Annotated in this window: 36 protein-coding genes and 1 other RNA gene; 18 read left to right on the forward strand and 19 right to left on the reverse strand. The window is 67.0% G+C overall.

Going from position 1 to position 40,683, the window contains the following annotated elements:
• Window positions 1–238: hypothetical protein (locus NS355_RS19225; protein ID WP_209445117.1), on the forward strand; the 238-nt coding region annotated here is incomplete at its 5' end.
• Between the two features lie 79 nt (window positions 239–317).
• Complete coding sequence (locus NS355_RS15760; RefSeq protein WP_167345476.1) at window positions 318–1,493, forward strand: carbohydrate porin; 1,176 nt, start codon at window positions 318–320, stop codon at window positions 1,491–1,493.
• A gap of 84 nt (window positions 1,494–1,577) precedes the next feature.
• Here the strand turns inward: NS355_RS15760 and NS355_RS15765 are convergent, their stop codons facing one another.
• Window positions 1,578–4,487, reverse strand: coding sequence for a TonB-dependent receptor domain-containing protein (locus NS355_RS15765; RefSeq protein ID WP_058746554.1), 2,910 nt, complete (start codon window positions 4,485–4,487; stop codon window positions 1,578–1,580).
• Between the two features lie 435 nt (window positions 4,488–4,922).
• Between NS355_RS15765 and NS355_RS15770 the strand changes: the two genes are divergently transcribed.
• Window positions 4,923–6,470: a L,D-transpeptidase family protein gene (locus tag NS355_RS15770; protein ID WP_209445118.1), complete on the forward strand. Its 1,548-nt coding sequence runs from the start codon at window positions 4,923–4,925 to the stop codon at window positions 6,468–6,470.
• A 9-nt stretch (window positions 6,471–6,479) separates the two neighbouring features.
• Window positions 6,480–6,830: a hypothetical protein gene (locus tag NS355_RS15775; protein WP_244489712.1), complete on the forward strand. Its 351-nt coding sequence runs from the start codon at window positions 6,480–6,482 to the stop codon at window positions 6,828–6,830.
• Window positions 6,831–6,967: 137 nt separating this feature from the next.
• Here the strand turns inward: NS355_RS15775 and NS355_RS15780 are convergent, their stop codons facing one another.
• Genes NS355_RS15780 through uxuA form a run of 3 tightly spaced genes read right to left on the reverse strand, consistent with a single transcriptional unit; the run spans window position 6,968 to window position 10,940 of the window.
• Window positions 6,968–8,344 carry a mannitol dehydrogenase family protein gene (locus NS355_RS15780; RefSeq protein ID WP_058746556.1) on the reverse strand — a complete coding sequence of 459 codons (1,377 nt, stop codon included), beginning with the start codon at window positions 8,342–8,344 and terminating at the stop codon, window positions 6,968–6,970.
• On the reverse strand, window positions 8,341–9,753 hold the full coding sequence (uxaC, locus tag NS355_RS15785; protein ID WP_058746557.1) for a glucuronate isomerase: 1,413 nt from the start codon (window positions 9,751–9,753) through the stop codon (window positions 8,341–8,343). The genes NS355_RS15780 and uxaC overlap by 4 nt, the downstream gene beginning before the upstream one ends.
• Window positions 9,750–10,940: a mannonate dehydratase gene (gene uxuA, locus NS355_RS15790; RefSeq protein WP_244489713.1), complete on the reverse strand. Its 1,191-nt coding sequence runs from the start codon at window positions 10,938–10,940 to the stop codon at window positions 9,750–9,752. The genes uxaC and uxuA overlap by 4 nt, the downstream gene beginning before the upstream one ends.
• Window positions 10,941–11,091: 151 nt before the next feature.
• Here uxuA and NS355_RS15795 point away from each other — a divergent pair, with 151 nt between their 5' ends.
• Window positions 11,092–11,991, forward strand: a complete 900-nt coding sequence (locus NS355_RS15795) for a sugar kinase (protein ID WP_058746558.1) — start codon at window positions 11,092–11,094, stop codon at window positions 11,989–11,991.
• Window positions 11,992–12,452: 461 nt separating this feature from the next.
• Here NS355_RS15795 and rplA read toward each other — a convergent pair whose 3' ends face one another.
• Window positions 12,453–13,145, reverse strand: a complete 693-nt coding sequence (rplA, locus tag NS355_RS15800) for a 50S ribosomal protein L1 (protein WP_058746559.1) — start codon at window positions 13,143–13,145, stop codon at window positions 12,453–12,455.
• A 4-nt stretch (window positions 13,146–13,149) separates the two neighbouring features.
• Entirely contained in the window at window positions 13,150–13,581 is a 432-nt protein-coding gene (rplK, locus tag NS355_RS15805; protein WP_007407063.1) for a 50S ribosomal protein L11, read from the reverse strand.
• A gap of 242 nt (window positions 13,582–13,823) precedes the next feature.
• Between rplK and NS355_RS15810 the strand changes: the two genes are divergently transcribed.
• Genes NS355_RS15810 through NS355_RS15820 form a run of 3 tightly spaced genes read left to right on the forward strand, consistent with a single transcriptional unit; the run spans window position 13,824 to window position 16,342 of the window.
• Window positions 13,824–14,582 carry a hypothetical protein gene (locus tag NS355_RS15810; RefSeq protein ID WP_058746560.1) on the forward strand — a complete coding sequence of 253 codons (759 nt, stop codon included), beginning with the start codon at window positions 13,824–13,826 and terminating at the stop codon, window positions 14,580–14,582.
• 12 nt (window positions 14,583–14,594) lie between these two features.
• Window positions 14,595–15,758 carry a M48 family metallopeptidase gene (locus NS355_RS15815; RefSeq protein ID WP_058746561.1) on the forward strand — a complete coding sequence of 388 codons (1,164 nt, stop codon included), beginning with the start codon at window positions 14,595–14,597 and terminating at the stop codon, window positions 15,756–15,758.
• Entirely contained in the window at window positions 15,755–16,342 is a 588-nt protein-coding gene (locus NS355_RS15820; protein ID WP_058746562.1) for a hypothetical protein, read from the forward strand. The genes NS355_RS15815 and NS355_RS15820 overlap by 4 nt, the downstream gene beginning before the upstream one ends.
• Window positions 16,343–16,408: 66 nt before the next feature.
• Here NS355_RS15820 and nusG read toward each other — a convergent pair whose 3' ends face one another.
• From nusG to NS355_RS15840, 4 genes are all read right to left on the reverse strand, one after another.
• A complete protein-coding gene (gene nusG, locus NS355_RS15825) occupies window positions 16,409–16,945 on the reverse strand; it encodes a transcription termination/antitermination protein NusG (RefSeq protein ID WP_058715475.1) in 537 nt (178 codons plus the stop codon).
• Window positions 16,946–16,955: 10 nt separating this feature from the next.
• Window positions 16,956–17,153, reverse strand: a complete 198-nt coding sequence (gene secE / locus NS355_RS15830; RefSeq protein ID WP_056433493.1) for a preprotein translocase subunit SecE — start codon at window positions 17,151–17,153, stop codon at window positions 16,956–16,958.
• Window positions 17,154–17,579: 426 nt separating this feature from the next.
• Window positions 17,580–17,762 carry a YbdD/YjiX family protein gene (locus NS355_RS15835; RefSeq protein ID WP_058746563.1) on the reverse strand — a complete coding sequence of 61 codons (183 nt, stop codon included), beginning with the start codon at window positions 17,760–17,762 and terminating at the stop codon, window positions 17,580–17,582.
• Complete coding sequence (locus NS355_RS15840) at window positions 17,759–19,804, reverse strand: carbon starvation CstA family protein (protein ID WP_058746564.1); 2,046 nt, start codon at window positions 19,802–19,804, stop codon at window positions 17,759–17,761. The genes NS355_RS15835 and NS355_RS15840 overlap by 4 nt, the downstream gene beginning before the upstream one ends.
• Before the next feature lie 311 nt (window positions 19,805–20,115).
• On the opposite strand from NS355_RS15840, the gene NS355_RS15845 reads away from it, so the two are divergent.
• Together NS355_RS15845 and NS355_RS15850 are read left to right on the forward strand one after the other, a co-directional pair.
• The gene (locus NS355_RS15845; RefSeq protein WP_056433501.1) at window positions 20,116–20,325 is read left to right on the forward strand and encodes a cold-shock protein; all 210 of its coding nucleotides are present in this window, start codon (window positions 20,116–20,118) and stop codon (window positions 20,323–20,325) included.
• Window positions 20,326–20,383: 58 nt separating this feature from the next.
• Window positions 20,384–20,569: a hypothetical protein gene (locus NS355_RS15850; protein ID WP_056433505.1), complete on the forward strand. Its 186-nt coding sequence runs from the start codon at window positions 20,384–20,386 to the stop codon at window positions 20,567–20,569.
• Here NS355_RS15850 and NS355_RS15855 read toward each other — a convergent pair.
• Window positions 20,564–21,412, reverse strand: a complete 849-nt coding sequence (locus NS355_RS15855) for a MipA/OmpV family protein (RefSeq protein WP_058746565.1) — start codon at window positions 21,410–21,412, stop codon at window positions 20,564–20,566. The genes NS355_RS15850 and NS355_RS15855 overlap by 6 nt on opposite strands.
• Window positions 21,413–21,523: 111 nt before the next feature.
• Here NS355_RS15855 and NS355_RS15860 point away from each other — a divergent pair, with 111 nt between their 5' ends.
• Window positions 21,524–22,114, forward strand: coding sequence for an NADPH-dependent FMN reductase (locus NS355_RS15860; protein WP_058746566.1), 591 nt, complete (start codon window positions 21,524–21,526; stop codon window positions 22,112–22,114).
• Window positions 22,115–22,514: 400 nt separating this feature from the next.
• Here the strand turns inward: NS355_RS15860 and NS355_RS15865 are convergent, their stop codons facing one another.
• Both NS355_RS15865 and NS355_RS15870 read right to left on the reverse strand, forming a co-directional pair.
• Complete coding sequence (locus NS355_RS15865) at window positions 22,515–23,186, reverse strand: thymidylate kinase (protein ID WP_058746567.1); 672 nt, start codon at window positions 23,184–23,186, stop codon at window positions 22,515–22,517.
• Entirely contained in the window at window positions 23,186–23,464 is a 279-nt protein-coding gene (locus tag NS355_RS15870; RefSeq protein WP_056433511.1) for a chorismate mutase, read from the reverse strand. Before NS355_RS15870 ends, NS355_RS15865 begins: the two co-directional genes overlap by 1 nt.
• Before the next feature lie 109 nt (window positions 23,465–23,573).
• Here NS355_RS15870 and NS355_RS15875 point away from each other — a divergent pair, with 109 nt between their 5' ends.
• The 3 genes from NS355_RS15875 to NS355_RS15885 all read left to right on the forward strand — a co-directional run bounded on the left by NS355_RS15875 (window position 23,574) and on the right by NS355_RS15885 (window position 27,526).
• Window positions 23,574–24,584 carry a polyprenyl synthetase family protein gene (locus tag NS355_RS15875; protein ID WP_058746568.1) on the forward strand — a complete coding sequence of 337 codons (1,011 nt, stop codon included), beginning with the start codon at window positions 23,574–23,576 and terminating at the stop codon, window positions 24,582–24,584.
• A gap of 197 nt (window positions 24,585–24,781) precedes the next feature.
• Entirely contained in the window at window positions 24,782–27,232 is a 2,451-nt protein-coding gene (hrpB, locus tag NS355_RS15880) for an ATP-dependent helicase HrpB (protein ID WP_058746569.1), read from the forward strand.
• Between the two features lie 12 nt (window positions 27,233–27,244).
• Window positions 27,245–27,526, forward strand: a complete 282-nt coding sequence (locus tag NS355_RS15885) for an ETC complex I subunit (RefSeq protein WP_042491340.1) — start codon at window positions 27,245–27,247, stop codon at window positions 27,524–27,526.
• Window positions 27,527–27,935: 409 nt separating this feature from the next.
• On the opposite strand, the gene NS355_RS15890 is transcribed toward NS355_RS15885, so the two are convergent.
• From NS355_RS15890 to NS355_RS15905, 4 genes are read right to left on the reverse strand one after another with little or no spacing between them, the layout of a single operon-like run.
• On the reverse strand, window positions 27,936–28,469 hold the full coding sequence (locus tag NS355_RS15890; protein ID WP_084788026.1) for an NUDIX hydrolase: 534 nt from the start codon (window positions 28,467–28,469) through the stop codon (window positions 27,936–27,938).
• Complete coding sequence (locus NS355_RS15895; RefSeq protein ID WP_058746570.1) at window positions 28,466–29,131, reverse strand: TPM domain-containing protein; 666 nt, start codon at window positions 29,129–29,131, stop codon at window positions 28,466–28,468. Before NS355_RS15895 ends, NS355_RS15890 begins: the two co-directional genes overlap by 4 nt.
• Window position 29,132: 1 nt before the next feature.
• On the reverse strand, window positions 29,133–30,026 hold the full coding sequence (locus tag NS355_RS15900; RefSeq protein WP_058746571.1) for a TPM domain-containing protein: 894 nt from the start codon (window positions 30,024–30,026) through the stop codon (window positions 29,133–29,135).
• 10 nt (window positions 30,027–30,036) lie between these two features.
• The gene (locus NS355_RS15905) at window positions 30,037–30,630 is read right to left on the reverse strand and encodes a LemA family protein (protein ID WP_058746572.1); all 594 of its coding nucleotides are present in this window, start codon (window positions 30,628–30,630) and stop codon (window positions 30,037–30,039) included.
• 109 nt (window positions 30,631–30,739) lie between these two features.
• Here NS355_RS15905 and mscL point away from each other — a divergent pair, with 109 nt between their 5' ends.
• Window positions 30,740–31,192 carry a large conductance mechanosensitive channel protein MscL gene (gene mscL, locus NS355_RS15910; protein WP_058715460.1) on the forward strand — a complete coding sequence of 151 codons (453 nt, stop codon included), beginning with the start codon at window positions 30,740–30,742 and terminating at the stop codon, window positions 31,190–31,192.
• 156 nt (window positions 31,193–31,348) lie between these two features.
• Here the strand turns inward: mscL and NS355_RS15915 are convergent, their stop codons facing one another.
• Window positions 31,349–31,780: an RrF2 family transcriptional regulator gene (locus tag NS355_RS15915; protein WP_042491370.1), complete on the reverse strand. Its 432-nt coding sequence runs from the start codon at window positions 31,778–31,780 to the stop codon at window positions 31,349–31,351.
• A gap of 37 nt (window positions 31,781–31,817) precedes the next feature.
• On the opposite strand from NS355_RS15915, the gene ssrA reads away from it, so the two are divergent.
• Window positions 31,818–32,167, forward strand: a transfer-messenger RNA (tmRNA) gene (gene ssrA, locus NS355_RS18415).
• Between the two features lie 304 nt (window positions 32,168–32,471).
• Here the strand turns inward: ssrA and mutS are convergent.
• Complete coding sequence (mutS, locus tag NS355_RS15920; RefSeq protein ID WP_058746578.1) at window positions 32,472–35,042, reverse strand: DNA mismatch repair protein MutS; 2,571 nt, start codon at window positions 35,040–35,042, stop codon at window positions 32,472–32,474.
• A gap of 632 nt (window positions 35,043–35,674) precedes the next feature.
• Here mutS and NS355_RS15925 point away from each other — a divergent pair.
• The gene (locus tag NS355_RS15925) at window positions 35,675–37,933 is read left to right on the forward strand and encodes an NADP-dependent malic enzyme (protein ID WP_058746573.1); all 2,259 of its coding nucleotides are present in this window, start codon (window positions 35,675–35,677) and stop codon (window positions 37,931–37,933) included.
• A 313-nt stretch (window positions 37,934–38,246) separates the two neighbouring features.
• Window positions 38,247–40,634, forward strand: a complete 2,388-nt coding sequence (locus tag NS355_RS15930; protein ID WP_058746574.1) for a TonB-dependent receptor — start codon at window positions 38,247–38,249, stop codon at window positions 40,632–40,634.
• Window positions 40,635–40,683: the final 49 nt, after the last annotated feature.

Genomic DNA, 40,683 nt, shown 5'->3' on the forward strand with positions numbered 1-40,683 from the left:
ACCGGAGTGGATCGTCTCCCGCTCTGGCGAAACGCAGCTCGATAAAACGGCCGCCTGTACAGCCTTAGGCCTTCAGGCCCTCCGCCATGCCCATGCCGACAGGCGAACGAGGCTCGCGATCGTGCCGCGATATGGTCCATTTCGTCGCGGGAGGGGCTTTGCCGGGCTGCTCGACACGGATGCGATGTCCGTCTTAGGAGACGAAGGCTGCGGCCCTGGTCAGGCGGCCGTCGCATGAGGGCGGGAAGGGGACTGGGCATCCGCCCAATCGCCAAGGGGGATGATGAGCGATGACATTGCGTCAATCGATCATACTGATGGCTGCGCCCATCCTTGTGTCGCCGTCGCCTGTTCTGGCGCAGCAGGAGGAGCAGCGCGTCGAAACCAGTGGCGAGGTTGAGGAGGAGCGAACGCGCGCCTTCAGCCTGCGGCTACTCTATAAGGCCGATCTCGTCGGTGTGGCGGCGGGCGGGCGCGCACGGGGCGCGCGGTTTCTGGACAATGCCGACCTGATGGCCGGAGTCGACTTGGATCGCGCGGCGGGATGGGAAGGGGCGAGCGCCTATGTCGGCGTCCTGAGCAATGCCGGGGCGCGGCCCAATGACATTGCGGGCACGTTGCAGGGCGTCAACAATATCGAGGTCGGCAGCCCCGATGCTGTCCTCTATCAGGCCTGGGTGCAACAGCGTTTCGCCGGGGACCGTGGATCGATCCTGGTCGGCAAATATGATCTGAACAGCGAATTCTACGCCAATCCCTCGGCCGCCGCGCTGATCGCACCCGCTTTCGGCATCGGGTCGGAACTGGCGGCGACGGGACCCAATGGGCCGTCGATCTTCCCGCAGACCGATCTGGGCATTCGCGTCCGTCTGGAGACCAAGCGCCATTATGTGCAGGCGGCCGTGATCCGCGCCCCGCGCGGCGTGGCGGATGAGGACGGTCCGCGATCGGCCCTGTTCATCGCGGAGACGGGCCTGAGGGGGCGGACGGCGATCACCATCGGCGGCTGGACCTATAGCCATCGACAGCAGCGGATCGTGCCACCAGGCGTTACCCTTGGACCGGATACCGCCGCGTCGCATGGCCTGTACGCCTTGGTGGAGCAGGATGTGGTCGGGCAGGCGGACACGATAGGGTATTGGTGCGCCTTTCTGCGCGCGGGCCTGTCCGATGGATTCGCGACGCCCTTTGCGGACGGAATGCAGATCGGGGTGACCGGGCATGGTGTCCTGCCGTTACGTCCCGAGTCGCTCCTTTCCATCGGGTTCGCGACGGCCGGATTGAGCCGGGCCTATCGCCGATCCAATCCTCCGGGCGAGCCGCCGCTGACGCGGTCGGAAAGCACGATTGAGCTGACCTACAGCGATCGCGTGGCGCGCTTCCTGACCCTCCAGCCGGATGTGCAATATGTCCTTCGTCCGTCGGGACTGCCCGATGCACCCGGCGTGGTCGTGCTGGGGCTACGGGCGATCGTCGATTGGAAGATTCATTGAACGGAACCCCTCCCGCGATGGGGAGGGGCCTGTTGTTATGATCCATGGAAGTGGCCGGGGTCCGTCGCCCCGGCCACGCCATCCCTAGAATTTGAAGCCAAGTCGGGCATAGCCGAACTGGCCCGGCAGGTCGTAGGTCGTCGGATCGAAGCCGCCGCAGCTCAGGCAGTCGGGGGCACGCTGGCCCAGGATGTTGTTGACCCCCATGGTCAGGGTCAGCCGCTGCGACAGCCAGGGCATGGTCCAGCCGATCTGGGCATCCAGATACAGGATCGGCTTCATCTCGCGATTGTCATAGGCGGGCTCGATAACCTTGCCGATATAGCGCCCGGTGAGCGAGGCGAGGAAGGTTTCGCTCGACCAGTCGATCGTCGCGACGCTCTTGAAGCGGGGATAGGCCTGGTCGCCGCGCTCGGTGCCCTGCCGTTCCAGCTTCTCGCTGCCGGTCGCGGTGGGCAGGGTGGTCGAATATTCAAACAGGAAGTTGCTCGCCCAGTTCAGGCCGAAACTGCCCGCCCCGACGCGCGGGCTGCGATAGATGAGGGTGACGTCGATCCCCTCGCTCTTCAGCGAGGCGATATTCTGGAGCAGGCCGCGAATCTGGGTGATCTGGCCGCTACCGGTCGAAGAACGCGTGATCGCGCCGCAGCTGACCGCGTCCCGCTGGTTGACGCAGTTGGCGAGCAGCACGTCGGCACCGACCGAGGCGATCGCGTCGTCGACCCGGATGGTGTAGTAATCCGCCTCCAGGCTCAGCTGGCTGGCGATACCGGCCTCGCGCGCCCAGCTCGGGCTATAGACGCCGCCCAGCACCCAGCTTTCCGACCGTTCGGGCTTCAGCGCGCGATTGCCGCCGGTCAGGATCGGCAGCTGAAGGCCGTTCTGCACATAATTGACTGGCACGCCCAGCGCGACGCAGTTCTGCCGCACCGTGCTGTTGGCGGGCAGGCTGGCGATACCCGAGCAGGGATCGATGACATTGCCGTCGAAGCGCGACGGCGTGCCGAACAGCTCGCCGATGCTGGGGGCGCGGAACCCTTGCGCCCAGGTGCCGCGCAGGCGCAGATCCTCGAACGGTTTCCAGCTGAGCCCGCCCTTCATCACCGTGCGGTTGCCGCTGGTCGAATAGTCCGAATAGCGTGCCGCGAACGACCCTTCGAGCAGGCGGAAGAAGGGCACGTCCTTCAGCACCGGGATGCTGAGTTCGCCATATACTTCGTGGACGTCGAACGCCCCGGCGGTCGGTTGGGCCGGGATGTCCGAGCCCAGGCCCGCCGCGACGATGGGATCGGGGTTGAACGATCCCGTCTGGCGGCGGAACTCATACCCGGTGGCCAGTCCCAGCGGCCCGGCGGGAAGCTGGAGCAGCGTGCCGGTCAGGTTAAGGGTCGCGTCGGTCATCGTCTGTTCGGACCGGTCGCGCTGGGTGAAGGTGACATAGTTGATCATCGCGGGGGTGATCGAACCCGCCCCGCCGAAGATATTGAACGGCACGCACGCGCCGGTGCAGTTCGCCACCGGGCCCAGCGCCTGCGCCAGATTGGCGGCGTTGACATTGCCATGCGCGACCTGCTTGGCCTGGTTCTCGGCATAGATCAGGTTGGCGTCCCAGTACCAGGTGCCCGCGCCGATCGGAATCTGGCCGTCCAGCGTGCTGGACATGTACATGGTGTCGACCCGCTGGCTGTAATGGCGCGGGCCGTTCTCGACGAAGCGGCGGCCGATAAAGGCGTAATTGGCGGGCGTGCCGTTGTTGCCCGCGCTCAGCGTCACGCCGAACGGGTTGAACGGATTGGTCCGGTCGATCGAGATGGTGTCGAGCAGATTGCCGTTGCCCGCATCCGGCCCGACGAACAGCGGCAGCGGCGCGGCCTGATTGTCCGAGGTGCGGCGATTGTAGATCAGCCGGGTGCTGAGCCGGACATTATCCGCCAACTGGCCGGTGAAATTGACGAAGGCGCCGACGCGTTCCTGCGGGGTCAGCAGATAGTTGAACGGGCGGAAATTGAATCGGTCGGCGACGGTGAAGGCCTTGAAATCGCTGTTCGCGCCGGTCGGGTTCAGCGGATCGAAGCGCGGTTGGGTCAGCGGATTGCTCTTCAGCGTCAGGTTCATCGACTCGCCCGTGACGGGGTTGTTGATGATGAACCGGCCATTGGGCGTGCCCGAGCTGCACGTCGTGGTGCACGCGGTCGCGCCGGGATCGGGGAAGGCGTAATAGGGCCGGTCACCCGCGAAGACCGATCCCTGGTTGATATAGTTCGCCCCGACCACGACGGAGACGCGGTCGTCCGCCGTCCGGTGGCCCCAGCTGAGTTGGTAATTCTGGGTGACGCCGTCGCCCTTGTCGTAGCCGCCGAGCTGCGCGGTGGCGAGGAAGCCGTTCTGGCGCTTCTTGGTGATGATGTTGACGACGCCGGCGATCGCGTCGGAGCCGTAAATGGTCGAGGCCCCGTCCCGCAGCACGTCGACGCGCTCGATCATGCTGTCGGGAATGGCGTTCAGGTCGACCGCGCCGGGAATGCCGCTTGCCGCGCTGCCGTTGATGAAGCGCAGGCCGTCGACCAGCACCAGCGTGCGGCGGCTGCCCAGATAACGCAGGTCGATTTCGGCCGAGCCGGCGCCGACGCCGCCGCCATCGGGCGGGTTGCCGTTGTTGCCGGAGCGGTTGAAGCGGGAATTGAGTCCGCCTGCGGCACCCGGCAGGCGCTGCAGCACGTCGCCGATCGAGGACAGGCCGGTGCGCGCGATATCCGCGCTGTCGATCGCGGTGAGGGGGGCGCTCTGGTCCAGCGGGTTGCGACGGATACGCGAGCCGGTGACGACGATCGTATTGTCGCCCGTTGTCGCATCGTCGCTGGCGGCATTTTCCGCCACGCCCGTGCCGCCGCCCGTCACCTGGGTCTGCGCCTGCGCGTCGACCGCCAAGATCAGCGCGCCGACAGCCGCACTCGCCAGCGCCCATTTGCGCAACCGGCTTGGTCCGTAAGCCATGATCTTTTCCCTCTTTTGGTTTTACCGACTCCCGTTCCTGCTGCGGATGTGAGGTGCCTCTTTGCGGGCTGCCTTCGATATTCGATACGTACGACCCGGCGATCCGGGACAGATGAGGCGCTTTTTGGTGAATGACGGACCGGTCCTGTACCGGGCCGTTCGTCTTTCCCCATAGGCGGGTGTATACAAAATATGACCGGGGATCGTGTCAAGCGCTGGTCTTGGGGTGAGGGGGCGGCTTTATCGACTCTCGCTTCATTGTGCCCTAGCCAGGCTGCGTGGCGTCGGGCGGCTAACCTATGTTGGCGGACCTCCTCAAATTCAGGGCGTGTGCGACGTTTTGCCTGTCGATCGGTTCAGCTTGGCGTAGGATAGCGTGATGTAAAGCGCCGCTCCCACGACGACATGCCGACGAACAGGGGCTATCATATCCGCATGACCAAAATGCCTTTCTCCGTTTCCCGCCCGTCCGTTGCCCGGCTGCTCGGTACGTTGGCGGCCGGGTCCATGATCGCGACGCCGCTGCTGGCGCAGGTCGCGCCGCCGCCGGTGATGGTCCCCACGACGCCGCAACAGATTCAGCCCCCCGCTGCGCAGACCCAGATGGCACCGCCCGCCACCGTGCAGCCGCTGCCGCAAGCCGCCCCCGCCGTAACGATCCCCGCTTTGTCGGAGGCGCAGGCCCGGCAGCTCGCGACGCTGATCGCCGGGGGAGAGGTGGCGCAGGGGCTGCGTCAGGGGCCGCCACGCGACCTGACCACCCTGTCGCCCGCAGCGCTGACCCGCGTCGCGCTGGATTATGCCCATGCGGTGCATGTCGGGCGGCTGGATGCGGCCGACTTCACCAAGGACTGGGGTATCCGTCCGCAGCCTTACGACCCCGCGCCCGGCTTTGTGGAGGCGGTGCGGCGCGATCGGCTGTCGGCCTGGATCGCCTCGCTGCCGCCGCCCTATGCGGGCTATGACGCGCTGGTGAAGGGGCTCGCCCGCTATCGCGCCATGGCGGCGGCGGGGGGCTGGTCGTCGCTCCCGGCGACCACCATCAACTTTGGCGCAAGCGGACCGCAGGTGCTGGCGCTTCGCAAGCGGCTGGCGATGGAGGACCCGGCGGTCAGCGCCACGGGCGACAGGTTCGACGAGGACCTGCTGGCGGCGGTGCGGCGGGCGCAGCGCCGCTATGGCCTGAACCCGGTCGGCACCGTCGGCACCCAGACCATCGCCGTGCTGAACGTGCCGGTGGCGCAGCGCATCCGCCAGATCATGGCGAATATGGAACGCTGGCGCTGGTTGCCGCAGCAACTGGAGGCCAAGCGCGTCCAGGTGAACATCGCCGCCGCCGTGCTGACCGTGTTCGACGGCGACAATCCGGTCATGTCGATGAAGGCGGTAACGGGCCGTCCGGGCAACGAGACGCCGATGCTGGTATCGACGATCCGCAGCATCGTGCTGAACCCGCCCTGGAACGTGCCCAGCTCGATCGCCAACAAGGAGCTGTGGCCCAAGGAAAAGGCCAATCCCGGCTATCTGAAGCGCGCGGGGTTCCGCGTGATCGACAATGGCGACGGCAGCAAGCGGTTGCAGCAATCGTCGGAAAAGAGCGCGCTGGGTCGGTTCAAGTTCGACTTCCCCAATGATTTCGCGGTCTATCTGCACGACACGCCCGCCCAGTCGGGCTTTTCCAAGTTCGACCGGCTGGCGAGCCATGGCTGCGTCCGGCTGGAAAAGCCCGCCGACCTCGCCGCGCTGATGCTGAAGACCACGCCCGAATGGCAACCCGAGCAGGTCGATGCCGTCCTCGCCTCGGGCAAGACGGTGCGCGCCAGCATGGCCGAGCCGGTGGCGGTCTATCTGCTCTACTGGACCGCTTTCGCGAATGCCGACGGACAGGTGGGTTTCCGCGAGGATCCCTATAGCTGGGACGCGCAGCTCGCGACCAAGATCGAGGCCCGCTCGGCCGAGCGCGCCCAGGCGACCAAGGACTAAAGGGGACAGATGATGAAGATTGCCACCAAAAGCGCCATGGCGCTGTTCGCCGCCGGGCTTTTGCTGGCGGGCTGCTCGCGCTCGTCGGAGGACCCGCCCGTGCCGGTCGAGAACGATACGGCCGTGGTCGAGGAGAATATGACCGTGCCCGAGGAGACGCCGGTCATGACCAATGACGCGGACGCCGTCGCCCCGGTCAACATGGCCGCCGACACGATCCCGCCGCCGCCGCCCGAGCGGACGGTCGACCAGCAGATGCTGGACGATGCCTCGGCCACCGGCATGACCGCGCGCGTCCAGCGCACGCCGAGCAGTGATGCACCCCCGGCGGAAGGTATCGAGCCTAAGGACGGCCAGTAAACAAAAAATCCTCCCCGACACGGGGAGGGGGACCGCCGCGAAGCGGTGGTGGAGGGGGCGCTCCGTCAGGTGCGTCCTGTGTGGAAGCCCCCCTCCGTCAGTCCTGCGGACTGCCACCTCCCCTTACAGGGGAGGATTTACGCTTCAATCTCGCGAATTAGCGCAGCCCGCTGCGCCTCGGTCGGCCGCCACAGGCCTGCCATCGAACCGCCGTCCCCGAACAGCGCATCGACCACCTGCGCCGCATCGCCCTGTTCCCACAGCCGGGCCAGTTCCGCCCGTCGCGGATCGGGCGAGGCGTCGTTCCCCGTCCGGATGAAGCGCAGCCACGCCGCCAGCGCGGTAAGTGTCGCAGGCGCCTCCCCGTCATGCGCCGACAGCGAGGACAGCCAGCGCGGGCCGACCTTTTGCGATCCGTCGCTGGCGATCTGCGAGAGGCGATGTTCCAGCGTCCGGTTGGCAAAGCGGGTGAGCAGCGCATCGGCATAAGGCCCCAGCGCCTGCCCCTCGGCGGCGGTGAAGCTGGTCGCCGCCTCGTCCCGCATCAGCCGTTCGACCACGGGCCGGATGGCGGGATCGGCGACCGCCTGGTGGACGAATTCATGCCCGCGCTCCAGACCCAGATAGGCCAGCGCCGAATGCGCGCCGTTGAGCATCCGCAGCTTGGCGGTCTCATAGGGCGCGACATCGGCGACGAATTGCGCACCGCCCACTTCCCAGCGGGGACGGTCGCCCGCGAAATCATCCTCGATCACCCATTGGCGATAGGGCTCGGTGATGACGGCCGCCTCGTCGCGCATTCCTAAGCCCGCTTCGACCGCTGCGCGATCGGCGTCGGTGACGGCGGGGACGATGCGGTCGACCATGGTGTTGGGGCAGCGCCAGTCGCGCTCGAACCATTGCCGTGCTGCCGTTTCGCCCTGATGGTCCAGAAACGCCGCCACGCCGGCGCGCAGCACCCGGCCATTGTTGGGCAAATTGTCGCAGCTGACCAGCGTCAGCGGACCCAGGCCCGCCGCAGCCCGCGCGACCACCGCCTGCGCCAGATAATGATAGATGCTGTTCCCGTCCGCGACGATGCCCGCCAGATCGGTGGAGCCGTCAGGCCGCCGCCAATAGCCTTTTTCGGTGACGGTCAGTGTCACGATCCGCGTGTCGGGCGCGGCGAGGCGTTCGGCCAGCCGCTCGGGCGTTCTGGCGGCGACGATCACCTCGCGGATCGCGCCGATCAGGCGGATGGCCTCGCCCTCGCTCGACCGTTCGGTGACGGTATAGAAGCCGTCCTGCGGCGCCATCTGGTCATGCACGCCCGCCGAACGAAGCGAGGTTGCGGCAATCGCCCAGTCGCGGTCGCCCGCCGCCATCGCGTCGTCGGTATAGACCGCCTGATGCGCGCGGTGGAACGCGCCCAGGCCGATATGGACGATGCCGATCCGTTGCGCCGCCCGGTCATAGCCGGGGCGGGCCACGCTCTCGGGCAGCGTCGTGGCGGTCGCTTCGCTCAGCCGGGTCACAGCCGGTACGCCGTGCGGACCAGACCGTTGGTCAGGGCATGGGCCAGCTCGACGGCTTCGTCCTCCTCCAGCCGATGCTCGGCAACGAGGCGTGCCAGGAAGCCGCAGTCGATCCGCCGTGCGACGTCATGCCGCGCCGGGATCGACAGGAAGGCGCGGGTGTCGTCGTTGAAGCCGACCGTGTTGTAGAAGCCCGCCGTCTCGGTCGTCATCTCGCGGAAGCGGCGCATCCCCTCCGGGCTGTCGTGGAACCACCAGGCGGGGCCCAGCTTCAGGCAGGGATAATGCCCGGCCAGCGGGGCCAGTTCGCGCGCATAGACGCTTTCGTCCAGCGTGAAGAGGATGATGGTCAGGTCGCGTTCGTTGCCGACCACGTCGAGCATGGGTTTCAGCGCATGGACGTAATCGGTGCGCATCGGCATGTCGGCGCCCTTGTCGCGCCCATGGCTGGCGAACAGGCCCGCATTATGGTTGCGGAACGAGCCGGGGTGGATCTGCATCGTCATGCCGTCCGCGACGCTCATCTTGGCCATCTCGGTCAGCATCTGCGCGCGGAAGAGTTCGGCATCGGCGGGCGTCCAGCCGCCGCCGACGATCTTTGCGAACAGTGCCTCGCACTCGGCGGTCGACAGGTTCGCGGTGGCCGCCGTCGGATGGCCGTGATCGGTCGCCGTCGCGCCCAACGCGCGAAAGGCGGCGCGGCGCTTGGCATGGGCGGCGAGATAGCCGGACCAGCTATGGACATCCTCGCCGGTCAGCTCGGCGAAGCGCTGCATGGCGCCTGTGAACTGTTCATGCTCGACATCGATCACGCTGTCGGGGCGATAGGTGGTGATGACGCGACCCTGCCAGCCCGACGCCCGGATCGCCTGGTGATGCACCAGCGGATCGTCCGCGCCTTCGGTCGTCGCCAGGCATTCGATGCGGAACCGCTCGAACAGCGCGCGCGGGCGGAAGGCGGGGGTGGCGAGCGCCTCGCCGATCGCGTCGAAATAACGGTCGGCGGTCGCTTCCTCCAGCGCCTCGTCGAAACCGAAGACCTCGGCGAACACATGGTCGAGCCACATGCGCGACGGCGTGCCGCGGAACAGGTGATAGTGGGACGCGAACAGCTTCCACGCCGCGCGCGGATCGGTCGCCGGGCGTCCGCCGCGATGCGGGATACCCAGATCGTCGAGCGCGATGCCTTGGCTGTAGAGCATCCGGAAGACATAATGGTCGGGCGCGAGCAGCAGGTCGCTGGCGTCGGCCCAGGGCTCGTCGGTCGCGAACCAGCGCGGATCGGTATGGCCGTGCGGGCTGATGATCGGCAGGTCCGCGACTTCGGCATAGAGCGTCCGCGCGATGCCGCGCGTCGTCGGATCGGCGGGCAGCAGCCGGTCGGGGTGGAGTTCCAGCTTGCGGGTCATGCGGTCAGCTCCAGTTCGGCCGGAGCCGTGTTCGCGTTCAGCCCCAGCATGTGCACGATTCCCCGTTCCAGCCCACGCAGTTCCGCCAGCCCGCGCATCCGGCCCAGCAAGGAATAGCCGGGGTTGGAGCTGCGATGAAGGTCGTCCATCATCCGGTGGCCATGGTCGGGGCGCATCACGATGGCGCGGTTTTGCGTGTGCGAAATCTCGACCACCGCCTGCATCACCTGGGTCATGCGGGCATGGCCGCCCAGATGCTCGGCCTCGTGGAAATTGCGCTCACCCGCTTCCCAGCCGACCGAACGCAGGTGAAGGAAGTCGATCCGGTCGGCAAAGCGGCGGACCATCGCGGGCAGGTCATTGTCCGGCCGCGCGCCGAACGATCCGGTGCAGAAGCACAGCCCATTCGCCAGCGACGGCACGGCGGCATAGAGGTGCTCCAGATCCTCCGCCGTGCTGACCACGCGCGGCAGGCCGAAAATGGGGAAGGGGGGATCGTCGGGATGGACGACCAGTGTGATGCCGACCTCTTCGGCGATCGGGCAGACCGCGCGCAGGAAGGCGATATGGTTGGCCCGCAGCGCCTCGGCGTCGATCCCGGCATAGGTGTCGATCGCGCGCTGGAAGGCGGGCGAGTCGAAGCTTTCCTCACTGCCGGGCAGTCCCGCGATGATCGTGCGTTCGAGCTTGTGGCGTTCCTTCGGCGACATGGCGGCGAAACGCTCGGCGGCAGCGGCGCGGACGGCCTCGGAGTAATCCGCCTCGGCCCCCGGACGGCGCAGGATGTGAATGTCATAGGCCGCGACCGCTGCCCATTCGAAGCGCAGTGCGGTCGCGCCGTCGGGCAACTGCCAGTCCAGATCGGTGCGCGTCCAGTCGAGCAGCGGCATGAAATTATAGGTGACGGTCCGCACTCCCTCGGCCGCCAGGTTGCGCAGGCTGTCGCCATAAGCCTGGACGAGTTCGTCGGTCAGTTCGCCGCGCTTGATCGCGTCATGCACCGGCAGGCTTTCGACCGTCGACCAGCCCAGCCCGGCCGCCTCGATCATCGCCCGCCGCTCGGCGATCGCCGCACGCGGCCAGACCACGCCGTTGGGGATTTCGTGCAGCGCCGTAACGACCTCGGTGGCGCCCGCCTGGCGGATGTGGGACAAGGCAATGGGGTCGGCGGGTCCGAACCACCGCATGGACTGGATCATCAACACGGCCGCTATTCCCTCGTCCCAAATCGCCTTTTCTCTGCGGTTAGCGGTAGCATTGGGCATTCGGATTGACCAGTTACAAATTTTGGCCTTGCCACTATTGGGGTGAAGCCTGAGATCGATAGGAGAGAAGTGGATGCGGATCGTCGTCGTCGGGGAAGGGATGATCGAATTGTCGCGCGCGGACGGCGGGTTGTGGCGGCTGGGTCATGGCGGCGACACGCTGAACACCGCGATCCATCTGGCACGGATGGATCGCGACGTCCGCTATGTGACCGCCTTGGGCGACGATCCGTTCAGCGCGACTTTGCTTCAGGACTGGACGGCCGAGGGCATCGACACCAGTCTGATTCTGCGCGATCCGACACGGATGCCGGGCCTGTACGCGATCACCACCGACGAGGCGGGCGAGCGCAGCTTTTCCTATTGGCGGGGACAAAGCGCCGCGCGGCGTACCCTGTCCCTTTCGGGCAGCGAGGCGGTGATGGCTCAGGCGGAGCAGGCCGATCTGCTCCTCTATTCGCTCATTACCCTCGCGATCCTGGACGAGCCGAGCCGGGAGCATCTGTTCGATCTGGCGCAGCGGGTCCGCGCGCGGGGCGGTCGGGTCGCGTTCGACGGCAATTACCGTCCCCGCCTGTTCGCCAGCCAGGACGAGGCACGCGATCTGTGCCGCCGGGCGATCGGCGGCTGCGATATCGGCCTGCCGACGTTGGAGGACGAGGCGATGCTGGTCGACGCCAAGTCCGCCGAAGAGGTGCAGGGTCGCTGGCAAAGCCTGGGAGCGGCCGAGGTCGTGGTGAAGCTGGGGGCCGACGGATGCCTCGTCACCGGCGTCGGCCTCGTCCCGCCGCCCGAGCGCCTCAGCCCTCGTGATACCAGCGGGGCGGGAGATGCGTTCAACGCGGGCTATCTGGGGGCGCGGCTGGACGGATTGTTGCCGGCCGAGGCGGCGGTGCGGGGGCACAGGCTGGCTGGGTGGACGGTGATGCGTTCGGGAGCGATTCCGGCACGGGATGACGACTTGCCGCGCTGATGGATTTTGGACTGACCAAAATTGGTCGGTCGGTCATGGAGTAGGCCCATTTAGAACGGGATGACGAGTGGTCGACGCAAGTTCAACCCCTCCCCTTCAGGGGAGGGGTTGGGGTGGGGCATCACCACAGGCATGGCGTTTGCGGAAGCGCCCCACCCCTGGCCCCTCCCCTGGAGGGGAGGGGGGATTAATCTGACGTCACCCTGCTCTAGCTCCTCCCCTGAAGGGCGGGGGGCAAAATACGCTTGTTCCCACCGCCAGATCCATCCCCCGTTCGCACTAAGCGAAGTCGAGGTGCACGGGATTCGTTCGCGGCGTGGCTGAAGCGTGGCCTTCGACTTCGCTCAGGCTGAACGGAGCGGCGGGAGGTGGGGCGCGCGCCGCCCCCACACACACGAAAAAGGGGGCCGGAACCTCGGTTCCGACCCCCTGATCCTGTCAGCTTGCGCTGGCGGCGTCGGTTACGCGCCCGGGATTTCCGAGACGTTCACCTTGATGCCGCGGCCCATCGTCGACGAGACGGCGACCTTGCGGACATACTTGCCCTTGGCGCCCGACGGCTTGGCCTTGATCAGAGCGTCGACCAGCGCGTCGAAGTTCGCGCGCAGGTCTTCCGCCGGGAACGACGCCTTGCCGATGCCCGAATGGATGATGCCGGCCTTCTCGACGCGGTACTCGACCTGGCCGCCCTTGGCCGCCTTGACGGCTTCGGCGACGTTCATGGTCACGGTGCCGAGCTTCGGGTTCGGCATCAGGCCCTTGGGGCCCAGCACCTTGCCGAGGCGACCGACGACGCCCATCATGTCCGGGGTCGCGATGCAGCGATCGAAGTCGATGGTGCCGCCCTGGATGGTTTCCATCAGGTCCTCGGCGCCCACGACGTCCGCACCAGCGGCGCGTGCTTCATCAGCCTTCGCGCCCTTGGCGAACACGCCGACGCGAACGGTCTTGCCGGTGCCCTTGGGCAGGGTGACGACGCCACGGACCATCTGGTCGGCGTGGCGCGGGTCAACGCCCAGGTTGACGGCGACTTCGATCGTCTCGTCAAACTTCGAGGTCGCGTTGGTGCGCGCCAGCGTGATCGCTTCGTCGATGCCGTGCAGCTTCTCGGCGTCGATCTGGACCGACTTCTGCTTCTTGGTCAGCTTGGCCATGATCTCAGCCCTCCACCACTTCGAGGCCCATCGCGCGGGCGGAGCCTTCGATGATCTTGGTCGCAGCCTCGATATCGTTGGCGTTCAGGTCCTTCATCTTGACCTGGGCGATTTCCGCGAGCTTCGAGCGCGCGATCTTGCCCGCCGACACCTTGCCCGGCTCCTTCGAGCCCGACTTCAGGTTGGCCGCCTTCTTGATGAGGTAGGTCGCAGGCGCGGTCTTCGTCTCGAACGAGAACGAACGGTCGGCATAGACGGTGATGACGGTGGGCAGCGGCGTGCCCTTCTCGACTTCGCCGGTCTGCGCGTTGAACGCCTTGCAGAATTCCATGATGTTCACACCGCGCTGACCCAGCGCCGGGCCGATCGGCGGCGAGGGGTTGGCGGCGCCTGCAGGGACCTGCAGCTTGATATAGCCGGTAATCTTCTTTGCCATGTCACTCTCTTTTCGAGTCTAGCGGTCGTGACGGGCGCGTGGCGTACGCCAGCACACCCTCCCGCAAGGGTTCCGTCGCAAGATGCTAGGGAAGCGCGGGCCGATAGCCGAAAACGGGAGAAATGGCAAGGCCAGCATTGCGCTTGTCAGGCCCGATCCGGCCATGTCAGTCTCGGGTCATGATGGACGACTCGGTCGAGGGAGCGACCGGTTCCGCCATCGCTCGAACGGGGGTTCGACACATGCGACGGGGATGGGGTGCGCTGGCCTGTGCGGCGGCGCTGACGATGGCGGCCACGCCGCTGGCGGCACAGGAAAAGACCGGCAACAAGCCCGGTTTCACGCTGGCCCCCGGCACCGCGACCATCGTCCTGATGCGGCCAGAAATCGCGGTCGGCGCGCAATCGACCGGCGGGTCGTACGAACCCAATGCCGACTGGACCGACCAGGCGCGCGAGAATCTGGGCAAGGCGCTCGCGGACGCGCAAGGCCGGCTGGGCAACCGGGTCGTCAACCATGTCGAGCCGGTCGGGCAGGGCGCGGCCACGGCGCATGAATATCGTGCGCTGTTCACCGCACTGGCCGACTCGGTCCAGACGTATCAGTTCTTCCCGGGCAATCGCCTGCCCACCAAGAAGCGCGACGACAGTTTCCTGTGGTCGATCGGGTCCGAGGTCGCGAAACTGCCGGGCGTGCAGGGCGCCGACTATGCGCTCTTCGTGACGACCGAGGATCATTATGGTTCGACCGGGCGCAAGCTGCTCCAGCTGTTCGCTGCGGGGGTGGCTGGTGTCGGTGTGAGTTCGGGCGTGCACAAGGGCTATGCCGGGTTGATCGACCTGAAGACGGGCGATCTGGTCTGGCTGAACGCCGACCTCGCCATGGGCGGTGATGTCCGTACGCCCGAGGGCGCGGCCAAGCGCGTGTCGCAACTGCTGGAGGGTTTTCCGGGCAAGCCGGTCGAGACGCCCGCCGCCGCATCCCAGACAGCCGCGCGCTGAGGGGCCGGAATCATGGCTGGATGGATGATCGCCGCGGCACTGGCGGGTGCGGCTCTAGGCGCGGGCGCGTCGGATCGGCTTGCGCCGCTGCCGCCTTACAGTGCGGCCTATACGCCGACGACCGTCGATGAACGGGGGCTGTGGCAACAAACCGACGAGGCGGAGCGCGCCCTGCGCGACTCGCCCGCCGTGCTGCGTGACGCCGCGCTGAATGCCTATATGGCCAAGGTCCTTTGCCGCTCGGTGGGTGAGGATCGGTGCAAGGGCGTGCGAATCTATGTGGTGCGCGCGCCGGTCTTCAATGCTTCCATGACGCCGAACGGCATGATGATCGTCTATACCGGCGCGCTGCTCCGGTTGCGTGACGAGGCCGAGTTGGCGGCGCTGCTCGGCCATGAGTTCGGGCATTTCGAGATGCGCCACACCCTGGCCAGTTTTCGCCGGGGGCGGACGATCGGCGACATCATCGCCTGGACCAGCGTGCTCTCGCCCTACAGCACCTTGCCGGTCAGCCTGATCCAGCTGCATTTCTCCTATAACCGTGCTCAGGAGACCGAGGCCGACCTGATGGGCCTGCGCTATCTGACGGCGGCGGGCTATCGGCCGCTTGCCGCCTCGCGTATCTGGGAGCGGCTGATGGCCGAGCAGGATGCGACCGCTCTGGGCCGCAAGCGGCATGTCACGCATCGCTATTCGGCGGGCTTCTTCGCCGATCATCCGACCGAGCTGACTCGCGCCACCTATCTGCGCGAGGCGGCGGGGGCGGATGGGGAGCGCGGCGACGAGTCGCGCGATGCGTTCCTCATCGCGATGCGGCCATGGCGCGCGAGCTTCCTGGCCGACCAGATCAAGCTCAACGATTTCGGCGGCTCGGAATATCTGCTGGGCGAACTGGCGGGCGGGCAATGGACGCCCGACCTGTTGCTGACGCGCGGCGAACTCTATCGCGAGCGCGGTAACCCCCGCGATCTGGTCAGCGCGGCGCAATTCTATCAACAGGCGATCGATGCGGGCTGCACCGATCCGATCGCCTGGCGCGGGCTGGGCCTGTCCCTCCTGCGTGGGCAACAGGAAGCGGCGGGGCGGGCGGCGCTGAAAACCTATCTGGAGCGGGCCCCGCAGGCGAGCGACCGCGCGGCCATGGCGATGTTGATCGGGGAAGGGGGCGTGCAATGAAGGGTTTCAAGGTCGCGGTGATCGGACTGGCGCTGGTCGCGGCGCCCGTGGCGGCGGGCAACAAGCTGATCCCGGCGGGACAGCCCGTGGCGGTCGCCAAATCGGTGCTGACGGTCACGCCCTCGGTCGAATGGAACAAGCTGGGCGCACGGCCGGGGCGCAATTCGGAGACATGGACCTTCGACGGCGACGCGCTGAACGATCTGACCTTCTACGGCGGGATCGAACCCGAACAGACGCTGTTCCGCGAGGTCAGCAAGCGCACCAAGCCGTTGCCGCGTGTCAAGGCGACGATGCTGGTGACGGACATCCCGACTCTGGTCGAGAACAGCTATCGCATCGCGCTCGACACCCCGCTGTTCACCGTGGACGGGATGGAGCCGATGGCCTTTGCGGGCAAGCCGGGCATCCGCTTCACCTACAGCTTCACCCGACTGAAAGAGGACCTGCCGCGCAAGGGTGAGGGGCGCGGGGCGATGATCGGCGGCAAATTGTACCTGATCACCTTCGAGGCGCCCCGGCTGCATTATTTCGACGCCGGGGTGGCGGCGTTCCGGCAGGTGGCGGACAGCGCCAAGCTGTAGGATGCCAGATACGAAAAGGGCCGGTGGCGTCGCCGCCCCGGCCCGTTTTCGTCGGATGGTCCGAACTTACTTCGAGCGTTCGACCTGCTCGAAGTCCAGTTCCACCGGGGTCGCGCGACCGAAGATCGACACCGACACCTTGACCTTGGACTTGTCGAAATCCAGTTCCTCGACCACGCCGTTGAAGCTGGCGAAGGGGCCTTCCAGCACCTTGACCGCGTCGCCGATCTCGTAGTCGACCTTGACCTTGTGCTTCGGCGCGGCGGCGGCTTCTTCCTTGGAATTCAGCATCCGCGTGGCTTCGGTTTCGCTGATCGCTTGGGGCTTGCCCATCGCGCCAAGGAAGCCGGTCACCTTCGGGGTGTTCTTGACGAGGTGATAGACCTGATCGGTCATGTCGAGCTTGGCCAGCACATAGCCGGGCATGAACTTGCGCTCGACCGCGATCTTCTTGCCCCGGCGGGCCTCGGTCACGGTCTCGGTCGGCACCTCGATCTGGTCGACCAGATGGTCGAGGCCCAGACGGGTCGCCTCGGCCATGATCGAGTCGCGGACCTTGCCCTCGAAACCGGAATAAGCGTGGATGATGTACCAGCGCGCCATGAGAACCCTTTTACTTCGCGAACGACAGCAGGGTGCGGACCAGCGTCTCGAAGAACGAGTCGACCGCCAGGAAGAAGATGGCCAGGATCGTGGTCATCACGACCACCATCACACCGGTCATCACCGTCTCGCGCCGCGTCGGCCAGACGACCTTCTTGGTCTCGGTCTTGACCTGGTTGAGGAATTCGATGGGGGTCGTCTTCGCCACTCGTGCCGTTCCCGCACCTGCGTTGAAATTACTGTCAGCGGGGCATGGGTCCGCCGTCGCCTGCCCCAGGGGGCCTGCGACGAAAGGTCCGTCCGCGCTGTTCGGATGGGAACGCGATGTAGCCGTGGTGTGGCCAAAAGGCAAGGGTAGGGCGGGGCGGGGGTTTGCGGGTCACGCGAAGCCACGAGGGCGCGAAGGTTTTTGTTCGCGCGGAGACGCGGAGACGCGGAGATTATCAGGTTCGCGCAGAGGCGCTGAGGACGCAGAGGAGCTTTGCCTGCGCGTAGAAGCGGGAGACTATAAGACGAACGTTGGGATGGTCTGGCCTGTCGGCCGGGCCCTACACCTCCGCGTCTCCGCGCCTCCGCGCCTCCGCGCGAACCAACCTACTCCCTTCTTCGCGCCGTTGCGGCCTCGCGTGAACGATCAGCAGCAGCGCCCGCCATTCTTGCCGCCATACCGCGCCTGTTGCCGCTCACGGAAGAAGGTCACCTCGTCCATCGGCTCCCGGTCGGGATGTTTCATCGCCATGTGCGCCAGATAGGCATCATAGCTGGGCATCCCGACCATGGCGTTGCCGATCTGGCGCAAACGGGCGAGCCAGCTCATTCGGCGGCCACCAGTTCTGGCGGCACTTCGGTCACGCTCGGCCGGTCGATCCTGCGCGCGATCAGGCAGGTGCGCACCGCATAGACCAGGATCGCCAGCACGACGCCCAGGAAGATCGCGCACAGCCCGGCATCGATCCGGTCGTTAAACACGATCCGCCCCATGTCGCCCATGGTCTTGGCGGGCGGCAGCACCTTGCCCTGCGCGGCGGCGCCGGCGAACTTGTCGGCATGGGCGAGGAAGCCCACGCGCGGATCGGCCGAGAAGATCTTCAACCACCCGGCGGTCAGCGTGCACGCCAGCAGCCAGATGGTCGGGATCACGGTGATCCAGGCATAGCGGTCCTTCTTCATGCGGAAGAGGACCACGGTCGCCAGCATCAGCGCCACGGCGGCCAGCATCTGGTTGGAGATGCCGAACAACGGCCACAGCGTGTTCACCCCGCCCAGCGGATCGGTGACGCCTTGATAGAGGAAGAAGCCCCAGGCCGCGACGCACAGGGCCGTCGCGATCAGGCCCGGCGCGACCTTGCTCGATCCCCGGAAGCTGGGGACGACCAGCCCGATCAGGTCCTGCAACATGAACCGGCCTGCCCGAGTCCCCGCATCGACCGCGGTCAGGATGAACAGCGCCTCGAACAGGATGGCGAAATGATACCAGAAGGCCTTCATCGCCTGTCCGCCGAACAGGTGGCTGAAGATTTCCGCCATCGCCACTGCCAGTGTCGGCGCGCCGCCCGCGCGGCTGATGATCGTATGCTCGCCCACGTCCCGCGCGACCTGCGCCAGCGTGTCGGCCGAGATGGGGAAACCCATCGCGGTCACGGCGGCGGCGGCGCTGGCCGGATCGGTGCCCAGCACGGCGGCGGGCGCGTTCATCGCGAAATAGATGCCGGGGTCGAGGATCGAGGCGGCGACCAGCGCCATGATCGCCACCGCGCTCTCCATCAGCATCGCGCCGTACCCGATGAACGGCGCGTCCTTCTCGCTGGCGATCAGCTTGGGGGTGGTGCCGCTGGCGATCAGCGCGTGGAAGCCCGACACCGCGCCGCAGGCGATGGTGATGAACAGGAAGGGAAAGAGCGGCCCCGCCCAGACCGGCCCGCTGCCGTCGATGAATTTGGTCAGCGCGGGCATCTTCAGCGGCGGCGCCATGATGACGATGCCGATGGCCAGCGCCACGATCGCGCCGATCTTGAGGAAGGTCGACAGATAGTCGCGCGGCGCGAGAAGCAGCCACACCGGCAGGACCGAGGCGACCGCGCCGTAGCCGATCAGAAGGAAGCAGAGCTGCACCGGCGTGAAGGTGAACAGCGGCGCGAGAACCGCCGACTCCGCGATCGACTGGCCATAGACGATCGCCAGGATCAGGCCGATGAACCCGATGACCGACACCTCGCCGATCTTCCCCGGCCGCACCCAGCGGGTATAGCCGCCCATCAGCATCGCCAGCGGCACGGTGGCGGCCACGGTGAACAGGCCCCAGGGGCTCTCGGCCAGCGCACGCACGACGATCAGGGCGAGGACCGCCAGGATGATCACCATGATCATGAAGGCGCCGAACAGCGCGATGGTGCCCGCGACCGGCCCCATCTCCATGCGGATCAGCTCGCCTAGCGACCGCCCGTCGCGCCGCATCGAGAGGAACAGCACCAGGAAATCCTGCACTGCCCCCGCCAGCACGACGCCCGCCAATATCCATAGCGTGCCGGGCAGATACCCCATCTGCGCCGCCAGCACCGGTCCCACCAAAGGCCCGGCACCCGCGATCGCGGCGAAATGGTGGCCGAACAGCACGGTACGGTCGGTCGCGACATAGTCGAGACCGTCGGCGCGGCGAATGGCGGGAGTGGGGCGGCTGGGGTCGATGCCGATCACCCGCGCGATGAACAGAGCATAGTAACGATAGGCGATCAGATAGACCGAGACGGCGGCGGCCACGATCCACAGCGCGTTGATCGGCTCGCCGCGCACCGTGGCGACCACGCCCAGTGCGCCTGCTCCGACGATCGCCAGTGCGATCCAGGGAAGGTGTTTCGTCATGCCCCGCTCGGTCCTCCCGTTATGCTTTATCCTTCTTCTAACCCGCCGAACCGACGACGCCAGTCCCGAAAGCCGATGGAATGGAAGTTCGCGCCTTCGCGGGGGCTTCCGGAAGGCCATGCTGCGGTTCGATGGGGCGATGCGAAAACAGTATTTTTGCCACGGCCCTTACAATTGCGTGCGGGGACCCGATATTGATCCGTGCTAAAGTCGCAAATCGACGGTTCTCTGCTTTGCGGCTCGTTCCTTCTTTCCCTGCACCGCGGCCCCGAACCCGGCCCAGCCTGGTTCATCATGATGAAGGAGCGAATATGAGCATCACCGGAACCGTCAAATTCTTCAACGCCGACAAGGGTTACGGCTTCATCGCCCCCGAGAGCGGCGGCGCGGACGCCTTTGTCCATATCAGCGCCGTCGAGCGCGCCGGGATGATCACGCTGAACCAGAACCAGCGGGTCACTTATGAACTGGAAGAGGATCGCCGCGGAAAGATGGCGGCGGTCAACCTTCAGCCCGCCTGAATGTCGAAGCGGTAGCCGGTCCGGCTACCGCTTTTTTTGTGGCCCGAAAGGATAATCCATGTCTCGCGATGCCATCTTCTTCCGCAATCAGGCCGAGATCGAGCGCAACAACGCCGCCGATGCGACATTGCAGAATGTCCGCGACCGCTGCGAGCGTGCCGCCGCCTCCTGGGACGCGATGGCCGTCCGGGCCGAGCGGGCGGAACTGGGACGTGCGGCGGCGGCGGCGCGAGCGGCGCTATAGGCCGAAGCGGAACCCGTAACCCAGTCCCAGCGTCGCCTGCAGCCGCTGCCCCCGCTCTCGGATCAACGGCGAGTCGGCGGCCGGGCCGCCCAGCCGCTCCAGGTTGGTGAACAGCGTCAGCGCGCTGCGGCGGTTCAGCGGACAGACGATATTGCCGCCCAGGCCATAGGACAGCACGCCGCCGTCCGCGCGGTACGGGGCAAGCCCGGTGCGCGTCGATTGCGCCGGGGAAATGCCGAAATAGGTCTGCACGAAATTCGCGCTGGCCAGCGTCATGCGTGGCCCCGCGCTGACGATCGCACGGCCGATCCGGGTGCGATAGGCCGCCGACAGGTCCGCGACCACGCCGTCATGCCCGCCGAATCCTTGCCGCACCTCCGCCCGTGCGCGCCAGGCGCGGCGCGGGCCGAAGGATTTCTCGACGAAGCCGCCGATCTCGCCCGCCGCCTTGATATTGCCCATGCCCTCCAGCGCGTCGCTGCCCCCTGCGATCAGGAAGGGCGAGCCGCCGTTGCGCTCGTCCCGGCCGAAGCGGATCTTCACCAGCGGCCCGGCACGCCAGCCGTCGCGATGGACCGCATTCCACCCGATCCCATCGGGCACCGAGGCGAAGAGCGTGTCGCCGTAATTCACCCGCAGATCGGGAAACAGGGACAACGCCATATCGCGCGATCCGGCCCAAGCCGGGCTGAGGACGGGTGCAGCGCCGATGGTGATGTTCCAGCCTGTCGGGGTGCCCGGCGCACCAGTCGCCATCCCGGGCGGCGGACCGCTTGGTCGCACCTCCTGCGCCGCTGCCGGACAAGCGAGCAGCGCGACGATCCCCAAAGCCCTGACACGCATCCTTCATCTCCCTGCCATGTGGGATAGGGCGAGATTCGGACCGCCGCAACGACAGGGATTCGGCAAACTTAGCGCTTGCTCCGCTGCGCGGTCCGGGGTGAAAGGCGGAGCATGGCTCACTCCTCTTCCCCGCTCGTCGTCGGCATCGGCGGCACGATCGGCAGCGTCTCCTCGACCGAGCGTGCGCTGCGCACCGCGATGACGGCGGCGGCGGACGAGGGGTTCCGCACCCATGTCTTCGGCGGCGAGGACCTCGCGCGCCTGCCGCTCTACAACCCGCGCGCGGGTGAGCGGACCGAGGCGGAGCAGGTGTTCGTCGACACCGTGCGACAGGCGTCGGCGATCATCATCGCCAGCCCCGGCTATCATGGCAGCATCTCGGGGCTGGTGAAGAACGCGCTCGACCTGCTGGAGGAAACGGCAAAGGACGACCGGCCCTATTTCGCCGACCTGCCCGTGGGGCTGATCGCCACCGCCTATGGCTGGCAGGCGACGGGTTCGACCATCGCGGCGTTGCGCTCGATCGTCCATGCCCTGCGTGGCTGGCCGACGCCCTTCGCGGCAGCGGTGAACACGCAGCAGACGCGCTTCGACGCGGAAGGGCGGATCAGCGATCCGGCGGTCGAGGGGCAGTTGCGCCTGGTGGGCCAGCAGGTCGCCCGCTTCGCGCCGCTGGCGGGGACGATCCGCGCGTCGAACTGAGGGGCTTTACGGTGTAGATGTTTGTTTCACGCAAAGCCGCGATGATACGAAGATTTTGATTTCGCGCGGAGGCGCGGAGAACGCAGAGATGTATTGCGCGCGGCAGAGCGCAGTCTTCTTTTCTCGATCGCTGGATGGAGAAGGGCGGCAAGAGCCGCGGGTCCGACACCTCCGCGTTCTCCGCGCCTCCGCGCGAACCAACCTCTTTCTCTTCGCGGCATCGCGTGAGCAAAAAGATTGTTCCCACTGCACCTTTGCTCCCGTTCCCCGGCGAAGGCCGGGGCCCAGTTCCTGCCAAGGCTGGTGGCGCGCCGAAACGTCGCGTGGGAGGCAGATGCGACGCGCCTTCTACAGCGCCTGGAAACTCGACCCCGGCCTTCGCCGGGGAACAGTCGGTAGGTTAGCGCAGGCGCTCCATCGCCAGCGTGGTGATTTCGTCCGCAATCTCAGCTGGATTGCGCAATGCGCCGCCCGCCACGGTCGACACCGTCGCCCATTCGCCCAGCATCGCCCCGTCCGCCATTGCGGCGTAGTTCGCGCGGACCCGCGCCTGGAGCCCCAGATCGGCTTCATAGGCGTCATAGGTGTCGTCGGTATAACTGCGCTTGCGCTTGCGGGCGATCAGGTCGCGCGCGACGTCCAGCGGCGTGTCGAGATAGACCGACAGATGCGGGGCGGGCAGGCGGAACTGCACCGTCTCCAGCTGCTCGATCCATTGCAGCAGGGCAGGCGCCTGATCAGCGGGAACCTGCGCCGCCTGATAGGCCATGTTCGACGCGATATAGCGGTCGAACACGATGATATCGTGCGTTTCCGCCAGCTCGATCAGATGCGGCCGCGATTCGAATCGGTCGAGCGCATAGAGGGTCGCCGCCGTCTCCGGCGCGGCGGCATGGGGCAGGCGGCCGGCCAGATATTCGCCCAGCGCCCAGCCGCCGACCGTTTCGGCATAGCGCGGAAAGGACAAGGCCGCCGCCGACAGCCCGGCGGCGTTCAGCCGCTCGGTCACGGCCGCCGTCGCGGTCGCCTTGCCTGCGCCGTCCGCGCCCTCGATCGCCAGGAGGAATGCCATCAACCGCGCAGTCGCTCATGGTGGCGGATCACTTCGTCGATGATGAAGCGCAGGAATTTCTCGGAAAATTCGGGGTCGAGCTGCGCATCGCTCGCCAGCTGGCGCAGCCGGGCGATCTGCGATTCCTCGCGGCCGGGATCGGCGGGGGGCAGTTCGTTCTCCGCCTTGTAACGTCCGACCGCCTGGGTGATCTTGAACCGCTCGGCCAGCATGAAGACCAGCGCGGCGTCGATATTGTCGATCGACTGGCGATAGCCGGTCAGCACGGTGTCGGACATCGATACGTCTCCCTCTGGCGCAGCCGCGTCCCACGGCAATTTCGCGTGCGCCCTTTCGCGCTTAGGCTTGCGTTCGGCAAGCGTTGTCGCCAGAGGCTCTTACCTGCCCATGACCGTAACCGCCACCCGCCTCGCCAAGCCCGCGCCCTCGCTGGACCCGATGATCCGGCTGGTGGCCGACGACATGAACGCCGTGAACCAGGTCATCATCGACCGCATGGCGTCGGAGATTCCGCTGATCCCGCAACTGGCGGGGCACCTGATCGCGGGCGGCGGCAAGCGGATGCGCCCGATGCTGACGCTCGCCAGTGCGCAACTGCTGGGCTATCGGGGCACCAGCCACCATGTCCTGGCAGCAGCGGTCGAGTTCATCCACACCGCCACGCTGCTGCACGACGATGTCGTCGACGGCTCCGACCTGCGGCGCGGGCGGCGGACGGCCAACATCATCTGGGGCAATCCCGCCAGCGTGCTGGTCGGCGACTTCCTGTTCAGCCGGTCCTTCCAGCTGATGGTCGATGCGGGCAGCCTGAAGGTTCTGAACATCCTGTCGGGCGCGTCGGCGGTGATCGCCGAGGGCGAGGTGAACCAGCTGACCGCCGTTCGGCAAGTGGGTCTGGCCGAGGAGCGCTATCTCTCGATCATCGACGCCAAGACCGCCGCGCTGTTCGCCGCCGCCTGCCGCATCGCGGCGGTCGTCGCCGAGCGGCCCGAGGCGGAGGAGCTGGCGCTGGAGGCCTATGGCCGGAACCTGGGCATCGCGTTCCAGCTGATCGACGATGCGATCGACTATGTGTCGGACGCAGGCACCATGGGCAAGGACGCGGGCGACGACTTCCGCGAGGGCAAGATGACCCTGCCGGTGATCCTGGCCTATGCACGCGCGAACGACGAAGAGCGCGCCTTCTGGAAGGATGCGGTCGAGGGACGTCGGACGTCGGACGAGGACTTCGCCCATGCCATCGCGCTGGTCCGCAAGAGCCGGGCGGTCGACGACACGATGGCCCGCGCGCGCCATTATGGCGGGCTGGCGATCGAGGCGCTGCGGGGCTTTGCCGATGGCCCGGCGAAGAGCGCGATGATCGAAGCCGTCGAGTTCGCGGTCGCGCGGGCTTACTGACCCTTTTTCGACCCCTGCGAAGGCCGGGGCCCAGTTGCTGGGGGTTATCGAAGGCGTAGGGCGGTTAGCCTCCCCCGCCTCGCGTGGCGCATCACCAGCTTGGTGGAACCTGGGCCCCGGCCTTCGCCGGGGAACGGCTAAGCGGGAAAGGGGGGGAAGTCCTTCACCCCGCCCGCCAAACCCCCTATCGCTCGCTCATGACCCTGCCCGTCACCGCCGTCCTGCCCGATCTGCTCGCCGCGCTGGCAAACGCGCCCAACGCCGTCCTCGTGGCGCCCCCCGGCGCGGGAAAGACCACCGCCGTCGCGCCCGCGCTTCTCGACCAGCCCTGGTGCAGTGGCGAAGTCCTGCTCCTGTCCCCCCGCCGCCTTGCTGCCCGCGCCGCCGCCGAGCGCATGGCAGCACTCGCCGAGGAGCCGGTCGGCCGCACCTTCGGCTATGCGACGCGCATGGATACCAGGGTTAGCGCTGCGACCCGTGTCACCGTCGTCACCGAAGGCATCTTCGTCGCGCGCATCCAGGCGGACCCCGAACTGGCGGGCGTGTCGGCGGTGCTGTTCGACGAAGTCCACGAACGCAGCCTCGACGGTGATTTCGGCCTGGCGCTGGCACTGGATGCGCAAGCCGGGTTGCGGCCTGATCTGCGGCTGGTCGCCATGTCCGCGACGCTGGACGGTCGCCGCTTTTCCAGCCTGATGGGCGATGTGCCCGTGATCGAGAGCGAGGGGCGCAGCCATCCGCTGACCTTGCGCCATCTCGGACGGGCCGCCGAAGCGCGGATCGAGGATTCGGTCGCCGCCGCCATCCGCCGCGCGCTGCAGGACGAGGCGGAGGGCGATATCCTCGCCTTCCTGCCCGGCACCACCGAGATCGCGCGCACCGCCGAGCGGCTGGCGAACCTGCCCTCCGCCATCGCCATTCACGAGCTCCACGGCTCGCTCGACCCGGCGGCGCAGCGCGCAGCGATCCGGCGTGATCCGGAGGGACGGCGGCGGATCGTGCTCGCCACCTCGATCGCGGAGACCAGCCTGACGCTCGACGGCGTGCGGATCGTGGTCGACTCCGGGCTGGCCCGTCGTCCGCGCTACGACCGCGCGGCGGGGATGACCCGGCTCGTCACCGAGCGTGCCAGCCAGGCCGCTGTCGTCCAGCGTGCGGGACGCGCCGCGCGCCAGTCGCCGGGTGTCGCCTATCGCTTGTGGGAGGAAGCCGCGACGGCGGGCCTGCCGCGCTTCGACCCGCCCGAAATTCTGGAGGCGGACCTGTCATCGCTGCTGCTCGGCACCGCGCTGTGGGGCGTCAGCGATCCGCGCGCACTCCCCTGGCTCGATCCACCGCCCGAGGCGGCCGTCGCGGAAGCCCGCGCCCGCCTCACCGTGCTGGAGGCGCTCGACGACACTGGCCGTCCGACCGCGCATGGCAAGGCGATCGCCAAACTGCCGATGCCGCCGCGCCTCGCGCATATGCTGATCCGCAGTGGCGAGCGCGGGCTGGCATCGACCGCCGCCGAGGTCGCGGTGCTGCTGGGCGAGCGTGGCATCGGCGGGCAGGATGTCGATGTCGAACAGCGCCTGCGCCGCTGGCGGACCGAGCGTGGCCCCAAGGCGGAGGCGGCGCGGGCGATGGCGAAACGCTGGACCGGCCTCGCTCCCAAGCCGGTCGAGCAGGAGGTCTGGGATCATGGCGCGGGCGTCTGCTTGGCACTCGCCTATCCCGACCGGGTGGCGCGGCGGCGTGACGGCACGGGCGAGAATTGGGCGAGCGTCGGGGGCAGGGGCTTCCGGCTCGACCCCGCCTCGGGGCTGGCCAGTTCGGAATGGCTGGCGGTGGGCGAGACGCAAGGCGCGGCCTCGTGCGCGCGCATCCTGTCGGCCGCGCCGCTCGACCTCACCACCGTCGAGGCGCTGTTCGCCGAACGGATCGAGACGCGGCGGACCGTCACCTTCAACCCGGCAACGGGCGGCGTCGAGGCGTTGCGCGAACGGCGGCTGGGTGGGCTTCGCCTGTCGAGCGGGCCTGATTCGGGGGCGTCTGCCGATGCCATCGCCGAGGCACTGGTCGAGGGCGTGCGGGCGCATGGCCTGTCGCTGCTCCCCTGGAGCGACGGGGCGGGGGCGTACCGCGCGCGCGCCGCCTATGCCGGAGTGGCACTGGACGACGAAAGTCTGCTCGAACGGCTGGGCGACTGGCTGCCCGCCTTGGTCGCGGGCAAGCGGCGGCTGGACGCGCTGGCGCCGGGCGCGCTGACCGAGGCGATCCGCAATCTGGTCGATTGGAACGATCAGCGGCGGATCGATTCGATGGCGCCGTCGCATTTCACCAGCCCGGCGGGCAGTAGTCATGCCATTGATTATGCAGCCGAAGGTGGTCCGCGCGTCGAGTTGCGCGTGCAGGCGCTGTTCGGTCTGGCCGAGCATCCGGTGATCGGAACGGAGCGCGTGCCTTTGGTCCTCAGCCTCACATCGCCCGCTGGACGACCAATCCAGACGACGCGTGACCTGCCCGGTTTCTGGGCGGGCAGCTGGAGCGCGGTGGCCAAGGAAATGCGCGGCCGCTATCCCCGCCATCCCTGGCCCGACGATCCTGCGGCGGCGTCCGCGACACTGCGCACGAAAAAGGCGGATGCAAGAGCCGCCGGTTCGCGATAAGGGACAAGAATTATGGCCACTGCTCGCATCTTCCAGCGCCCCAAGAACGCGATGCAATCCGGCAAGTACCGGACCGATCGCTGGCAACTCGAATTCGAACCGACCGAGGCGAAAAAGCCCGATCCCCTGACCGGCTGGGCCGGCAGCGGCGACACGCAGGAACAGGTCCGCCTGACCTTCGCGACGCTGGAAGAGGCGATCGCCTATTGCCAGCGCGAAGGGCTCGACCACCATGTCGTGCCGACGCCGCAAAAGACGCTGAAGCTGCAAAGCTACGCCGACAATTTCCGTTGAGGTTCGAGCGCTCCGGTCACGGCCGGGGCGCTTTTCTTTCGCGCGCAGCGCTTGAGAAGGTTGGTTCGCGCGGAGACGCGGAGGTTTCGCGCCCGGCGGTATCGGGATCGCTTCATAACCGGCCTGTTGTCGAGGCCTGCCGTTTCCGCGAGCAAGCCCTCTCCGCGTCCTCCGCGCCTCTGCGCGAACCAACCTTCTTTGAGCTATTTGTTCGCACGAAGCTGCGATGGCGCGAAGATTTTTAGAATGGGTTCGCGCAGAGGCGCGGAGAGCGCCGAGGTGGCGTGTCTGGTGGCATCGGACGCGCACTAGAACGGCCTGTTGAGGAGATATCTCGCTGCCGCGAGCGTGACCTCTCCGCGTCTCCGCGCGATAAATCTTCTTCGCGTGCTCGCGGCTTCGCGCGAACTCAAAAGCCCAGAATACCGCCGCCCAGCAATAGCAGCAGCTTGGCATCGACCGCCGCCCCCGCCGCCCGGCGTTCGGCGATGAAGGCGACGACCTCCGACAGCTTCACCCGGTGCACGACGATCTGCTCGTCCGAGTCGCCTCCGCCGTCGCCGACCTTTTCCAGCCCGGTGGCCCGGACCAAAGTGAAACGCTCCGACGTCATGCCGGGCGAGGAACAGAATTCCCCCAGCGCCTCGATCCGGGCCGGGCGATAGCCGGTTTCCTCCTCCAACTCGCGCGCGGCACCGTCCAGCACCGCCTCGCCCTCGGTTTCGTCGCCGATCAGCCCGGCGGGCATTTCCAGGCACGGCGCGCCCAGCGGAATGCGGAATTGCTCGACCAGCAGGATATGGCCGTCCTCGATCGCGAGGATGACGGCGGCGCGAATGTCGCGCGGTCGGTCGGCATATTCCCAAGTGCCGCGCTTGCGCAGCGTGAGGAAACGCCCCTCGGCCAGGGTTTCGAGGGGGGCGTCCATACGGGGATCGGTCATAGCGAGATCGGTCTGTCCGGCAGTTCGTTGGTGTCGGCCGCCGTCTTGGGGAAATGTGTCGCCAGCACAAGCCCGATGCGCTCGACCGCCGCGCCCAGCCCCTCGCCGACATGACCCTTCGCGACATGGGGCAGCATGACCGCCATCGCCTTGCCCCAGGTTTCCGGCCCGACCTTGCCGGTCAGCCCGGAGTCGGCGACGATCTCGGCCATATGCTCGTCCTCCGAGAGGTAGAGCAGCACGCCGTAGCGACTGTCGGTGCGCCGTTCGGCCGAAACGCGGAAGAGGAGGACGGCACGCGCCCGGACACGGGCATGGCGGATGCTCTTGGGCACCAATGCGATCCGGCGCGTCACGGACCCGAGCAGCGCGTAAACCAGCCCGAAGGCCAGGATCTGCGCAAGCATCAGCACGCCCAGGATCAGGTCTTCGCCCGGCGCGCTCCACGCGTCATGGACCAGCGCCAACAGCTTCAACCCCAGATCGGGGAAGAGCGCGGCGAACAGCGGCACCAGCAGCATCGCGGGCACGGCGAACCACAAGGCGACGTCGCGATAGTCGTCCGAGCGCGGCGCGACGATGGTGACGATCTCCGCATCCGTGGTCGCCTCGGCCCGCGCGACGGCGGCGGTGACCAGATCGCTATCGGCTTCGCTCAACATCTCACCAATCCCCCGATGCGCCGCCGCCGCCGCCCGAGCCGCCACCGCCGCCGGTAAAGCCGCCGCCGAACCATGACCCGTCGCTGCCCCCGTCGGAGCCACCCGAACTCCAGCCGCCACCCGATCCGCCGCCGCTGCCCCAGCCGGGGCCCCAGAGGATGATCGGCCAGCCGCCGCCGCGACGCCCACCGCCGCCGCCACGATCGTCGTCATCGTCGTCGTGAAACCGCTGGCCCTGTCTGCGACGCAGAATCGACAACAGGACGAAGCCGCCGATGAAGACTACGAGAACGATCAGGATCGGAAAGCCATCGGAATCGCCGCCGCCGCGTCTGTTCTGGCGGTCGAACTGTTTGGCAGCCTCGGCCACCCTGGCCTTGGCTTCCTCGGGTGAGGCGCGAAGCTGGGCGATGACGGCGTCAGCGCCAGCATTCAGCGCGCCCGATATGTCGCTCGATTCCCGCAGACGCGGGAGCATCAACGTGCGGATCATCTGCGAAGACCATGCGTCGGTCAGGATCGGCTCCAACCCATAGCCGACTTCGAGGCGGGGGCCTCGCTGCCCCTTTCCCTCATTGGGCGCAACGAAGAGGATCGCGCCATTATTGACGTCCTTGAGACCGACGCCCCAATAACGGATCAGCTTGTTGCCATAATCTTCGATCGGGCGGCCCTGCAGATCGGGAATGGTCGCCACCACCAGCTGGCGGCCGGTGTCCTTTTGCAGGGCCTGCAGCTTCTGTTCGAGCTGCGCCTTGGTCGCCGGATCGATCTTGCCCGCCGCATCGACGACCAGGCCGTCGAGCTTGGGAAAACTCTGCGCCATCACGGGGACGGCGCAGAGGATCAGCCAGAGCCCGAGGACCGGGCGGAGCAGCCGGGTGAACCGGGTCATGGGGATACGATCAGGCGCCGAAATTCACCTTGGGCGCATTCTCAGCGCCCGGCGTGGTCGCCTGATAGGGCGTCTTGGGCTTGGCGCCATAGAACACCTTCGCGCCGATCGCGTCGGGGAAGGTGCGGATGCGGGTGTTATAGGCCTGCACCGCCTTGTTGTAATCGCCGATCGCGATGTTGATGCGGTTCTCGGTGCCTTCCAGCTGGCTCATGAAGGTCTGGAAATTGTCCTGGCTCTTCAGGTTCGGATAGGCCTCGACATTGGCCAGCAGCCGGCCGAGCGACCCGCTGAGCTGTCCCTGCGCCTGGGCGAATTGCTGCATCTTGGCGGGGTCGGACAGGTCGGCGCTGTTCACCTGGACCGAGGTCGCCTTGGCGCGTGCGTTGACCACTTCGGTCAGGATCGACTTTTCCGAGGCGGCGGCGCCCTTCACGGTGGCTTCCAGATTGGGGATCAGGTTCGCGCGGCGCTGATAGGCGGCCTGGACGTCGGCCCATTTCGCGTTCACATTTTCCTCGGCCGTGGGCACGCTGTTCATGCCGCAGCCGGACAAAGCGACGGCCATCACGACCGGGGTCAGGGCAAGAACGGGACGACGCATTCGAATATTCCTCCGTCAACTGTCTGGTCTATATAAGACGCATGTCTTGCTTGGCGAAGGGCAAAAGCGACGATACCCTCGAAGCCCAGGCAAATAGAGGGATTTGGCGATGCTCAAGGAATTTCGGGCCTTCATCGCGCGGGGCAATGTGCTCGATCTGGCGGTGGCGGTCATCATCGGGGCGGCGTTCAGCAAGATCGTGACGTCGCTGACCGACGACGTGCTGATGCCGGTGATCGGCAAGATCTTCGGCGGACTGGATTTCTCCAGCTATTTCGTGCGCATGGGGCCGATCCCGGCCAATTATGCTGGCTCGCTGACCGATTATGCCGCGCTGAAGAAGGCAGGCGTGCCGCTGCTGGGCTATGGCGCGTTCGTGACGCAGGCGGTCAATTTCGTGATCGTCGCCTTCATCATCTTCCTGCTGATCCGCACCGTGAACCGTGCGACCGCGATGTTCGAGAAAGACAAGGCCGTCGCCGCCGCCGAGCCCAAGGCGGAGCCCGCCGATGTCGCACTGCTGCGCGAAATTCGCGACGAACTGCGCGCGCGGCGTCCATAATTTATCGCGTCACCCCGGCGAAGGCCGGGGTCCAGTCGCTACCAGGCTGGGGGAGCGGGACGACGTTGCGTGGGAGGCGGTGGCTTTCGGCCTTCGATCGCTCACTACAACTGGACCCCGGCCTTCGCCGGGGTGGCGCAATGTTGGGTAAAGGGCTTAAGCCGCCGCCAGCTTCTTGGCCGTCGCATCCGCCAGGCTGGTGCCGTCGAGGATCCGCGCCGTCTCGTCGCGCACCCGCATCATCGCGTGGCGGATGGCGCAGTCGGCCTCGCTCTTGCAGTCGTTGCAGGGGCGATAGGCTGTCCGGCTGACGCAGGGGACCAGCGCCAGCGGCCCTTCGATCGTGCGGATGATGTCGCCCAGCGAGATCAGGTGCGCGGGCCGCGCCAGCCGGTATCCGCCCATCTTGCCGCGCTGGCTGTCGAGCAGTTGCGCGCCCTTCAGGTCGGCGAGGATCAGCTCCAGGAACTTGCGCGGCACATTGGCCTCGGCCGCGATGCGGGTCATCGAGGTCGGCGGCCCTTCCACCGGCATTTCCGCCAGGAACAGCATCGCGCGCAGCGCATAACGGGACCGCTGGGTCAACATGGAGCTCCCCATGGACCCAAAATGGGGCGAGCGAAAGGCATTTGCGTAATGCCGCCGGGCTTCCTATATCCCTACGTGCCGGGTTTCACCCGGCTATGACGATAAACTGCGGCGAGTAATAGACGCAGCGGACCCGGGGGCAGTACCCGGCGGCTCCACCATAAAAGGTGGTGTACTTGGACACCGTTTCTGACGGGGCCGAACCAGGATCGACGTGTGTTGAAAAGCGCTGTTTTCGTTCGGAATGGGACCACCGCAACGGCCCATATACACAAGTGCCAACGATAACGAAGCACTCGCGATTGCGGCGTAATTGAGGGCCTCACGGCCTGAGATTACACCAAAATAGCGCGGTCGGACCCCACCGGGCAACAGAAGGGGAATCCAGCGGTACGGGGAGCACCGGGCAACAGAAGCTCCCCACTTTCCGGTTTTGATATGAGCGTGCTGAGCCTCTCGCCAGTTACATCACCTTCCGTTCGCGCCGAGCGAAGTCGAAGTGCGCGGACTGCCCCTGTGGCAGGGCGCTGGGGTGTGGGTGCCCACCCTATCTTCGACCCCGGCGAAGGCCGGGGCCCAGGCTCCACCCAGTTGATGGCGCGCTGCCCGGCGCGGGGGAGGCAAGCCGTCCCGCGCCTTCGATAGTTCACCGCAACTGGGCCCCGGCCTTCGCCGGGGCACGGAGAGGGGTTTACCCCTCCCGCGCCAACGCCTTCAGCTTGTACAGCGCATCCAGCGCCTCGCGCGGGGACAGGGCGTCGACGTCGAGCTTCTCCACCTCCGCCCGGATCGCATCGCACAGTTCTTCCTCGATCTGCGCGGCGGCGGCGAAGAGGGGCAGGTCGTCCAGTCCCGCCGCCAGCCCGCCGGTCTTGGCGCGGCCCGCCTCCAGCTTGGCCAGCACCGACTTGGCGCGCGCCACCGTAGTCGGCGGCATCCCCGCCAGCCGCGCCACCGCCAGCCCGTAGGAGCGATCCGCCGGACCCTCGCTGACCTCGTGCAGCAGCACCAGTTCGCCCTTCCATTCCCGCGCGCGGACATGGTGGAGCGACAGCGCCTCGCACCGCTCGGCCAGCCGGGTCAGTTCGTGATAGTGAGTCGCGAACAGGCAGCGGCAGCGATTGTCCTCATGGATCGCCTCGACGACGGCCCAGGCGATCGCCAGGCCGTCATAGGTCGAGGTGCCGCGGCCCACTTCGTCCAGAATGACGAAGCTGCGTGGCGTCGCCTGCGCCAGGATCGCGGCGGTCTCGACCATCTCGACCATGAAGGTCGAGCGGCCCCGCGCCAGATTGTCCGACGCGCCGACACGGCTGAACAGCCGGTCGACCAGCCCGATCCTGGCGTGCGTGGCGGGGACATAGGACCCGGCTTGCGCCAGCACCGCGATCAGCGCGTTCTGGCGGAGGAAGGTCGACTTGCCGCCCATGTTCGGCCCCGTCACCAGCCAGAGCCGCGAGGTCTCCGACAGCGAACAGTCATTGGCGACGAACCGCTCGCCCGAGCGCGCCACCGCCGCCTCGACCACCGGATGCCGCCCGCCCGTCACCTTGAAACAGGCATGGTCGACCAGTTCGGGCCGCACCCAGCCGCCTTCGACCGCGCGTTCGGCCAAGCCGCTCGCCACGTCCAGCCGGGCCAGCGCGTCCGCCGTCGCGGCGATCCCTTCACGCGAGGCGAGCGCGGCGGCGGTCAGTTCCTCCAGATGCGCAGCCTCGGCAGCCAGCGCATGGGCGCCCGCCTGCGCAACCTTGCTGGCGACCTCGTGCAGTTCGGGCGTGTTGAAGCGGACCACGCCCGCCAGCGTCTGGCGATGGGTAAAGCCCGAATCCGGCTTCATCAGCGCATCGGCCGAACGCGCAGGGACTTCGACGTGATAGCCGAGCACGCCGTTGTGACGGATCTTCAGCGCGGCAATGCCGGTCTTCTGGCGGAACTCGGCCTCCAGTGCGGCGATGGCGCGGCGTCCGCCCGCGCCCGCATCGCGCAGGTCGTCGAGCGCCACGTCATAGCCCGCCGCGATATAGCCGCCCTCGCTCGCCTCGATCGGCGGCGAGGGGACGAGCGCGCGGCGGAGCAGGTCGATCAGTGCGCCGTGCCCGCGCAAACGCGGCGTCGTCTCGCGGAGCAGGGGAGGGCCGTCGGCCAGATGTTCGGACAGCGCCCAGGCTCCGTCGAGGCCGTCGCGCAACTGCCCCAGATCGCGCGGAGAGCCGCGTCCCGCCGCGATCCGCCCGATCGCGCGACCGATATCGGGCAGCGCCCGCAAGGCCGCGCGCAGGCGTTCGCGAAGCGCGGCATCGTCATGGAAATGCTGCACCAGATCGAGCCGCGCCTCGATCGCATCCCGGTCCATCAGCGGCGCGCCGATATCCCCCGCCAGCGCCCGCGCACCCGCACCCGTGACCGTCCGGTCCACCGCATCGAGCAGCGAGCCTTTCCGCTGGCCATTGGCGGTCTGGGTCAGCTCCAGGCTCTCGCGCGTCGCGGCGTCGATCGCCATGGCTCCGGCTGCCTGGCTCAGCACCGGCGGGCGCAGGAAGGGCAGCGCACCCTTGGCGGTATGGTCGAGATAGGCGACCAAGCCCCCCGCCGCCGACAGCCCTGCGCGGGTGAACTGACCGAAGCCGTCCAGCGTGGCGACGCCGTAAAGCCGCTTCAGCCGGTCCTCGCCGCTGCCGCTGTCGAAGGTCGCGGAGGGGCGCAGGGTCGTCGCGGCATCGGCATGGGTCGCATTTTCGGCCGCGACCACCTCGGCGGCGGCGAGGCGGGCGAGTTCGGCCCCCAGCGCATCCGGCTTCACGTCGATCACCACGAACCGCCCGGTCGAGATGTCGGCGGCGGCCAGCGCCACCGCGCCGCCCGCCTCGCCGATCGCGACGCACCAATTGTCGCACTTGGCGTCGAGTAACGCTTCTTCGGTCAGCGTGCCCGCCGTCACCACCCGCACGATGCCGCGCGCGACCAGCGCCTTGGACCCGCCGCGTGCCTTGGCCTCGGCGGGCGTCTCGGTCTGCTCGGCGATGGCGACGCGGTGCCCGGCCTTGATCAGGCGCTGCAGATAGGCGGTGGCGGCATGAACCGGCACGCCGCACATCGGGATCTTCTCGCCCTCATGCTCCCCGCGCGAGGTCAGCGCGATGTCCAGCACGCCCGAGGCGATGCGCGCATCGTCGAAGAACAACTCGAAGAAATCGCCCATCCGGTAGAAGAGCAGGCAATCCTCGGCCTCGGCCTTCAACGTCAGATATTGCGCCATCATCGGGGTGGGGGTGGTCATGAGAGGCGTGTTTTCCAGAATCTGGTCAGGCGGCGGATAGGGATGGCGCCGATGGGCTACGTCGGCTGGGCCAGGGCAGATCGACATTCAATTCATTCCTCCCCTGGAAGGGGAGGTGGCAGGCCGCAGGCCTGACGGAGGGGTGTCCCGGCCTGCGAGGTCGATCAAACATCGCAAGCGGTGACACCCCTCCACCATGCTGCGCATGGTCCCCCTCCCCTTGCAGGGGAGGAATTGAGGGGGACTGAATGTCGATCCGCCCGAGGTCAAGGCCTAATGGTGGCTGGAGGGGGCAATCCACAATTCGCCGCCAGCCATTTGTCAAACGACACCCGTTCCGGCGTACCCCATGTTCGCAGCCAACCTGCAACGACGGTGTGATCGTAATAGCGGCCCGCTCGAAAATCCGCCCGTGCCCGTTGGTCCGCGGCGTATTCCGCTTGTTCGTCATGGCGCTCGAAAATGCCGGGCTCATGCTCCATCGGAAAACTTATAAGGCTGATGGCTCGCCTTGCCTAGGGCGGCAAAAGCCGCACGTGACAGGGTTGTCAGCCGTGCGCGAAAGCTTCAAGAGCCGTAGCGTCCTTGTATCCACAGCATCGAAGGCCGCGCGCATGTCCGACGAACCCACCGACCAGTTCTCCGAGCGCGAGGCCCTGCTGTTCCATTCCGAGGGACGGCCCGGCAAGATCGAGATCATCGCGTCCAAGCCGATGGCGACGCAGCGCGACCTGGCGCTGGCTTATTCGCCCGGCGTCGCGGTGCCGGTACTCGCCATCGCCGAAGACCCCGCCACCGCGTACGACTATACCGCCAAGGGCAATCTGGTCGCGGTCATCTCCAACGGCACCGCGATCCTGGGGCTCGGCAATCTGGGCGCGCTGGCGTCGAAGCCGGTGATGGAGGGCAAGGCAGTCCTCTTCAAGCGCTTCGCCGATGTCGACTCGATCGACATCGAGCTGAAGACCGAGGATGTCGACCGGATCATCGACGCGATCGAGCTGATGGAGCCGAGCTTCGGCGGCATCAACCTGGAAGACATCAAGGCCCCCGAATGCTTCATCATCGAGCAGACGCTGCGCGAGCGGATGAACATCCCCGTTTTCCATGACGACCAGCACGGCACCGCGATCATCTGCGCGGCGGGTCTCATCAACGCCTGCCTGCTGACTAAGCGGCGGCTGGACGAGATCAAGGTCGTCGTCAACGGCGCGGGCGCGGCGGCGATCGCCTGCACCGAGCTGATGAAGGCGATGGGCGTGCGCCACGACAACGTCATCATGTGCGACCGCACCGGCGTGATCTATCAGGGCCGCGACGACGTCAATCAGTGGCAGTCGGCGCACGCCGCCGCCACCGATCGCCGTACCCTGACCGAGGCGCTGCACGGCGCGGACGTGTTCTTAGGGCTTTCGGCGGCGGGCGCGCTGAAGCCCGAGATGGTCAAGGACATGGCCCCCTCGCCGATCATCTTCGCGATGGCCAACCCGGAGCCGGAAATCCGCCCCGAGCTGGCGAAGGCGGCGCGCCCCGATGCGATCGTCGCGACCGGGCGTTCGGACTATCCGAACCAGGTCAACAACGTCATCGGCTTCCCCTTCATCTTCCGCGGCGCGCTCGACGTGCGCGCGACCGGCATCAATGACGAGATGAAGATCGCCGCCGCCAACGCCATCGCCGAACTGGCGCGCCAGCGCGTGCCGGAGGAAGTGGCGCTGGCTTACGGCACGCAGCACAGCTTCGGCCCCGAATATATCATCCCCGCGCCGTTCGACCCGCGCCTGATGGAACTGGTCCCCTCGGCGGTGGCGAAGGCCGCGATGGACTCGGGCGTAGCGACGCGGCCGATCCTGGACATGGACGCCTATCGCCAGAAGCTGCGTGCGCGCCTCAATCCGACCACCTCGGTCCTGACGCTCGCCTATGAGGGCGCCCGGGCGCACCCGAAGCGCGTGCTGTTCGCCGAGGGCGAGGAGGAAGTCGTGCTCCGCGCCGCCATCGCGTTCAAGGAGGGTGGTTACGGCACGCCGGTGCTGGTCGGTCGCGACGATGTCTATGATCGTCTGGCGGCGCTGGGCGTGACCAACCCGCAGGAATATGAAGTCCATAACAGCCGCACCTCGGAGATGGTGCCGCAGATGGTCGACTTCCTGTACGAGCGGCTCCAGCGTCGCGGCTATCTGCGCCGGGATGCCGAGCGGATGATCAACCAGGACCGCAACATCTTCGGTGCTGTCATGCTCCAACTGGGTCAGGCCGATGCGATGATTACCGGCATCACCCGCACCTATGCGCAGAGCTTCCGCGAAATCCGCCGGGTGATCGATCCGGTCGACGGCAAGGTGCCGTTCGGCATCCATCTGCTCGTCGGGCAGAGCCACACCGTCTTCATCGCCGACACCACGGTCAACGAGCGTCCCTCGGGCGAGGAACTGGCCGACATCGCCGAGCGCACCGCCGCCGTCGCGCGCCGCATGGGGCATGAGCCGCGCGTGGCGTTCCTGTCCTATTCGACCTTCGGCAATCCCGAAGGCCAGTGGATCGACAATGTCCGCGACGGCGTGGCCGCGCTCGACAAGCGGCAGGTCGGGTTCGAATATGAAGGCGACATGTCGCCCGACGTCGCGCTGAACCCCAAGCAGATGGCGAACTTCCCCTTCTCGCGCCTGTCGGGGCCGGCGAATGTCCTCATCATGCCGGGTCTCCAGTCGGCCAACATCTCGGCCAAGCTGCTCCGCGAACTGGGCGGCGACAGCATGATCGGCCCGATGCTGATCGGCATGGAAAAGCCGGTGCAGATCGCGCCGATGACCTCGACCGCTGGCGACCTGGTCACGCTGGCGGTGCTGGCAGCGGGCGGCATCGCGCGCTGATCTTCGCCGGACGGCAGGAAAGGGGGCTGGGCAGCGAAAGATTGCCCGGCCCCTTTTTCATTCCTCCCCTTGCAGGGGAGGGGGACCATGCGAAGCATGGTGGAGGGGGGTCGCCGTAAAGGTAGATCCTTGTGGAAGCCCCCCCTCCGTCAGGGCTGCGCCCTGCCACCTCCCCGTGCCGGGGAGGATCGTGTCGCCAAAGCCATAACTCCACCCCGTCACATTCCGGTCATTACGCTGTCGCTACGGTGTCACGCCCCGGCCCCATGCGCCCGCTCCATTGGGTTAACGAGCCATTTGGGGGCCAGAGTAGATGGTAAAGTTTCTGATCGGTGTCGCGCCGCTGGCGCTGATCGCATCGGGTGCGTCGGCGCAGACGCTGCCCGCACAAGCCGCCGTCACCGGCACGACCGCCGATCCGGTCGCGGCCGATCCCGCGCCTGAGGGCGAGCAGGCCAATGTCCCGGCCGATGTCGTCGTGCTCGGCTTCGGCCAAAGCCGCCAGGTGCAGACGATCACCGCCGCCGATCTCGACCGGCTGACCCCGGGCACGTCGCCGCTGAAGGCGATCTCGAAGCTGCCCGGCGTCAATTTCCAGGCGTCCGATCCGTTCGGGGCCTATGAATGGTCGACCCGCATCTCGCTTCGCGGGTTCAACCAGAACCAGCTGGGCTTCACGCTCGACGGCGTGCCGTTGGGCGACATGAGCTATGGCCCCACCAATGGCCTGCACATCAGCCGCGCAATCATCTCCGAGAATATCGCCTCGACCAGCGTCGCGCAGGGCGCGGGCGCGCTGGGCACCGCGTCGACCAGCAATCTGGGCGGCACCATCCAGTTCACCAGCCGGATGCCGTCGGACACCGCCGCGCTTGCCGCGTCGGGCACCTATGGCAGCAACGATACCGTCCGCGCCTTCGTCCGCGCCGACAGCGGCGATCTGGGCGGCGGCCTGAAGGGCTATCTGAGCTATTCCTATCTGACCACCGACAAGTGGAAGGGTTTCGGCAGCCAGCGCCAGCATCAGGCCAATGCCAAGGTCGTGAAGGACTTCGGCGACCGGGGATCGATCACCGGCTTCTTTAACTTCTCGGATCGTCGCGAGAACGACTATCAGGATCTGAGCCTCGATATCATCAAGCGTCGGGGCTATTATAACGACAATATCACCAACAATTATCCGCTCGCGATCCTCTACGCCAAGCAGGCGACCAACGGCGCGGCGGCGGCGGCCTATGCGCGCGCCAACAATGGGTCGCTGACCGGCTTCTCGGCGCCCTATGCCGGGATCGGCATCGGCCTGCCGAGCGGCATCACGCTGGACGACGGCTATTATGACGCGGCGGGCCTGCGCCGCGATTATCTGGGCGGCGTGACCTTCGCGGCCAAGCTGACCGAGGCGCTGTCGCTCACCTCGACCAGCTATTACCACCATAACAAGGGCCAGGGTTCGTGGATCACGCCCTATAGCCCGACGGTAGCGGGCGCGCCCAATGCCGACGGGACGCCGATCACCAACCCCGCGCCGCTGTCGTTCCGTACCACCGAGTACAGCCTCGACCGCGCGGGCACGATCGCCAAGCTGGCGCTGACCACCGGCGCCAACAAGCTGGAGCTGACCGGCTGGTATGAGAGCAACACGCTGCATCAGGCGCGTCGCCTCTATGGCATGACCGACACCGCGACGCCGAACCGCAGCGCGCTGGACTTCCAGCGTAATCCGATGGCGACCGTCTGGAACGGCAAGTACGACACCGAGACGCTGCAATATTCGGTCGGCGACACGCTCGACATCGGCCAGCTGACCATCAATGGCGGCTGGAAGGGGATGCGGGTTCGCAATCAGGCGAACACGCTGGCGGGGACGCTGGCACGGGGCCGGATCAAGAGCGAGGACTGGTTCCTGCCGCAGGTCGGGGCGGTGCTGCACCTGGGCAACCGGGCGGAAGTCTTCGCCAGCTATACCGAGAATATGCGCGCCTTCATCGCGGCGGCGACGGCTGCGCCCTTCTCGATCAGCCAGGCGGCGTTCAATTCGGTCGCGGGCACCGTGCGCCCCGAAAAGTCGAAGACGGCCGAGGGCGGCGTCCGCTACCGCACCGGCGGGCTGCAACTGTCGGCGGCCGGTTACTATATCGACTTCTCGGACCGCCTGCTGACCTATTCGATCGGCACCGCGATCCAGGGCATTCCGCCGACGCTGAACAATGTCGGCGGCGTGGAAAGCTATGGCGCGGAGGTTTCGGCCTTCTACCGCCTGACCCCCGCCTTCTCGGCGCTGGCCAGCTATTCCTACAACCATGCGACCTATCAGCAGACGGTGCGCGACGGCTCGGGCAATCTCCTCGCCGAAAAGGGGCGTTACGTCGTCGACACGCCGCAGAACATGGTCAAGGGCGAGCTGGTCTATGACGACAGCCGCGTCTTCGGCCGGGTCGGCGCGGACTATATGTCGAAGCGTTACTTCACCTATCTGAACGACCAGGCGGTCGACGGGCGTGTGCTGGTCGACGCCAGCATCGGTTATCGGTTCCCGAAGGAATGGGGCGGCTTCTCGATCGAGGGCAGCGTGACCAACCTGACCGACAAGCGCTATATCTCGACCATCGGCACCAACGGCTTCACCGCCAGCGGCGACAACCAGACGCTGCTCGCCGGCGCGCCGCGCCAGTGGTTCGTGACGTTGAAGAAGGGGTTCTGAGGTCAGCCACAATGCACGCCCCTCCCGCAGGCGGGAGGGGATGGGGGAG

It is taken from the genome of Sphingomonas yabuuchiae (assembly GCF_001477495.1).
Lineage (GTDB): Bacteria > Pseudomonadota > Alphaproteobacteria > Sphingomonadales > Sphingomonadaceae > Sphingomonas > Sphingomonas yabuuchiae_A.

What these genes read in the sequence shown, in the direction of transcription:
- NS355_RS15860 (WP_058746566.1), top strand. Translation starts at nt 21,524, where the DNA reads ATGGCTCACTCCTCTTCCCCGCTCGTCGTCGGCATCGGCGGCACGATC.
- uxuA (WP_244489713.1), bottom strand. Translation starts at nt 10,940, where the DNA reads ATGCGGTGGTTCGGACCCGCCGACCCCATTGCCTTGTCCCACATCCGC.
- NS355_RS15870 (WP_056433511.1), bottom strand. Translation starts at nt 23,464, where the DNA reads ATGTCCGACACCGTGCTGACCGGCTATCGCCAGTCGATCGACAATATC.
- NS355_RS15820 (WP_058746562.1), top strand. Translation starts at nt 15,755, where the DNA reads ATGAAGGGTTTCAAGGTCGCGGTGATCGGACTGGCGCTGGTCGCGGCG.
- NS355_RS15835 (WP_058746563.1), bottom strand. Translation starts at nt 17,762, where the DNA reads ATGAGCTGGCTCGCCCGTTTGCGCCAGATCGGCAACGCCATGGTCGGG.
- uxaC (WP_058746557.1), bottom strand. Translation starts at nt 9,753, where the DNA reads ATGACCCGCAAGCTGGAACTCCACCCCGACCGGCTGCTGCCCGCCGAT.
- nusG (WP_058715475.1), bottom strand. Translation starts at nt 16,945, where the DNA reads ATGGCGCGCTGGTACATCATCCACGCTTATTCCGGTTTCGAGGGCAAG.
- NS355_RS15895 (WP_058746570.1), bottom strand. Translation starts at nt 29,131, where the DNA reads ATGTTGAGCGAAGCCGATAGCGATCTGGTCACCGCCGCCGTCGCGCGG.
- NS355_RS15915 (WP_042491370.1), bottom strand. Translation starts at nt 31,780, where the DNA reads ATGTTGACCCAGCGGTCCCGTTATGCGCTGCGCGCGATGCTGTTCCTG.
- NS355_RS15875 (WP_058746568.1), top strand. Translation starts at nt 23,574, where the DNA reads ATGACCGTAACCGCCACCCGCCTCGCCAAGCCCGCGCCCTCGCTGGAC.
- NS355_RS15775 (WP_244489712.1), top strand. Translation starts at nt 6,480, where the DNA reads ATGATGAAGATTGCCACCAAAAGCGCCATGGCGCTGTTCGCCGCCGGG.
- NS355_RS15850 (WP_056433505.1), top strand. Translation starts at nt 20,384, where the DNA reads ATGTCTCGCGATGCCATCTTCTTCCGCAATCAGGCCGAGATCGAGCGC.
- mutS (WP_058746578.1), bottom strand. Translation starts at nt 35,042, where the DNA reads ATGATGGCGCAATATCTGACGTTGAAGGCCGAGGCCGAGGATTGCCTG.
- NS355_RS15865 (WP_058746567.1), bottom strand. Translation starts at nt 23,186, where the DNA reads ATGGCATTCCTCCTGGCGATCGAGGGCGCGGACGGCGCAGGCAAGGCG.
- NS355_RS15905 (WP_058746572.1), bottom strand. Translation starts at nt 30,630, where the DNA reads ATGCGTCGTCCCGTTCTTGCCCTGACCCCGGTCGTGATGGCCGTCGCT.
- NS355_RS15760 (WP_167345476.1), top strand. Translation starts at nt 318, where the DNA reads ATGGCTGCGCCCATCCTTGTGTCGCCGTCGCCTGTTCTGGCGCAGCAG.
- NS355_RS15770 (WP_209445118.1), top strand. Translation starts at nt 4,923, where the DNA reads ATGACCAAAATGCCTTTCTCCGTTTCCCGCCCGTCCGTTGCCCGGCTG.
- NS355_RS15840 (WP_058746564.1), bottom strand. Translation starts at nt 19,804, where the DNA reads ATGACGAAACACCTTCCCTGGATCGCACTGGCGATCGTCGGAGCAGGC.
- rplA (WP_058746559.1), bottom strand. Translation starts at nt 13,145, where the DNA reads ATGGCCAAGCTGACCAAGAAGCAGAAGTCGGTCCAGATCGACGCCGAG.
- NS355_RS15765 (WP_058746554.1), bottom strand. Translation starts at nt 4,487, where the DNA reads ATGGCTTACGGACCAAGCCGGTTGCGCAAATGGGCGCTGGCGAGTGCG.
- NS355_RS15925 (WP_058746573.1), top strand. Translation starts at nt 35,675, where the DNA reads ATGTCCGACGAACCCACCGACCAGTTCTCCGAGCGCGAGGCCCTGCTG.
- NS355_RS15900 (WP_058746571.1), bottom strand. Translation starts at nt 30,026, where the DNA reads ATGACCCGGTTCACCCGGCTGCTCCGCCCGGTCCTCGGGCTCTGGCTG.
- NS355_RS15845 (WP_056433501.1), top strand. Translation starts at nt 20,116, where the DNA reads ATGAGCATCACCGGAACCGTCAAATTCTTCAACGCCGACAAGGGTTAC.
- hrpB (WP_058746569.1), top strand. Translation starts at nt 24,782, where the DNA reads ATGACCCTGCCCGTCACCGCCGTCCTGCCCGATCTGCTCGCCGCGCTG.
- mscL (WP_058715460.1), top strand. Translation starts at nt 30,740, where the DNA reads ATGCTCAAGGAATTTCGGGCCTTCATCGCGCGGGGCAATGTGCTCGAT.
- NS355_RS15855 (WP_058746565.1), bottom strand. Translation starts at nt 21,412, where the DNA reads ATGCGTGTCAGGGCTTTGGGGATCGTCGCGCTGCTCGCTTGTCCGGCA.
- NS355_RS15930 (WP_058746574.1), top strand. Translation starts at nt 38,247, where the DNA reads ATGGTAAAGTTTCTGATCGGTGTCGCGCCGCTGGCGCTGATCGCATCG.
- rplK (WP_007407063.1), bottom strand. Translation starts at nt 13,581, where the DNA reads ATGGCAAAGAAGATTACCGGCTATATCAAGCTGCAGGTCCCTGCAGGC.
- NS355_RS15815 (WP_058746561.1), top strand. Translation starts at nt 14,595, where the DNA reads ATGGCTGGATGGATGATCGCCGCGGCACTGGCGGGTGCGGCTCTAGGC.
- NS355_RS15795 (WP_058746558.1), top strand. Translation starts at nt 11,092, where the DNA reads ATGCGGATCGTCGTCGTCGGGGAAGGGATGATCGAATTGTCGCGCGCG.
- NS355_RS15890 (WP_084788026.1), bottom strand. Translation starts at nt 28,469, where the DNA reads ATGACCGATCCCCGTATGGACGCCCCCCTCGAAACCCTGGCCGAGGGG.
- NS355_RS15885 (WP_042491340.1), top strand. Translation starts at nt 27,245, where the DNA reads ATGGCCACTGCTCGCATCTTCCAGCGCCCCAAGAACGCGATGCAATCC.
- NS355_RS15810 (WP_058746560.1), top strand. Translation starts at nt 13,824, where the DNA reads ATGCGACGGGGATGGGGTGCGCTGGCCTGTGCGGCGGCGCTGACGATG.